Genomic DNA, 57,671 nt, shown 5'->3' on the forward strand with positions numbered 1-57,671 from the left:
ATGTCCGACCCTCCACACGGGGAGTGAAAAGGCCGGAACCAAAAAATATTTGGCACTGACATTCATCGACACACTATTGAGTTCTCAAAGAACACACGCACACACATCCGGGCCAGTCTCGACCGGACCTTCTGTGAGGCAACTTTCCCAGCCTAACCAAGCAACCAACCGAAGTCAAGACCATCGGCCGATCTGCGTCATACTGGGCTGACAGGCGCTCCTCGTACTACCTCGTTTCCCGGTCCTGCTCGGCGTTTCCGCTTCGCTTGGCTCCGGGTCGGAGTCCGTGTCGCTCTGACTTGGACTAAGTTACGCGGCGGATAACGCTACGTCAAATCGCCTGAACAACTTGGCGTTTCCGCAGGTCAACGGTGCACGATCGGAGTGATCGGCGGCTTGAATCACACGGATGTGATTCAAGCCACCGCGACCGTCATGCACCTGCCCGAAGAACCCCCGCCAGGTTCTTCTTGCCGCGCCGCAGCACGAGCCAGCGTCCGTGCAGGTAGTCGGCCTCGGCAGGCGTCCATTCGATGTCGGAGATCTTCGCGTTGTTCACGGCGGCGCCACCCTCGTTCACCGCACGCCTGGCGGCGCCGCGGCTCTCGCACAGGCCGGTCGCGACGAGCAGATCCACAATGGTGTTCGATTCACCCGCCTTGATCTGCGCGACCTCACCGTCGACGGCGGCTTCGCGCAGGGCCGCGCCGAGCGTCGCCTCGTCGAGCTCACGCAGTTCACCTCGGCCGAACAGCGCCTGGCTGGCCAGTTGCACCGCATGGGTGTGGGCCTCGCCATGGACCAGGGTGGTCATCTCGGCGGCCAGCCTGCGCTGCGCCTCCCTGGCGTGCGGACGCTCGGCGGTCGCACGCTCGAGTTCGTCGAGTTCCTCGCGGGACATGAAGGTGAACCAACGCAGGTAGCGCACCACGTCGGCGTCCGCCGTGTTCACGAAGTACTGGTACCAGGCGTACGGGCTGGTCATCTCGGGATCGAGCCACAGGCTGCCGCCGCCGGTGGACTTGCCGAACTTCTTGCCGTCCGCCGAGGTCACCAGCGGAACGGTCAAAGCGTGCACGGCCGCGCCGTCGACCCGGCGGTTGAGTTCGACGCCCGCGATGATGTTGCCCCACTGGTCGGAGCCGCCGACCTGCAGCGTGCAGCCGTAGTTGCGGCGCAGCTGCAGGTAGTCGTTGGCCTGCAGGAGCATGTAGCTGAACTCGGTGTAGGAGATGCCCTCGCCGTCCAGTCGTCGCTTGATGGTGTCGCGCGCCAGCATGACGTTCACCGAGAAGTGCTTGCCGATATCGCGCAGGAAGTCGACGGCGGACAGCGGCCCGGTCCAGTCCATGTTGTCGGCGATGACCGCTCCGGTCGGGGAGTCGTCCAGGTCGACGAAACGCTCGAGCTGGGAGCGGATCCGCTCGGCCCAGCTCGCGACGGTGTCGGTGGAGTTCATGGTCCGCTCGCCGACGTCGCGCGGGTCACCGATCAACCCGGTGGCGCCACCGGCCAGCACGATGGGTCGATGTCCGGCGCGCTGGAAACGCTTCAGCGCGAGCAACGGCACCAGATGGCCCGCGTGCAGGCTGGCCGCGGTGGGATCGAAGCCGGCGTAGAGGGTCAGCGGCCCGGCGGCCGCCGCCGCACGCAAGGCATCCAGGTCGGTGGACTGCGCGATCAGACCGCGCCAGGTCAGTTCGTCGATGATGTCGCCGCTCACGATGTCCTATCTTTCCGCACGAGGTTCGGGGCCACGTGTGCACCTCGGTCTCGGGCGCGCGGCGGTGTCGGTCGAATGATTTACATGCGAGCGGTCGAGGTGTCCGCCCGACCCGTTCGCGGAGACGGATCGCCGTCCGGTCTCGCCGCGTTCGGTGAACGAGCACAGGTGCGAGGTTCCGTGCCGCATCGGACCGCTACGCGGCGCTCGCCGCACTCGCGCGAGAGTTCGTGGTGGATGGCCGAGGCTCGCGGTCGAGACGGTCGTTCGACGACGAGCCCGGCAGAGTGATCGACGGTAGCGAGCACCTGGTGAGCGCACCGACCCAGAGCGCCCCAGGCGTCCACCGCGACGTATTACCCCGTAATGCGCATCGACGGTCGGTGGACCGGAGTCCACCGACCGTCCACTACGCGTGCACTCAGCGCGGCAGCATTTCCCGGACCGCGGCGATGCTGTCGCGGCGCTGGTAGGCGATCCAGGCGAACACGACGGCCAGCACCAGCGGGAACGGAGCCAGCGCGGGAGCGCCCAAGAGGAATGCCTGGGTGGCGGCCGCCAGCACCATGGTGACCGAAAGGCCGGAGGCGGCCAGGCCACTCAGCCGCGGCACGAGCAGACCTGCGCCGCCCGCGACCTCGACCAGGCCGGTGAGGTACCGGAACCAGTCGCCGAACCCGATCTCGTGGAAGATCCGCACCGCGTCGGACTGACCCACCAGTTTCGGCAGGCCCGAGGCGATGATCAGGAACAGGCCGAGCAGGATCTGCAGGGTCCACAGGGTGCGGTTGAGCGCCTTGCCGGGGCGGGCTACGGCGACGGTACCGGTGGTGGTGATGGCGGTCATGGTTCTGTCCTTCGGGTCGGTGGCGCCGGGTTGGTGGCGCGTTCACCTGATAGGACGGGAACCTTCGCGAAAACTCATCGCGCCGCGGCGAAAGTCTCGACGAGCCGTCAGACCGACTGCGCGGCGGACAAGGGAGCGCGCGGACTGCGCCGGTACACCGACACCGCCCGCGAACCCGGAAGCCAGAAACGCCACGGCACATCCGCCGCGCTGCTGACGCCGACCCGTGGGCCACTCGCGATCTCGGCGGCGTCGACGGGGCTGTCCAGTTCCAGCCGGATCGGCGACGACGGATCGAGCAGCGGAGTTCCGTAGTCGCTCAGAGTGATTCCCAGCGCACCGCCGAGATTGCCCGGGCCACGGGCCAAGTCGAGATCGGATCGGGCGCCGGGACGTCGCGCGCGCGCTGTCTCCAGTCCCGCGACGACCTCGCCGGAGCGGATGAGCGCGGCGCTGGCGATGCCGTCCGGTCCGCTCGTCACGTTGATGCAGGTGTGCATGCCGTAGCTGAGGTACACGTACAGCACACCGGCGGGGCCGAACATGACGCCGTTGCGCTTGGTCCGGCCGCGACCGGAATGCGATGCCGGATCCGGCCACGGCCCGGCCGGGTCTCCCCCGTAGGCCTCGACTTCGACGATCCGGACACCGACCGGGCCCGACCACAAGGTGGCCCCGAGCAGACGGCGGGCGGCGGCGGGAGGTTCGACGGCAAGTTCCTCGACAGATTGGGCACACACAGCCGCCATTGTCCTCGACGGCGACAACGGAGGCGGGGCAGCGCAGCCGCTCGGCACGGGTACCGCCTCGGCGCGAACGATCGCGACGAGGACATGACGGCGTGCCATGTGGCGTGAGCGCCGATCCGTACAGACCGACCCGACCCGCGACGACCAGCGGAAATCGTTGCCCCGGTCGACCGGAGCAGACAGTGTGCGCATTCAGATATACGCGCTGTGCTCGCCGGACCGCAGTGTGAGCAAGTCGTCGGCGATCACGGCGGCGTACGCCACGATCACGATCGCGGCCAGTTGCGCCCAGGAGACCCAGTAGACGCCGATCGGGGTGGTGGCCGCCACCGCGAGCGCCGCGAGCAGGCGCGCCCAGGGACGCGGCAACCGCAGTGCCAGGCGGAAGAAGAACTGACCGAGGAAGTACAGCGCGACGCCGCCGGAGAGCGCGGCGGCCACGGCGACCGGGCTCGCCACGCCGCCGCGGGCGATGCTCATCTGGATGCCCGCCGCGGCCACGATGACGCCGATCAGCAGTGGGTACAGGGCGTAGCCGTAGGCCAGTACGGCCGGCCGGGACCGTTCCCGGTCCGGCACCGCGGCCAGCGCGTGCTCGCCGCGCTCGTCGTCGACGCCGAAGTACGCCCACCACAGGACGTAGGCCAGGCAGAGACCGAGGCCCACGGTGGCGATCAACTCCGGCGTGATCCGCTCTCCGGCCAGCCCGGCGCCGATGGCGACGAGGGATTCGCCGATCGCGACGATCACGACCAGCCCGTGCCGCTCGCAGAAATGACTGGCTCGGACCACGAAGTCGCCCGTGTCGACCAGATAGGGGCTGATCACCTGCACCGCGAACGCCGATATCCAGCAGGCGTACTGCACCCAGTCGTGCACGAACCCACCCGCCAGCACGAGGGCGGCGGCCAGGGCGTTGAGCGGGGCGATCCGGCGGATCGCGGTGGTCGCCGACGTGCCGCCCGCCGAGGCGAACAGCGCGGTATGCACGGCGGTGACCAGGACGTATCCGAACCCGAAGGCGATGCCGGTGCCGTGGAACGCGTCCGGAATGGCCAGAGCGAGGACGAAGAAGGCGAACATGCCGACCAGCAGCCAGGTCCGCCGGGCGGAACTGTTCGGCGCGACCTCGTTGGTGAGCCACACGTAACCGGAATACATCCACCAGATCACCCCGAACAGCAGCGCCACCTGCGCGAGTGCCTGCCAGCCTGGATGGTGTGTGTAGACGTGCGACAGCTGGGTGATGGTGAGAACGAAGACGAGATCGAAGAACAGCTCGAGCGTCGAGGCCCGTACCTGTCCGCCGTCAGCGGACAGGGCACTCTGGTTGGTCACGGCTGGAGCCTAGAACGGCGGAAGATCACCCGAGCGCGTCGGTGCCCATGGAAAGGCCCTTCAGCTTGTACGGGTTGACCTGGAACCGGAGGTTCTGGATTCGTCCGTCGACGATGTCGTAGGTGAACGCGGCCACCGGGGAGCCGCCGATGAATACGAGCGCGCCGAGTTCACCGTTGATGCAGGCGGATTCGAATACGAAGCCCGCGACGACCGGCTTGGCCAGCACGCCGAGGATCCAGCGGGCCACGTGGTCGGGTCCGTACAACGGTCGGCGCGCCGCGGTGACCACGCCGCCGCCGTCCGACCACGACGTGACGTCCGGGGCGAGCAGATCCATCAGCGCGTTGAGATCGCCGCCGGAGCAGGCGGCCATGAATCGGGCGGTGACATGGTCGCGCTGCGCCTTGTCGGTGTCGAACCGCGGCCTGCGGGATTGCACGTGCTGCTTGGCGCGGTGCGCGATCTGCCGGATCGCGGGTTCCGGCCGGTCCAGGGTCTCGGCGATCTCGGCGTGCGTGTAGCCGAAGACCTCGCGCAGCAGGAAGACCGCGCGTTCGACAGGACTGAGCGTTTCGAGAACCACCAGCATCGCCGTGGAGACGGTGTCGGCCAAGTCGGTCTCCTCGGCGATGTTCGGTGCGGTGAGCAACGGCTCGGGCAGCCAGGGGCCCACGTAGTTCTCGCGGGTGGCCTTGGCCGAGGTGAGCCGGTTGAGCGACAGGTTGGTGACCGTGCGCACGAGGTAGGACTTGGGTTGCCGCACCGTCGACCGATCGGTGTCGTTCCACTTCAGCCAGGCGTCTTGGAGGACGTCCTCCGTATCGGTGACGGTCCCCAGCATCCGGTACGCGGTGGCGAACAGCAGACGTCGGTGTTCGAGAAACGGGTCCTGCTCGGTTGTCCGGTCGGTCATGGCTGAATTCTCCTGGTGGCTCGGCCACCTTTCGACAGCGCGACCGACACCGTCATCCGCTTGCTCAGCGCGAAGGTCGGTATCGGGCTGCTGCTGACGGTCTCCTTGTAGATGACCGCGGCGCGTCCGGCCAGGTAGCCGCGGCGCGGGCGGTCGTCGGCTTTGGTGAACTGGATGACCGCGTCCTTGCGACCGAGGCTGACCGGCTGGTGGAAATACCCGAAGCGGAACGGCCGCACGCGCTTGCCGCGCAGTTGCCGCGCGATGACGTCGGCGGTGTAGGCGGCGGTAGGCATCCCACTCTGGCAGGTCCCGTGGATCTGCCCCCATGCTTGACGGACCGCGGCGGCGTCGCCGATGGCGTGGACGGCCGGATGCGACACCGACCTCAGGGTCGGGTCGACCACGATCAGCCCGTGCGCGTCGGTCTCGATGCCCGCCCGCGCGGCCAGCGGTGACACGCGAACACCCGCCGTCCACAGCGTCAGGTCGGTGGGCACCAACTCGCCGCCGGCCAGTTCGACGGCGTCGGGCAGCACCTTCACCACGGCCCGGCCGGTCTCGCGGGTGACGCCGAGGCGATCGAGCGCACGATGCAGGTACGCGCGGGCGTTCGTCCCCATCATGGCCCCGAGCTCGCCGGTGCTGATCAGGGTGACGCGCGCGCCGGGATGACTCTCGGCGATCTCGGCCGCCGCCTCGATGCCGGTGAGGCCGCCGCCGCAGACCGCGACGGCGCCCCCGCGCGCCGCGACCTCGGTGAGGCGCTCGGCGAACCGGTGTGCGGTGGCGGGGTTGTCGAGGGTCCACGCATGGTCTGCGGCGCCGGGCACGATGGTCGTGTCCGCGGTGCTGCCCAGAGCGTAGATCAATTCGTCGTAGGGAAGACGAGTCGTCTCGTCGACGGTCACCTCTTGGTTCACCGTATCGATGGCCGTGGCCCAGCCCTGGACGAAGGCGACCCCGGTGCCTTCCAGCAGCGCGGGAATCCGGTGGTCCGCGAGTTGCTGACCGGCGGCAACCTGATGCATGCGCAGACGCTCGGTGAATCGGGCCGAGGGGTTGACCAGCGTGATCCGGACGTCGAGCGCTCGGGTGCGCCGGGCCAGCCGCACGGCGGCGAGCATGCCGGTGTAGCCGCCGCCGAGGACGACGATGCGATGTTCGGTGTTCATGGCAGTGCTCCAATGGTCGGGTCACCGGGGCAGGAATGGCGGATGGTGACGACCATGGGACAAATGACCGGACCCGGACGTGACACCCCGGGCTGTGTTCTGGGTCACAGTACGCCAGCCGCTTCCGATCGGTGCGTGATCCCGCACCCGGAAAGCCCGGACGCGGGCATCAGGGGTGGACCGGGGGTGGAAATAGGGATGCTCCCGGATGCGTTGGGGCACTTGCCATTTCTACCGTCGGTCCATGCCTTCGGATTTCCGGCCGCGCAAGCGGCGGTGGTTGCTCATCGTTGTCGTCTGCGTCGCGGCGTTGCCGGTCCTCGTGGTCGGTGGCGTCGCCTGGGTCTACGCCCGAGCGGACGTGTCCACGGTCGGGAAGACGGAATTCCGGAACGAACTCGCCATTCCTCCGCTGGCGCCGTCGCGGGTGGGCACCGACGGGACGCGCACGTTCGAACTCGACATGCGCGCCGGGCGAAGGGAATTCCAGCCCGGCCGGACTACGGAGACGTGGGGATTCAACGGCGACTACCTCGGGCCGACGCTGCGGGCGCGGCGCGGGGAGAACGTGGCCGTCACCGTGCGCAACACGTTGCCGGAGGCCTCCACCGTGCACTGGCACGGCATGCACCTGCCCGCGGCAATGGATGGCGGGCCGCACCAGATGGTGGCTCCCGGCGCGGCGTGGACGCCGCGGTGGACCATCGATCAACCGGCCGCGACGCTCTGGTATCACCCCCATCCGCACGGTGCGACCGAAACGCACGTGCGCCGCGGACTGGCGGGTATGTTCCTGCTCGACGACGAGGTGTCCACCGCCTTGCCCCTCCCCTCCGACTACGGGGTGAACGATCTGCCGTTGATCGTCCAGGACGTGCGGTTCGACGGCGCGGCGTTCGACTCCGCGCATGCGATGTTCCGCGACGTCGGGTTTCTCGGCGATCGGACGATGGTCAACGGCACGCTCGCGCCGTACCGCGACGTCGGCGACGAACTCGTCCGGTTGCGTCTGCTCAACGCCTCGACCGCGCGGATCTATACCTTCGTCTTCGCCGACGGGCGGCCGTTCTCGCTCGTCGCGACCGACAGCGGGTTGATCGAAAGACCGAGCACCGTGGACCGGCTTCGGCTGTCGCCGGGCGAGCGGGCGGAGATCGTGGTCCGGATGCGGCCGGGCGAGCGCACCGTGCTGCGCGGCGGCGAACTCGACGCCGGGCTGGATTTCTGGACTCAGCGGTTCTCCGGCGGCGACGACACTTTCGACATCCTCGAACTACGCGCGGCAAGTACGTTGCGGCCCGCGCCGGAACTCCCCGCGGTCCTGGCGTCTCCGACCACCCCGGACGGCGGTGATTCGGTGCTGGAACGGCATTTCGACCTGAACCTGGCCGGGATCAACGGCAGGCCGATGGCCATGGACCGCATCGATTTCGCGGTCACGCGCGGCACGGCGGAGACCTGGGTGGTGCGCAACAAGGACGGCATGCCGCACAACTTCCACATCCACGACGTGCGATTCCGCGTGCTCGCGGTGGACGACGAGCCGCCGCCCCCGGCACTGACCGGCCCGAAGGACACCGTCTTCCTGCCGCCGAACAGCACGGTCCGGCTGGCGATGCGCTTCGACGGCCCGGCCGATCCGGACGCGCCGTACATGTATCACTGCCATCTCCTCTGGCACGAGGACCTCGGAATGATGGGCCAGTTCGTGGTCGTGAACCCGGGCCAGGCGGCGGGAACACCGCCGGTGCGGCACGGCCACTGATTCCGGGAAAAGCACTCTTGCCGGTCGAGCGCGAGCGCGCTAAATTCATCGTACAGTGAATTCAACACTCGATGAATTGAGGCGACCGTGTCGCAAGCCAGCCCCTCCCCCGCCGTCGAGGTACGAGATCTGCGGGTCCACCGCGGCGGCCGCGAAGTCCTGCACGACGTCTCGCTGGCCATCCCGCGCGGCTCGATCACCGGGCTGCTCGGTCCGTCCGGATGTGGCAAGACGACGCTGATGCGCAGCATCGTCGGCACCCAGGTCATCGAATCGGGTGAGGTCACCGCGCTCGGCCACCCGGCGGGCTCCCCGACGCTTCGCCATCTGATCGGGTATGTCACGCAGGCGCCCAGCATCTACAACGACATCAGCGTCCGGGAGAACGTCGCGTACTTCGCCGCGCTCTACGGCCGCGATCGCGCCGACGTGGACGACGCGATCACGGCGGTGGGCCTGGCCGATCACGCCCAGCAACGCGGCGACGAACTCTCGGGCGGCCAGCTGACGCGGGCGTCGCTCGCGTGCGCGCTGGTCGCCCAGCCCGAACTGCTGGTGTTGGACGAACCGACCGTCGGCCTGGATCCCGTGCTGCGCGTCGAGTTGTGGAAGCAGTTCCACGAACTGGCCGCGAACGGGACGACACTGCTGGTCTCCAGCCATGTCATGGACGAGGCCGAGCACTGCGACCGGCTGCTGCTGATGCGCGACGGTCAGTTGCTGGCCCAGCTCAGCCCCGACGAACTGCGCGCGCAGACCGGCGAGCAGAACTTGGAAACCGCCTTCCTCACCCTTATCACGATGGGACAGAACGCATGACCGCCATCTCGGAAGCCGCGCCGAAGCGGACGCCGACGCTGCGCCCCTACGCCGCGACCACCGGCCGCATCCTGCGGCAACTGCGCAACGACCACCGCACCGTCGCCATGATCCTGGTGGTCCCCGCCCTGTTGATGGCGCTGCTGTATTTCATATACAAAGACACTCCGACCAACCCGCTGAACCCGGTGCCGCTGTTCGACCGGGTCGGCATCAGCATGCTCGGCATCCTGCCGTTCATCGTGATGTTCCTGATCACCGCGATCGCCATGCAGCGGGAACGCACCTCGGGCACGTTGGAGCGACTGCTGTCGACGCCGCTGACGAAACTCGACCTGCTCGCCGGATACGGCACCGCGTTCTCGCTGGCCGCCGCCGCGCAGGCGATCGTCGCCTGCTTGGTCTCGTTCGGTTTGCTCGGACTGGGCTCGGCGGGCAGCCCCGCGTGGGTGGTGCTGATCGCCGTCATCGACGCGGTGTGCGGGGTGGCGCTGGGTCTGCTGGCGAGCGCGTTCGCCCGCACCGAATTCCAGGCCGTACAGTTCATGCCGGTCGTGGTCGCCCCGCAGATCTTCTTGTGCGGCTTGCTCGTTCCCCGCGGCCAGCTGCCCAATTGGCTGGAGGTGATCAGCAACGTGATGCCGTTGAGCTACGCGGTCGACGCGCTGCAACAGGTGTCGACGCATCCGGAGGTCACCGGCCAGATGTGGCGCGATCTGGCCATCGTCGCCGGGTTCGCGATCGTCGCCCTGTGCCTCGGCGCGGCCACGCTACGACGGCGGACCGCGTGACGGCAGGCAACGGCGCCGAGCGTCCCGCTCGCACCGGCCGCCGACCCGGGCAATCGGGCGCCCGCGAGGCCATCCTCGCGGCCGCCCGCGCCCGGTTCGCGGATATCGGCTTCGACAAGACCTCCGTGCGCGCGGTCGCCACCGACGCCGGGGTCGATCCCGCTCTGGTGCATCACTACTTCGGCACCAAGCAACAGCTCTTCGCCGCGGTGGTGGAGTTGCCGGTGGATCCCGAGGCGACCTTGCGCGTCATCGAGGCCGCACCGCTGGACCGGTTGGGCGAGACCATTCTTCGCACGGTGGTCGCCGTGTGGGATTCGCCCGCGGGTCCCGGCGTGGTCGCGATGGTGCGCAGTGTCCTGGCCGGCAGTCACGATCCGTCCCTGGCCAGGGCGTTCCTCTTGGAGGTCGTGCTGGAACGCGTCCGCAGGCGGATCGCCACCCCGCAGGACGACGGCCGCGCCCGGATCAGCCTGGTCGCCTCGCAGATGATCGGCGTGCTGGTCGGCCGCAAGGTCATCGGAGTGGAACCGCTGGCCTCGATGTCCGCCGCCGACCTGGTCGCCGCCGTGGGCCCGACGCTGCAGCGCTATCTGACCGGTGACATCGGCCAGGAACCGGTGTCCCGGTGACCGCGACGAGGGGACGCCGGGGCCGTCACTCCACGACTTCGACGACGTCACCGGGCCACAGGTACTCGTAGAACGCCTTGGCACCCTCGTAGGTCATCCGGACGCAGCCGTGCGACTTCTTCTCGATCGGACCGACATGGAAGGCGATGTCGCCGTTGAAGAAGGTCGCGTACTCCATCGGAGCGTTGTGCATGGTGCTCCAGTGGAACTCCTTCTTGAACGAGACGTGGAAGACGCCGGGCGGCGTCTCGTATCCCGGCATGCCGTGCGAAATCGGCGTCGGGCCGTAGACCACCTTGCCGTCGTCCATCAGCCACGCCTCATTGGTGGACAGCCGCATGCACGCACGGGCCGCGGTGGAACACGGCGCCACGGCCGGAGGGGGCGGCGGAGGTGGAATGAGCGCGGGCAAACCGGGGATGTCCGGGCCACCCGGCCACAGTGGCTCGGCCTGCGCGGGCGTCGCCATGGCGAATCCCGCCGCCGCGACTGCGCAGGCCATCGCGCATCGAGCCGTCCAATTACGTAAACGCGAATCGCTCATGACGTTCCCGACCTCTCTCTCATACGCCACCTGTGCGCTGATCAGGTCGGTCGCAACGCCCCTGTGCTGGAGCGAGATGACCGTCTCGAAGTGCAAATGATCATGGCGGAGCCGGCTTCGAACGGTCAATGGACGCAAAACGACCGTGACGCATCCGTTGCCGCGCAGTGGGCGAGTCGTGAGGGAAAGGGGACGGCCGCGCGGAGGGTCAGGCGTCGCCCTGAGCGGTGAACGCTTCGTGCTCGGCGTCGGTGACGTCCCTGGCTTCGTCGACGAGCAGCACCGGGATGCCGTTCTCGATCGGGTATGCCCGCCGCAGGCGCGGGTTGTAGAGCAACGCGCTGTCGTCGGCGGCGCGGACCAGCCGCAGCGGGCCCTTGTCCTGCGGGCAGGCCAGCAGGCTCAGCAGTGTGGCGTCCAGGGTGGTGTGCTCAGGCATATCAGGAACCTACCTTCCGGCCGGGCCGGAACGAGAACCGTCCGCATCGGGGGCGGGCGTCCGGCGGAACGAGATGTGGCGATGACCGAAGAAGCTGGCGCCCGCCACCAGCGCCATCACCGCGATCGCCGACGGAATGCTCGGCAGGTGCAGCACCGAGACGCCCAATTGGAGCAGCACCATGTTCAGCACCAGTCCGCCGGAGTTCACCGCGACGAACGCGACGAAATCCCGCACCGTGCGCCCGCGCACCCGGAACACCAGGGTCCGGTGCAGGACGAACGCCACGAACACGCTGATCGAGTAGGCCAGGGCGGGCGCGAGCGCGGCGGGCGCCCGGTCGCCGAGTACCGCCAGCCACAGCACCGTCAGGGCCATGCCGAGGCCCGTGTTCACCATGCCGACGATGGCGAACGCGATCTCTTGCCGACGCACCAGGCGCAGCAGCGGACCCGGGTCCGCGCTCTTGGCTCCGGAACCCGTCTCGGCCGTGACACCCGCGGCATCGAAGCGCCGCGCGTCCGATGCAGGCGCGCCGACGTCGTCCGCCGCATCCGCGCTCATCGGGCGGCGTCGGCCAGGTGGGTTTCCGGCGTCACGGCCGCGTCGAGCGGGGACGGCTCGGCACCGGAACCTTCGTCGAGCCGCCGCCTGCCGCGCAGATACGCCCACTGCGACAGGCCGACGATGAGCAGGCCGAGCAGTGCCGCGGCGACGCCGATCCGCCACCCCGGCGGCTGCCACGACACCACCAGGTCACCGGAGCTGCCAGCCGGAAGATCCACGGCGACAAAGGTTTTCGCCACCAACGTGGAGGGTGTCTCGCGACCGTCGAGCGTCACGCGGTAACCGGGCCAGCCGAGCCGCGCGAAGACGATTCGGCCGCCCTCCGTGGAACTCACCCGCACCCGGCTGGTCGTGTCCGACTCCCCGACCGAGGTGGCAGTCACGCCCTGGGTGGCGGCGATCCGGCCGTCCCGCGCCGAGATCGAGCCGTCGGTGCGCTCCAGCACCGAGATGTACTTCTCGTGCCCGGGGTAGTCGACCCAGCGCCAGCCGGGCGGCGCGGGCTGGTCGCGCGCGTCCGGGTACAGAGCGCGATGCAGTACCACCCGGTCGACTTTCATCAGGTCGACGATGGTCCGGCCGGTGGTCGGCTCGGTCGCGAACGCGCGCCGGTAGGCATCGGGACAGACGCTGGTGTCCCAGCGCATGCACAACGTCTCGCCGAACCAGTAGTGCCCGTTGGGGGTGTATCCGCTGACGTAGGTCAGCTCGAGGTCTTTGGCGTAGTTGCCGAATACCAGCGATCCGTACGCGCCGGGCAGATTCCGTTCCTGCGGCGGGATGAGCATGCGGTCGCCGAGTTGCAATGTGGTGCCGGGGAAGTCGGGGAACGCGGCTTTCATCTCCGAGCGGTTCTCCGGCAGATTCCAGCCCATCGGCGTCGGTTGCGCGTCCCGCACCTGGAGGTACGCGATGGGGAAGACCGAAACGACGATCAGCGCGCACGCCGCGGCCACGCCCCGGCTGCGCCCGAGCCATACCGCGACGGCGCCGAGCGCGGCCACCCCGAGCGCCGCGACGACGTGCCGGATCACCTCGTGCGGCGCGGCCGAGAAAGTGCGCACCCACAGCAGGCCGATCAGCACCGCGGCCGCTGTGCCACGCCGCCGCCAGTCCCGCACGGTCGCGAAACGGCCGAGCAGCACGCACACCAGCACCAGCAGGCCGAGCGCGATCATCGGCAACACCCGCGCGGGCCAGCGCAACGGTCCGACCGCGCCGGGACCGGCCGTCCACATCAGCGCCATCACCGCGAACAGCCCCGGCGCGACGAGCTCACGCGCCGCGCCGAGCGCCTTGCGCCAGTCGACGAACGCCAGGGCGGGAATCAGGAACCACGCGATGTAGACCACCGGCATCGGCTGCACATAGCCCCACCAGGAACTGAACGCGGGCAGCGTGCTGGGCAGGCTGGCGTTCAGCGACTCCGACCACGGCACCGTGAGGAACTGGTCGTTGTTGATCTGCGCGGTGCCGCGCCAGGTCACCTTCGCCGACAGCATGCTCGGCAGGTAGGTGGCCAGTCCGGCCAGCGCCGCACCGGCGGCGACGGTGAGCAGACGCACCGACGGACGCCACGCCTTCTGGTACACGAGTTCGCCGATCGCGACCGCGACCACCATCAGCCCGGCCTCGACCGCCGGGAAAATGTACTGCACCGAGATGGCCAGATACAAGAAGACGAAGGTGGGAATCGGCCCGCTGCGCCCGCGGGCGTAGCGCACGCCGGAGGCCCAGGCGTGAGCCATCCAGGCGGTGCCGGTGAACGCGGTCATCCAGCTGGACTCGTCGAAGAACAGCAGCCATCCGGTGAACGGAATGGCGGCCCCCGCGACCGCCGCCCACGGCGCCTTCGCTCCGTAGGCCAGGCAGATCCGGTACACCCCGAGCGCCAGGATGATCGCGAAGATCAGTTTCACCACGGTGGCGTACAGCGCGAGGTTGTCGACCGAGGGCGCGATCAGATCGATCAGCAGTTGCGGCGGATTGAGCAGCCCGGCCTCTTCGATGGTGTAGTTGCCCGCCATCCAGTGCTCGGGGATCATGCCGGGCAATCGTCCCTCGCGCAGGTACCGGCCGAGCATCACCCACAGCGGCGCGTACTGCGATTCGGTGTCGTCGGTATAGAAATGCCGGACGTTGGCGAGTAGCACCGCACCGTATCCCGCGATGACCCCGAGCGCCGTGATGACGCCCCATGTGCAGACTTCGCGCGAAGGAAAGGTGCTACGTTCGGCCACGAGTTCCAGACCCTACCGTCACCGCGGTGCCGCTCCGGCAAGCCAGTACCGGGATGCCATTCGGTGACGCGTCATCCGGTCGCGTTCTCGGTCCGCGCCTCCGGCTTGCGGCGGAACGAAATGTAGCGATGGCCGAAGAAACTGACGACGGCGACCAGGCCCATCACCACGACGGCCGACGGAATCCGCGGCAGGTGCAGCACCGAGACCGCCAGCGACAGCAGCACCGTGTTCATCAGCAGCCCACCGGAATTCACCACGACGAAGCCCGCGAAGTCGCGCAGCACTCGGCCGCGCACCCGGAACACGAGCGTCCGGTGCAGGACGAAAGCGACGACGATGCCGACGGCGTAGGCCAGCACGACCGCCACGGCGGGCGGCCACGCGTCACCCAGCACCGCCAGCCACACCACGGTCAGCGCGATCCCGAGCAGGGTGTTGCACGCGCCGACCAGCGCGAAGGCGACCTCCTGCCGCCGGACCACCCGCACCAGGAGTCCGGCCGCGGGCCCGTCGCCCACCGCGTCGGCGCCCACGGCGACCGGAGGCGGGTTCGTCGTCACGAAACGACGTCCGCCAACTGGCGATCCGGTTCGGCGGGCTCGGCGGCGGCGCTCTCCTCCGGCTCCTCGCGGCGCCGGGACCGTACGTACAGCCACTGCAGGACGCCGATGCCGAGCACACCCGCCACCACGGCGGCGATGCCGATCTTCCAGCCGGGCGGACGCCAGGTCAGCACCAGTTCGGCGTCCTGGGTGCCCGCGGGAACATCGACGGCGATGAAGGACTTGGCGACCGTCGTGATCGGAAGCGACTTGCCGTTCAACGTGACTCGGTACCCCGGCCAGCCCAGCCGAGCGAACACGACCCGGCCGCCTTCGGCCGAGGACACGCGCACCCGGCTGGTGGTATCGGTCTCGGAGATCGATGTCGCTGTCGCTTTCTGGGTCGCCGTCACGCGGCCGTTCGTCGTCGAGATCGGTCCGCCGACGCGTTCCAGCACCGCGATGTAGCGCTCGTGCCCGGGATACTCGACCCACGTCCAGCCCTCGGGTGCGGGCTGGCCGGGCGCGTCCGGGAACAGCGCCCGCTGCACCACCACGCGGTCCAGGTTCATCAGATCGACCAACGGCCGCCCGGTGGTCGGCTCCGGCGCGAACATGCGCCGGTAGGCGTCCGGGCAGACACTGCCGTCCCAGCGCATGCACAGCAGCTCACCGAAGTAGAAATGGCCGCTGGGGGTGTACCCGTTGACGTAGTTCAGCTCGAGTCCGCGGGCGTAGTTACCGAAGACGAGCGAGCCGTGGGCCGCCTCGATGCTCTTGTCCTGCGGCTGCAGCAGTCCGCGGTCGCCCAGCTGGATGGTGTTGCCCGCGAAGTCCGGGAACGCGGCCATCGCCTCCGAACGATTCGTCGGCAGATTCCACGACATCGGCGTGGGTTGCGCGGCATCGACCTGGAAATAGGCGATCGGGAACATCGCGACGATGGTCAGGGCGCACGCCGCCGCGGTGCCCTTGGCGCGCCCGAGCCACACCACCGCCGCCACCAGCGCCGCCAGCGCCAAGGCCGCGATGACGTGCCAGATGGCGTCGTGCGGGTCGGCGGAGAAGGAGCGCACCCACAGCAGCAGGATCAGCACGCCCGCCGCGATGCCGCGGTTCTTCGGATCGCGGAACGTCCCGAAACGCCCCAGCAGCACGCACACCAGGACCAGCAGCCCGATGGCCAGCATCGGCAGCACGCGTGCGGGCCAGCGCAGCGGCCCGACGGAACCGGGGCCCGCCGTCCACATCAGCATCATGATCGCGAAGATCGCGATCGCGCTGAGCTCCCGCCACGCCTCCTTGGCTCGCCGCCAGTCGACGAACGCCAGGGCGGGGACCAGGAACCAGGCGATGTAGGTGACCGGCAGCGGCTGCACGTAACCCCACCACGACGTGAAGGCGGGCATCGAACTGGGCAGGCTGGCGTTCAGCGACTCCGACCACGGCACCGTCAGGAACTGGTCGTTGTTGATCTGCGCGGTGCCGCGCCAGGTCACCTTGGCCGACAGCATGCTCGGCAGGAAGGTCAGCAGGCCCGCGAGCCCGGCGCAGCCCGCCGCCAGCGTCAGCCGCAGCACCGGCTGCCACTTACGCTGGTACACGAGCTCGCCGACGGCCACGGCCAGCAGCATCAGCACCGCTTCGACCGCGGGGAAGATGTACTGCGTCGAGATGGTCAGGTACAGGTAGACGAAAACCGGAACGGGCCCGCCTCGACCGCGCGTGTAGCGGACCGAGGCCGCCCAGGCGTGCACCATCCACGCTGTGCCGGTGAGCGCGGTCATCCAGCTGGCTTCGTCGAAGAACAGGAAGAAGCCCGACAGCGGCAGCGCGATACCCGCCACCGCCGACCAGGCGGGCCGCCCGCCGTAGACGAGGCAGACGCGGTACACGCCGAGCGCGGCGATGATCGAGAAGATCAGCTTCACGACGGTGGCGTACAGCGCGACGTTGTCCATCGAGGGCGCGATCAGATCGATCAGCAGTTGCGGCGGGTTGAACAGGCCCGCGTCGTCCATGGTGTTGTTGCCCGCCATCCAGTGCTCGGGCACCATGACCGGAAAATCGCCTGCGCGCAGCGCACGGCCGAGGCCGACCCACAACGAGGTGTACTGGGACTCGGTGTCGTCGGTGAAGAAATGCCGGGCGTTGGCGAGCAGGACAGCGAGGTAACCCGCGACCACTCCGAGCGCGGTGATGACCCCCCACCGGTAGACATCTCGCCGCGAATACGCGTCCGGCGGCGAGTCGAGCACAGCACTGTCCGTCACGAGTTCCAAACCCTACAGGGCGGCTCCCGGCTTGGCATCGGTCGCGGACGCCACCAAGATGAGGGCATGATCAGCTGCTCCGCTGGCCACCCGGCGCACCGTGCTAGAGTCCACACCGGTTCGGGCTCCGCAGTTCTGCCACGAGTACCGGCACGCACCGTCATCGAAAGTCGATCCAGCTGATGCCGATCCCACCCGCCCGCACACTCCGTTCCGGCGCCCCCGCGACGAACGGTGACCCGGCACGGCCCGGCGTGGACCGGCCGCACACGGTGTCGGTGGTCGTGCCGGTGTACCGAGGCGAGGACACGATCGCCGGTCTGGTCGCCGAACTGCACGATCTCACGCGCACCACCGAGACTCCCGGCGGCACCCCGTTCGTCGTCTCCGAGATCATCCTGGTGCACGACCACGGCCCGGACCGCTCCGACGTGGTGCTGCAAGAACTGCAACGGACCTATCCGACCGTGCGCACCGTCTGGCTCAGCCGCAACTTCGGCCAGGACGCCGCGACGATCGCCGGGATGTCGGCCGCGGCCGGTGACTGGATCGTCACCATGGACGAGGACGGCCAGCACGATCCCCGCTTCATCAGCACGTTCCTGGACACGGCGCTGGCGCAGCGCGCCGATCTGGTCTACTCCAAGCCGAGCAACACCAGGCCGCACGGCTTCCTGCGCAATCTGACCTCGCGCGGAGCCAAGCTGGTGCTCGCGACGCTGTTCGCGTTCCCGGATTCCACCCGGTTCGAGAGCTACCGGCTGATCCGCGGGGACATCGGCAGGCAACTGGCCGAGGTCGCGTCCAACGGCGTCTACCTGGACGTCGCGCTGACCTGGGTGGTCGGCGCCGTCGCGCAGGCGCCGGTGGTGCTGCGCGCCGAGGGCAGGGAGGAGTCCGGCTACAACTACCGCCGCCTGTTCTCGCTGTTCTGGAAGATGGTGCTGTGCAGCGGGACCCGCGGGTTGCGGCTGGTCAGCCTGCTCGGCGTCACCCTGGCGCTGGCCGGCGGCGTGATGGCCGCGGTCGTCGTGATCGAAGCGCTGACCACCGACGGCTGGGCGCCGGAAGGCTGGGCATCCACCATCGTGGTGCTGCTGCTGTGCTCCGGCGCCATCCTGTTCTCACTCGGACTCATCGCCGAGTACCTGGGCGTGGCGCTGCACATCCTGGTGGGCAAACCGCTCTATCTGACCGTCGAGACGCCGACACCGCGTCCGGCGGACACTTCGGAAATGACCGCGACCACCGCCAGCAGGGGGACCGACCGGGTTGAGCACTGACCGCGTCATCTTCAGCCGTCCGTACCGGGCGCGCCGGGAATTAGCGAATCTGGAGGCCGTGCTGGCCTCCGACCACAGCCACGGCGACGGACAGTTCACCGCGTCGGCCACCGCGAAGCTGAAGGCGATCACGGGCGCTCCACACGCCCTGCTCACCACGTCCTGCACATCCGCGCTGGAAATGGCGGGCCTGCTGCTGGAGTTGGGGCCCGACGACGAAGTGATCGTGCCCAGCTTCGCCTTCACCTCCACCGCCACCTCGATGGCGCTGCGTGGCGCCACGTGCGTCTTCGCCGACATCGATCCGGCCACCGGGAACCTGGACCCTGAGTCGGTGGCGGCCGTGGTCACCGAGCGGACGAAGGCCGTGGTGGTCATCCACTACGGTGGCGTCGCCGCCGACATGGCCGGACTGCTCGACCTGGCGAACGCGCACGGCTTCGCCGTCGTGGAGGACAACGCGCACGGACTGGGCGGCACCTGGCGTGACCGGAAGCTCGGCACCATCGGCACGATGGGCACGCTGAGCTTCCACGACACCAAGAACGTGCACTGCGGTGAGGGCGGCGCGCTGCTGCTCACCGACGAGATCCTGATGGCGCGCGCCGAGATCATCCGGGAGAAGGGCACCGACCGGGCCCGGTTCCTGCGCGGCGCCGTGGACAAGTACTCCTGGCAGGACATCGGCTCCAGCTACCTGCCCAGCGAGCTGAACGCGGCCGTGCTCGACGCGCAGTTGGACGAGTTCGACACCATCCAGGCCGGACGCCACCGGGTGTGGGACGCCTACGCCGCCGCCCTGCCGGATTGGGCCGAGCGCAACGATGTCCGTCTGATGTCCGTGCCCGCCGATCGCGGGCACACCGCGCATCTGTACTACCTGCGGACCCCGAACGAGCGCCGCCGCGACGACCTGATCGCGCACCTCGCGGCGCGGGGTATCTCCGCACCGTTCCACTACATCCCATTGGATTCCAGCCCGGCCGGGTTCAAACTCGGCCGCACGCCGCGGGCCTGCGCCCGCAGCGCGGAGTTCTCCGGAACCGTCGTGCGTCTGCCGCTCTGGCCGGATCTCACCGACGCACAGGTGGCCCGCGTCGTGGACGCGGTCACCGCGTTCACCGTGTGAACCGGCCCGCACGCCGGTTCACGCGGTGAGTATGTAGAGCTTCTCCCGCCCGCCCGCGATGAGGGACTGCCGCGCCACCCGCGGGCCGTACGCCGTGAAGAACTCGTCCAGCGTCCGCTCGGTGAAGCGGTGCGCTTGCTCGCCGTCGCCCGCGTCGGTGAACCGCTTGCCGATCGTGGCGAGGACCGGATTGTCGCTGGTGGCCAGGTTGCGGACCGGTTCGGCGACGATCACCCGGTCGGTGGCCGCAGCGAGCATCCGATCGAGCAGCGGGCGCGGCTCGGGCAGGAAGTGGTAGAGGCTGGCCTGCATGATGACGTAATCGGCCGTGGGCAGCGCGTCGCCGGAATGCAAATTCCACACCTTGCCCCGACCGCCCGCTTCGTTCACGCGCGCGACGAAGCGCTCGTTCAGATCGAGCCCGGTGTAGTCGACCGACTTGTGGCGCAAGTAGCGGGTGTAGAGCGTCGCGGGTCCGCAGCACAGATCGACCACGCTCGCCCCTTCCGGGACGAGTTCCGCGATAGCGCGATACCGAGCCGTGTAGTGCTTGCCGTACAACCCGCGCATCAGGACCTCGTAGACAGTCCCGTTGCGGTAAATGAGGCTCGTTCCCACAGGCACTCACTATGCCATCGGTCGATGAATCCGGCTCTTCGGCAACATGTATCGCGTCAGCCACCGAGCAGCGCGCGCGCTTGGTCGTCGGTGAGGATCTCGTAGGCGTCCGATGCCCGGTTGTACCACCAGGTATCCGGCCCCGGCTCCGGCCTGCCCGCCGCCTGCACGGCGCGGGCGGACGGACGGAACGACGGGCTGCGCGGGATGTCGTCCACCACGTACACCAGGTCGGGCCGCTGGTCCGGGTCCAGCACCCGCAACGCCTCGGTGACATCCTTCGGGTCCAGGCGGAGACCTTCGCGCACGCTCACCGCGGCCACCGCGATGCAATGGTCGTCGACGTTCAGTCCGTAGGTGACTTCCATGTCCACAGCGGTGATGTCGTTGAGCACGTCGACGATCGGCTGACCGAAGACCGGCCCGCGCCGGGTGTGGATCACCGTGTCCGTGCGGTCCATCAGCCAGTAGTCGCCGTCGCTGTCGCGGCGGAACAGATTCTCCGTCGGCATCCAGGAGTCGCCCGCCGTGAAGACCCCGCGCAGGCCGCCCGCGGAGATGTCGACGCCGTCGGACGCCTTGCCGATCAGCAGACCCACCTCGTTGTCCGCGCAACGGCGGGCGTAGCCGGATCCGTCGACCAGGATGCGTTCGGTGAGCGGGTCGTAGGCGACCAGTTCCACCTTCGCGGTGCCGGGAACCGGCCTCCCCTTGCATCCGCGTTTCACCCCGGCCACGTTGGCCAGCACCACGTCACCCTCGATCGAGGCGTAGTACTCGAGCACGCGGGCGGGCTCGAACTGCTCCACGGTGCGCCGCCACAGTCCGGCGGGCATTCCGGAGCCGATGAACAAACGGATCGGGTGGCTGTGGCCGTCCGGGAACACCTCCGCGTCGAGGATGTCGCGCAGCATGGTCCAGGTGTAGGTCACCACGGTGACGCCGTAGCGGTGCACCTCCTCGGCGAAGCGCGCCGGGTCGAGCGACCGGGCCAGCGAGACCCGGCTGCCACCCGCGATCGCCCCGCCGAGACTGACCAGCAGCCCGGACGAATGATGCAGCGGCGCAAGGCAGTACACCGTGTCCCTGCGATTGAGATCGGCCGTGGTCGCGGTGCCGAACGCCGACAGCGCCCAGCGGTGGTTGGTGATGTACTTCGTCTCCAGCCGGTCACCGGTGCCGGTGACGAGCACGAACGCCAGCTCGCGCGCCAGACCGGGGTCCGGCCGGTACCAGGCGGGCACCCGCACCCGCGCCGGGTCGATCTGCTCGAGGTCGATCAGGCGGTCGGTCGTGGGCAGCGCCAGCTCGCGCGTGCTACCACCGCCGAGCACCAGCACCCTGGCGTCGGTCGCGGCGGCCTGCCGCAGGTTCTCCGGATCGGAGATCAGCGTCTCGACGCCGGTGAGCTCGATCGCGCGGCGCAGGTCGCTGTGCGGGGCGAGCAGCACCGCCACCGCGCCCAGCCGCGACAGCGCCGCGACCGAGGCCAGCGCGCTGGGCCGGGTCTCCATCACCACGCCGACCCGCATGGCCGGGCGCACGCCCACCGAGATCAGGCCGCGCACCACGTTGTCGATGCGCTCGTTGACCGCCGCGTTGGTGTGCACGCGGTCGTCGAACAGGAAAAGGTCCCGCTGCGGCGCGCGGCGCGTCTGCTCGGTCAGCAAACGGCCGAGCGATATGCGGGTGTGCGGCTGGATCATGCCGAGGCGGGTCAGCCTGGGCAGAGCCCGCGCGGCCTCTCCCGCCAGTTCGATCGATCCGCGCACCGTGTTGCTCGCGATGCCTTCGAGGGCCTTGCCGACGCCGGTGCCCGCCTCGGCCAGCGTCGCGGCGGTGTGCACCACCCGGGTGGCCGCCGAGCGGGGGCGATTGCTGGGCACGTGCTCGGTCATCGGCACGATCTCAGGGGGCAGCGGCTTGTCGCCGTTCATCCATTCCACCCACTGCCGCACCAGCGGCCAGGTGTGTTTGCTGGCCATGCTTCCGGCCACCAGGCCGAAGTGGCCCGCGACCAATGTCGCCTCGTAGACCTCCGCGTTCGGCGCGGCCCGCACGATGCCGCGCACCGCGGCGGGCTGTCCGATGTCGTCGACCTCGCCGACGAACGCCAGGATCGGGCATTTCAGTTCGGCCAGCGAGATCGGGTGATCGCGAATCACGAAACCGCCGAGCATCAGTCGGTTGTGCGCGACGAATTGCTTGAGCAGATCCGCCGCGGCCGGGCCCGCGTAACCGACCCAGCCTTCACTGTTGAGGAATCGGCGCTGGCGCTCCTTCGGCAACAACGCCTCGCGGTCGTGCAGCTGAAGCAGGAAGTCGATCCTCGACTTGGCCGTCTTCACCGGATCGAGCAACTGGAAGCCGATGCGCACCATGGAGTCGGTGATCGGCAACCGGGTGACCACATGATCGGCCAGGAAGTCCGCGACGTCGGAGACCATGCCGTAGGGCAGCCCGAACGGCATGCCCGCGACGATGTCGACCGGGCTGCCGAAGGTGACGATGCTGTCCACGCCCTTGCCGTACCGGTAGGCGGCGGTCTGGTAGGCGAACATGCCGCCCTGCGAGTAGCCCATCAGGTGCACGCCGCTGCCGGTGGCCTCGTTGACGGTGTCGATCGCGCTGTTGACGGCCAGCACGTGGTCGGCGAGATCGCGCTGCCAGCCGCCCTCCTCGCTGGCGGGCGAGCCGAAGTCCACCACCCAGCAGTCGATGCCGCCGCGGTGCAGGATCCCGACGGCGCCCTCTTCGGCGTTCACATCCCAGATGTCGGCGTTCACCATGAGCGGCGGGACCAGCACGGCCACCGGGCGCCCCGGCGTCGTGTCGTCGGGGAAGTAATGCCGCAGCCGGTACATGCGTCTGCGTTCCACGACCTCGAACGGCGAGGACGCCACGTCAGGGGTCAGTCCGCCGAAGCGGATGACCTCCAGGCCGTTCTGCGCGGTCGCCATCAACCGCTGTACCGAGCCCACCACAACCTTCGCATTCAACTTCACCATCGCTCCTGGCCCTACCCTAGAACGTGACCCGCATCACACACGGCGACGTGTTCAGACGAGCTTCCCACACCACTTGTCCATTATGTGTCCGCTGTGACACGTCACATGCCAGGTTGCCGCAGTCGGCTCCCTGACGGTCACGTATCGACGCGGAAACATTCCATCGCGGCAGCCCCGGCCACCGGCAACCCGGATAGGTCAGCGTCATCGGTGTGCCCGGGCGCCCGCCACCGTTTTCACGCCGCGCCGGAATACGGGCGCACATCGATCGAGGGGTCACCTAGTCGACCCGTATCCCGGCAGCACCCACGCCCCGGCTCGGACATGGCTTACGTCCGGCAGCACAGCGGGTAGGGACATCGCTCGCGACCGGTGGATGCCACGGCATGGCCGCGATGGCCACTCCGGCCGCCCGATTCGCCCACATCGAGAGAGCGCCGGGCACCACTTGCGGCCGAGGCAGTCGAACGCTCACATAGCTGATCTGCCGCTACCAGAACGCAATTCGGACCGAACCTCCGGACGCAACCCGCCGTTACCGGAATCGACCGCGTGTCGTGACCATCCGGCGGGCGTCGGAACGATCTTCGAAATTTTTCTGTGCACAGCCGCTTTCGGCGTCTACCATCGATCACGTCTGGAACGCCCTGGCGCGTAGGCAAATTCGATCGATGAGCTGTCCGCGGGCACGCCCGCTGCTGTTTGATGTGAACACCCGGCGACTCTGAACTATCGACGATCTCGAATCCCCTGCTCCACAACCCGTCACCACGTCTCGGTGGCCGTCTCGAGGTGAGGACCACGCATGACCATTGAAATGCCAGTCCAAACGGAAAACAACGTGCGCAGGAGCCTGAGCACCAGTACCGCGGGCCTGCTCGCGCACACCACCAAATCCGAACCGCAGATGCAGGGCATCAGCTCGCGATGGCTCACTCGCGCGCTGCCGTGGACGCAGGTCAACGGCGGTGTATACCGAGTGAACCGCCGCCTCACCCACACCGTGGGCAACGGCGAAGTGGAATTCGTCATCGACGGCTCCACCGCACGCGTCATTCCCCTGGAATTGCAAGAACTTCCGGCGCTGCGCGGATTCGATGACGAGGACGTGCTGCGCGCCCTCGCGGACCGTTTCGAACAGCGCGATCTCGAACCGGGCATTGTGGTGGCGGAATTCGGCAATCCGATGGATCAAATTCTGCTGATCGTGCACGGCAAATTGAGCAAAATCGGGTCGGGTGAGTACGGCGAGCAGACGAAGCTCGGCATCCTCGGCGGCGGCGACTTCTTCGGCGACACGATATTGACCGAACCTTCGGCGATCTGGCCGGTCACCATCAAGACGGTCACGCGAACAACCATGTTGGTCCTTCCGCGACGATCACTCACAGAGTTCATCGACAGAACTTCGGCATTGCGCGAGCAACTTTCTCGCGTGGCTTCCGCACCCACCCATCCGCAGAACAACAAAGGCGAGGCGGACATCGCGATCGCCTCCGGCCACGCGGGCGAGCCGCTGTTGGAAGGCACGTTCGTCGATTACGACGCCGCCCCACGCCAATACGAACTCAGCCTGGCGCAGAGCGTGCTGCGAGTGCATACCCGAGTCGCCGACCTGTTCAACGACCCGATGAATCAGGTCGAGCAGCAGCTGCGCCTGACCATCGAAGCGCTCTACGAACGCCGCGAATACGACCTGGTCAACAACCCCGACTTCGGGCTGCTGCACAACTGCGATCTCAAGCAGCGCATCTACACCGAGACCGGCGCGCCCACCCCGGACGACTTCGACGAACTGCTCAGCATGCGCCGCAGCACGAAACTATTTCTTGCCCATCCGAAGGCGATCGCCGCGTTCGGACGCGAATGCACCAAGCGCGGGCTCTACCCGGATCCGGTCGAGGTGGACGGGCACCGGGTTCCGGCGTGGCGAGGCGTACCGATCTTCCCGTGCGGCAAGATCCCGATCAGCGACACCCAGACCACCTCGATCCTGGCCATGCGCACCGGCGAGAAGGACCAGGGCGTGATCGGCCTGCACCAGACCGGGATTCCGGACGAATACGAGCCGAGCCTCAACGTGCGCTTCAAGGGCATCGACGACCAGTCGATCATCTCCTACCTGATCAGCTGCTATTACTCGGCGGCCGTGCTGGTGCCCGACGCGCTCGGCGTGCTCGACAACGTCTCGGTCGCCCGGCAAGCCGACTGACCGGGGTGATGGGCATGTCGGTGCTCTCCCGCGCCGCGGCGGCGCACGCCACCGATGAGGTGGCCGCCACCGTCGTCGCGCTACTCACCAATACCCGGACAACCGCTCCGGCCGACCTGTTGTCGACGAAAGCGGCTGATTCGCCGAATATTTCGTCGGTGGCCGGACAGGCGGGGGTCACACCGCGCGCTCTGCTCGGTCCGTCCGGCCTGGGCGCCGCCGCGCTGTTGCTTCCCCGTACCGGCGCGGACGCTGCCACGACGCCCGCCGTGGCGGCGACTTCCCCTACCGCTGTCCGCGCCGGCACACCGGGAGCAGCCATCGAAGGGGCAGCCGCAGTTCTCGCCACCGCACCGGGGCCGCCCCTGGTGACGGGACGAACTCCGTTGCCCGCAGCGCCACGCATTCCCACCGGACCCACCGGGCTCGGCACGCCGTCGGCTTTGCTACACGGCCTCGCGGGGCCACCTCGCACGGGCACGCGGACGCAACCGAGCATCGGGTCGGATGCCGCGGGCGGTCCCGCACGGGTGCCACGCACACCGACCGGATCCGGCACCGCCGAGGTGTGCCGCGATCGGCAGGATCCGATTCCACCGCTGTACTGCCCGCCGCCGCTGCGTGACGATCCGGCTCTCGCCGAGGCCGTCAACATCGGCATCGTCGACTGGGCCAGGGACATCGGGTTGTACGAGGGGCGGCTGCAGGAGTTGCGCGACGCCGATTTCGGCCGGCTGATCATGCTCGCCCACCCGGACTGCGACGATGCCGACCGGCTGCTGGCGGCGGCGAAATGCGCGGTCTCGGAATGGTCCGTGGACGACTACTACTGCGAGGAGGATGCCGACGACCGGGCACCGGACGGCACCCCCTCCAGCGCCGAGGCGGAGTTGGGTCCCCGGCTCGAATTGGCGGCCGCCGCCATGGACCCGGTCCATCTTCCCGCGCGTTACGTCGCCCAGCTCGAGGCCGCTCTCGAAGCCGATCCGATCCTGCGCGCGTTTCGCACGTCCTTCGAGCACCTCGCACGCTACGCACGCCCTGCGCAACTGGCCCGGCTGCGCACCGAGATCGCGGGCTGGTTCATCGCGCTCGGAGCGGAAGCGGGCTGGCGCTCGGCGGGGCGGATGCCGCCGGTGTGGGAGTACCTCGCCAATCGGCAACCGCACAGCTTCCTGCCGTGCATGGCGCCGACCGATGTGGTCGGCGGCTACGAGTTACCGGCCGCCGAGTACACCGACCCCGCGGTGCGCCGCGTGGTCACCACCGCCGCGCTGGCCAGCCAGATGGTCAACGACCTGTATTCGATGGCGCGCGAGGATCTCTCCAACGGCAGGGAGTTCAACCTGCCGACCGTCCTGGCCGCCGAGGAGCGCTGCTCGCGCCGCGAGGCCGTGCTGCGCACCGCCGAGGTGCACGACGAACTCGTGCACCGGTTCGAACGGGAAGCGGCGCCCCTGGCCGCGCTCGGCTCGCCGGAACTACGCCGTTTCCTCGCAGGCCTGTGGGCCTGGATGGGAGGCAACCGCGCCTGGCACGCCGACAGCAAGCGCTATCGCGACCCGCACCAGAGCCACCTGTAAGAGAGCAACGAAGCAGTACCGCACCGAGAGAGGATGATCGCGCATGACCATGCTCAACCCGGAGACCGGGACCGTTCTGCGTACCAGCTACCAGAAATCCGTCGCCGCGTACTGGAACAACAACCCGAACGACGACCGGGTCAACACCAAACTCGGTGAGGTCGACGGGCTCTACCACCACCACTACGGCATCGGCGAGCCGGACCTGTCCGTGCTGACCGGCCCGGCGGACACCCGGGAGGAACGCATCGTCGCCGAACTGCACCGGCTGGAGACCGCGCAGGCGGACTTCCTGCTCGACCACCTCGGCGACGTCCGGCCCGGCGACCGGCTGCTCGACGGCGGCTCGGGGCGCGGTGGCACCAGCTTCATGGCCAACCAGCGCTTCGGCTGCCAGGTCGACGGCGTGACCATCTCCGAATATCAGGTCGGCTTCGCCAATGACCAGGCTGTTCACCGCGGCGTCGCGGACAAGGTGCGGTTCCACTTCCGCAACATGCTCGACACCGGCTTCGAGACCGGTTCCATGCGCGGGATCTGGACCAACGAGACCACGATGTACGTGGACCTCTTCGACTTGTTCAGCGAGTTCTCCCGCCTGCTGGAGCCGGGCGGACGCTACGTGTGCATCACCGGCTGCTCCAACGACGTGACCGGCGGTCGCGCGTCCTCGGTCAGCTGGATCGACGCGCACTACGGCTGCATGATCCATCCGCGCGGCGAGTACTTCCGCGCCCTGGCCGCGAACAACCTGGTGCCCATCTCCGTGACCGAACTCACCGCGGCGACCATCCCGTACTGGGAGCTGCGCACGCATTCCGAGCTCGCCACCGGCGTCGAGAAGCCGTTCCTGACCGCGTACCAGGAGGGGAGCTTCCACTACCTGCTCATCGCCGCCGATAAGGTGGGCAGGTGACCGACGCCCTCGCCCAGCCGTACACCGACCGCGAGGCCCTGCCCGTCGAACTCGTCGACGACGCGGGCCGCGCGGTCGGCGCGTGCACGGTCGCCGAGGCACACCTGGCCCCGGGACGACTGCACCGCGCGTTCTCCGTCTTGCTGTTCGACTCGGCGGGCCGGGTGCTCTTGCAGCAGCGTGCGGCGGTCAAGACCAGGTTCCCGTCACTGTGGGCCAATACCTGCTGTGGCCACCCCGCACCCGGCGAACCGGTCGCTGCCGCGGCGGGGCTGCGGCTGGCCGAGGAAATGGGCCTGACGATCGCGCTCACCGAGGCCGGGATCTACCGCTACCACGCGGCGGACCTGCGCACCGGCCGCGTCGAATCCGAGTGGGATCACGTTCTGATCGGGCGCCTCGACATCGGCAACCCTCGACCGGATCCGGCCGAGGTCGCCGACTTCGCGTGGATTCAGCCGGACGCGCTACGCGACGCGCTGGCCGACAACCCGGACGCCTACACCCCATGGCTGGCCGGTGTCCTCGACGTCGCGGAACACGCGCACGTCACAGGAACCTCTGCGCACTGATTCGTCGTATCGTTTTCTCCTGGTCCGAGGCAGCCGACCACATCTCGCCGACTGCGCAGGCGGCGCGGCTGCCTCGATCCAGCCGGCGAATTCACGACGGCTTTCCCTCCCGAGCCGTTTGTAGCTCGACATTCGCGCTGGTCGACATACTCGGCACGGTGCGTGACATCGATTGATGCGCATATCCATGTAACAACATGGAGTGAAACTGAGAGAACTCATAGGAACGGCACAGGCTGTGACCAGGACCGTTCTGCATCGTTGAGAGGTACGAGTTCTCGGTGAAGTGAGGTGCGTGATGGTGGAATTCGAGGTCACCGGAACGACGGTGACGGTGCACGTGCTCGGTGCGCATCAGCTGCTGGCGCTGCGCGACCAGCTGAGTTTCGACCTGTCCGCCGTCACCGCGCTCGGCATGGCCGGGGTCGACCGCCGCCCGCCGTGGGTGCGCACGCCCGGCACTTTCTTCCCCGGCGTGATCGCGGCGGGGACCTTCCGCGGCAAGGGCCGCAAGGAATTCTGGGACACCCGATTCGACGGACACGCCATCCGTATCGACTTGGCGGGCGCGGACGTCACACGGCTCGTGGTCGACGTGGCCGACCCGGACGCCGAACTGCGCAAGCTCGCCATCGCGGTAGCCGCCTGAGCCTCGCTCAGGCCCCGAACGATCGCAGCGAGCCGGTGTAAGGCTTCGGCGGCGGCGCGGCGAATTCGCCCCGGCCGGACTTGCGCAGACCGAGCGTGAGCAGCGATTGGACGGTCAGGGTCGCCGCCGCCACACCGTCCACCACCGGCACGCCGACCTCGGCGCGCACGTGCGCGGACAGATCGGCCATCCCCGCGCAGCCGAGGACGATCGCGTCGGACCGGTCCGCCTCGACCGCTTCCCGGCACGCTTCGGTGACGATCTTGCGCGCGTCCGGATCGGTGTCGAGGGCGAGCACGGGAATCTCGCAGGCGTGGATACCGCGGCAGAAGTGCCGCATCCCGTAGCGCTCCGCCAGATCGGCCGCCCGGCCGACGGTCCGGCCCAGGGTGGTGACCACGCTGAACCCGCGACCGAGATGAGCGGCGGTACGCATAGCGGCCTCGGCGATCCCGATCACCGGTCCACTGGCCAGCTCGCGCGCGGCGTCGAGACCGGGGTCGCCGAAGCAGGCCAGCACGTAGCCGTCGACCCCCTCGGCCTCCCCGCGCCGGATCGCGGCGAGCAGGCCGGGAACGCTGAGCGCTTCGTCGTAGTGACTTTCGATCGAGGCCGGTCCCATCTCCGAGGTCACCGCGTCGAGCAGGGTGCCAGGACCAGCGACGGCCCTGGCACACCGCTCGATCGTGTCGGTCATCGCCCGGGAGGTATTGGGGTTGACCACACGGATATGCATCAGGCCGCGCTCTCCCGCATCGCCGGCCAGGTGCGTGTGGCAAGGACGTAGTAGGCCACGAAGCCGAGGCCGCAACCGATGAACCAGCTGTACTGTGCCGCGGTGTACATACCGGTGACATCCTTGGCCAGCACCGGCATCACCGCGGCCAGCGCGCCGACGACCGTCGCGATCACCGCGGCCGGGTTGTATCCGCCGCGATACCAATAGCGTCCGCTGCTGGACATCGTGAACAGGTCGTCCACCGCCACGCGTTGCTTGCGTACCAGGTAGTAATCGGCGATGAGCACCCCGAACAGTGGGCCGATGAAGGCGCCGAGCACCTCCAGCGTGTAGTGGATGACCTCCGGGTTGTTGTAGAGATTCCACGGCGTGATCAGCACCGAGCCCACCGCGGCGATCATGCCGCCCGCGCGCCAGCTGACGCGCTGCGGACTCACGTGCGAGAAGTCGAAGGCGGGCGAGATGAAGTTCGCGACGATGTTGATGCCGATGGTGGCGACAGTGAAGGTCAGTGCGCCGAGCACGATCGCGAAGGTGCTGTCGATGCGCGCCACCGTGGCGACCGGGTCGGTGATCAGCTCGCCGTAGACCGGCACCGTCAGCGAGGCGGTGATCACCACCAGCAACGAGAACAGCAGGAAGTTCAGCGGGAGACCGAGCAGGTTGCCCCGGCGCACCACGGCGAAGGACTTGCCGTACCGGGAGAAGTCGCCGAAGTTCAACATCGGCCCGGAGAAGTAGGAGACCACGAGCGCGATGGCGCCCAGCATCACGGGCACCGAATCCCATCCGGTGTACCGCACTGCGCCCAGGTTCAGATCGATCGCGCCCCAGCCGGCCTTCGCGATCAGGTAACCGCACAACAGGAACATCACCACGTACACCGCGGGCCCGCAGAAGTCGATGAACCGGCGAATGGACTCCATGCCCTGCCAGAAAACGCAGGCCTGCACCACCCACAGCGTCAGGTAGCTGCCCCAGCCGAGCAGCGACAGACCGAGGAATCCGTAGTCGCCTGCCACCGCGTACGGCGCGAGGGACGGAAACAGCTTCACCAGTACGACATCCAGTGCCGCCGAAGCGAGGAATGTCTGAATGCCGTACCAGGCCACCGCGATCAGCCCGCGGATGATCGCGGGGATATTGGCGCCGAGCACGCCGAACGCACTGCGGCAGATGACCGGGTACGGCACGCCGGTCGCCTGACTCGGCTTGGCGACCAGATTGCAGAAGAAATACACCAGGGTGATCCCGATCAACAAGGCCACCAGTACCTGCCAGCTGGCCAAGCCGAGCGCGAACAAGCTACCCGCGGTGACATAGCCACCGACGCTGTGCACGTCCGACATCCAGAACGCGAAGATGTTGTAAGAGCCCCAGTTCTGCTTGCGCAGCGGCGCGAGATCGTCGTTTGTGAGCCGTGGGTCGTAGCCTGCGGGGGCGATCCGCTCGGGAGCGGGTGCCGCGGCGATGGTTTCGGTCATGGTGTTTCCCATCCGAAGGGTGAAACTGTGATCGAAACGACGGTAGGAATCGGCTATTGCCCGTCCATTGCGCGGTTATTGCCCGGCTATTGCGCGGCAGATATATCTTCCGGGGCGAGCAGACCGGTATCGGTGGGCAAGGTCGCGATCACGGACTCCAGCCTGCGATGGTGATGTTCGGCGACGAGCAGCAGGCGCTCGACGTCCCGGGCCAGGAACGCGTCCAGCATCAACGCGTGGTCGGTGTGCAGCCGCACTCGGTCGGCCCGGCCGATGTGCACCATCGACTGCACCGGCTCGGTGACGTTCCACGCCGCTTCGAGCATGTGCAGCAGCCGGAACATGCGTGACGGCCGGGTCAGCGCCACATGGAAGGTGCGCGACCCACGGTGATAGGCGGCCGGGTCGTCGTCGCGTATCGCCTGTTCCATGGCCTCGTTCACATCCAGCAGTTCGGCGCGGTCGGCAGCGGAGTGGTTCATGGCGGCCGCGGCGAGCGAGGCCGTCTCCAAGGTCTGCCGCACGATGTACATCTCGCGCAACTCGGCGGCGGTCAGTTGCGCCACCGTGTATCCGGCGTGCGGCTCGTGGGTGACCAGCCCCTCCCCGATCAGCGTCTTGAGCGCCTCGCGCACCGGAATATGGCTCACGCCGAACAGTTCCGCCACCTCGCGCAGCGGGATGACGGTACGGGGCGGCACCGCCCCGTCGAGGATCACCCGGCGCAGTTCGCCGAGGATGATCTGCGGGCGGCCGGGTGTGTCGACGACCAACCTCGCGAGCAGCGCCGAACGTCGTCTCGGGGGCATGACAACACGCTAGGGGCAGCGTGTTGCGTTCCCGGTCACCCGTGTGACGGTCAGGAAACGTCTTCTCACAGTACCGACCGGTCGCGTGGTGGGTGCGGGTCCCGGCCACCGGTCTCGAGCGAAACGAGACACCTAGCATTGGATTGTTCGCGACGCCGCAGGCGCTGAAAGACAGGCACAGGTTTCGATGACAGTTTCGGCAGGACAATTCGTAGATCGCCGCTTCGCGCGATTGGTGGCGGAGTTCGACCGGCTGTTCCGGCGTCCGTCCGACGGCGGCGGAGCGCTGGCGGTCTACTTGCACGGCGAGCCGGTGGTCGACGTCTGGGCCGGTTACGCGCATCCGGATGTCCCGTGGGCGCACGACACCGTCGCGATGGCGTTCTCGACCGGCAAAGGGATCGCCAGCACGCTGGTGCATCGCCTGGCCGAGCGCGGCCTGATCGACTACGACGAGCCGCTCGCGACCTACTGGCCGGAGTTCGCGGCGGCGGGCAAGGAGCGCATCAGCGTTCGGGCGATGCTGACCCACCGGGCCGGGCTGCACCGGCTGCGCGGGCTGCTGCCCGGACCGGTCGAGCGATTCTTCGACGACGCCGCGGTCACCGCGGCGCTCGCGGCCGCCGCGCCCGATCCGCGGCACAAGGTGACCAGCGGCTATCACGGCATCACCTACGGACACCTCGCCGCGGAGCTGGTGCGCCGGGTGACCGGAACGGAATTCACCGACGCGCTGCGCACCGAGATCGCGCTACCGCTCGCGGCCGAGGAACTGTGGTTCCGGGTCCCGGCAGCCGAGCGCGGGCGTATCGCCACCAATTTCCCGCGCCTCACGGTCGCGGGCATGAGCTGGGAGCGTGGCTCGCGGATGCTCGCCCGCACCCGCTTCGCGGCCGCCGCCGACACCACCCCCGTGGGTTTCGCCGAGCTGGTAGCCGATCCGCGCCTACACGACTCGGTGATGCCCGGCCTCAACGGCGTCTTCTCCGCCCGCGCGCTGGCCCGCGTGTACGGCGCGCTTGCCAACGGCGGGCAACTGGACGGGTATCAGCTGCTGCGCCCGGACACCATCGAGCAGATCACCCGGCGGCAGGTGTTCACCCCCGACTACGTGCTGGCCTTCCGTATTCCCTGGGCGCTGGGTTACCACGGCGTGCCGATGAAGCCGTCCAAGGCCGAACCCATCTCGGCTTTCGGCCATTTCGGCCTCGGCGGCTCCGGCGGTTTCGCCGACCCGGCGACCGGGATGTCGCTCGGCTTCGTCACCAATCGCCTGGGCAGCCGGATCACCCCGCTCGGCGACGCGCGCCTGGCGCGCTTGGGGACGCTGGCCCACAACCTCGCCAGAGCCGCCTGATCTCGCCTGCCCGAGTGGCAGCATGGCGCTATGGAGACCGTCGACATGCCGCGGATCGCGGCGGCCACGCGGCTGCTGGACCCGGTGATCCGGCGCACGCCGCTGCTGGCCTCGCGAGTGTTGTCCGAGCGCGTGGGCGCCGAAGTGTGGCTGAAATGCGAGAACCTGCAGCGCACCGGGTCGTTCAAGCCGCGCGGGGCCTACAACCGAATCGCGAATTTGCCGCAGGAGGTTCGGGAGCGCGGCGTCGTGGCCGCGAGCGCCGGTAACCACGCGCAAGGCGTCGCGTGGTCGGCGGCCTCGCTCGGCATCGCGTCGACGGTGTTCATGCCGGTCGGGGCGTCACTGCCGAAGGTGACGGCGACCAAGGCATACGGTGCGCAAGTCCGCCAGGTGGGCGAGACCATCGACGAGTCGCTGGACGCCGCACTGGATTTCGCCGACCGGTCCGGCGCGACGCTGATCCATCCGTTCGACCATCCCGATATCGTGGCAGGCCAGGCCACCGCCGGCGTGGAGATCGCGGAGCAGCTGCCGCAGGTCGGCACGGTGCTCGTGCCCACCGGCGGCGGCGGGCTCTTGGCGGGAGTCGCGGTCGCGCTGCGGCATCTGGCGCCGAACGTCCGCGTCATCGGGGTGCAGGCGGCGGAAGCGGCCGCCTGGCCGGGCTCGCTGGCGGCGGGCCACCCGGTCCGCGTCGAGCGGATGTCGACGATGGCCGACGGCATCGCGGTCGGACAGCCCGGCAAAGTGCCGTTCGGCCATGTGGCCCAGCATGTTTCACGAATCGTGACGGTGGACGAGGAAGCGCTGTCGCAGGCGCTGCTGCTGTGCCTGGAACGCGCGAAGCTGATCGTCGAACCCGCGGGCGCCGCGGCGGTCGCCGCTCTGATGAGTATTTCGCCCGAGGAACTCGGCCTGCGGGGGCCGGTCTGCGCGATCCTGTCCGGCGGCAATATCGACCCGTTGCTGCTGACCCGCGTGATAGGTCACGGCCTGAGCGCGGCAGGTCGCTATCTCGCCGTGCGCGTGACGATTTCCGATCGCCCCGGCGCGCTGGGATCGCTGCTGGCGGTGGTCGGCAAGACGGGCGCAAGCGTGGTCGACGTGGCACACTCCCGCACCGGGACGTGGCTGGCCGTGGACGAGGTGGAAGTGGCGCTCACCCTGGAGACACGAGGTACCGCTCATCGCGACGACGTGCTCACCGCCCTCGGGAACGCGGGATACGGGGTCCACGTATCGGATTGACCCGCGACAACTCGCGGGATGCCTCGCAGCCGAAGTCAGTGCGCGCCGCCGAGTTCCAAGGCGAGCACGCCGAGTATCACGAGCCCGATGCCGCCGACCTGCACGAGGGTCAGCCGCTCGTCGAGGAACAGCACGCCGATCAGCGCGATCGCGGCGACGCCGATCGCCGACCAGATGCCGTAAGCCACCCCGATCGGCATCCCTCGCTTCAGCGCCTGGGCGAGGAAGAAGAACGCCGTGCAATAGCCGACGACCACGACGATCGAAGGGACGAGCTTGGTGAATCCGTCGGACAGTTTCAGTGAAACGGTCGCGGTCACCTCGGAGGCGATGGCCAAGGCGAGCAGCAACAAGGTCATTTTCGCAGCCTAGTCACAGCCGCGACCCGGCTCGGCCCGGCAGCGGTGGGCACCGGCCCTCCCAGTGCCGGGGATTCGCGGACCGGCGACCGTTGCCGACGTGCCGATACGCTCGGCCGATGCGTAGCTCGAACGTTGCGGTGACCGGTTTTCCCTTCGACGAAGTGACCTGCAACGAGTTGCCGTATGCCGAGCGCGATGAGAGGTACCGGCGTGTGCACGAGTGGCCGGAACCGAGTTACGCGCATCGGTCCGGGCTGCGCATGATCTGGAAGTACGACGACGTGCGCGAAGTGCTGGACGCGACGACGCCGGGCATCTCCAACGCGAATTCGCTGGATCCCCTCGTCGGTTACGCGCGCATCGCGGCGACGCCCCGCACCATCCCGCATTTCGTCCGGCACCTGGTTCCGCCACCCGCGAAGGCGACCGCCAACCTGTCCGACGACCTGTTGCACAAGCGGGTGTGGAATACCATGGCCGGGCCTTCTGGGCATTTCACCATCTCCCCCGCCGATCGGGCCGCCCGGGCCGCCGAGATGGCCGAGCACTTCCACGCGGCGGTGCGGGACGCGGGATTCCGGCCCGGCTCGCCGTTGGACGTGACTGCGTTGTCGATCGGTTATGCCGCCCGGACCGTCGGTGCGGCGGTCGGCTTGCCCGCATCGGACTGGCCGAACGTGGCCGCTTGGAGCGGAGCGCAATCGGGACTGCTCGGCCGGGTGATGCGCGGACGCGAACTGGCCGACGCGGTGAGCGCGCTCGGCTGGCTGTTCACCGTCAGCGGCAGAGCGGTCCGCGCGGGCCGCGGCAGCGAGGCGACCGGGTTCGCCCGCACACTGCGCGACGCCGGGCTGTCCCATCGGATCGCGGTATCCGCCATGGCGAACTCATTGGCCGCAGGCGTGCACACGGTGAGCGGCAGCATTCAGCAAGGCGTCCAGCGACTGCTCGGGGATCCGGACCGCGTCTGGTGGGATCTGCTCGCCGAGCCGAACGGCGGCGCACGGGTCGCGGCGAAGATCCTTCAACTCGATCCGGGGCTGGTGGCATGGAAGCGTCGGGCCAGGACGCCGGTCGTACTCTCCAGCGGCACGCGGCTGCCCGCCGGACCGTTGCTCGTGATGTTCGCCGCGGCGAACCGCGACCCGGAGGCGTTTCCCGACTGCCTGGCGCTGGACCGGACCGGCAAATTGCCGTTGACCTTCGGGTTCGGCAGGCATGTCTGTCCCGGCAAGAGCATGGCCACGCTGGCGGTCGAGGAGTTTCTCCGGCAGTTGCGCGAGCTGACGCCGGAGGCCGAACCGGCGCAAGGGTTCGACGTGGGTCCCCGGCGCCGCAGCGATCTGCTGTTCAGCGGAGCCGACATCACCGTCGTCGGATAGGCCGGGTCGCGGATCGCGGACGGGCGGAGCCCGGGTTCAGTCCAGCCAGGCTCGCGCCGCGGCCGCCGCCTCGCGCACCTCCGCGAGCTGCGCCGCGACCTGGACACCGGCCGTACCGCCCCGGGCGTTGCGGGACGCGATGGAGCCCTGCACGGTGAGCACCTCGCGCACCTTCCCGGTCAGCGCCGGGTCGATCGCGGCGAACTCCTCGTCGGTGAGCTCGTCCAGGCCGACGCCGCTGGACTCGGCGGCACGCACGCACGCACCCGCCGCCTCGTGCGCGACCCGGAACGGAACACCCTGGCGGACCAGCCATTCGGCGATATCGGTGGCCAGCGTGAAACCCGCGGGCGCGAGTTCGGCCATGCGATCGGTGTGGAAGGTCAGCGTCGAGACCAAGCCCGCGATGGCCGGGAGCAGCAGTTCGAGTTGCGCGACCGAGTCGAAGAGAGGTTCCTTGTCCTCTTGGAGGTCGCGGTTGTAGGCCAGCGGCTGCGCCTTGAGGGTGGCCAGCAGGCCGGTGAGATTGCCGATCAGCCTGCCCGCCTTGCCTCGGGTCAGCTCGGAGACGTCGGGGTTCTTCTTCTGCGGCATGATCGACGAGCCGGTCGACCAGGCGTCGGCCAGCGTGACATAGCCGAATTCCGGTGTGCTCCAGAGGATCACGTCTTCGGCCATCCGGCTCAGGTCGACGCCGATCATGGCGAGCACGAACGCGGCCTCGGCGGCGAAGTCCCGCGCCGAGGTGGCGTCGATCGAGTTGGCGGCGGCCGCGTCGAAATCCAGATCCGCGGCGATGGCCTCGGGGTCGAGTCCCAGGGAGGAGCCCGCCAGCGCGCCGGAACCGTAGGGCGACACCGCCGCGCGGCGATCGAAGTCGCGCAGCCGGTCGAGGTCGCGCAGCAGCGGGTGCGCGTGCGCGAGCAGGTGATGGGCCAGCAGCACCGGCTGCGCCGCCTGCAAATGGGTCTTACCCGGCATCACCGCGTCCGGATGCGCGGCCGCCTGCTCCACCAGCGCGTCGACCACCGCGAGCACGCCCGCGGCCACCCGGCGCACGCCGTCGCGCAGCCACATCCGGAACAGCGTGGCCACCTGGTCGTTGCGCGAACGCCCCGCCCGCAACCGGCCACCGAGTTCGGCGCCGACCCGTTCGATCAGGCCGCGTTCCAGCGCGCCGTGTACGTCCTCATCCGACTCGGCGGGGCCGAACGCGCCGGACGCTACGTCCGCCGCGAGGCGATCCAGCCCGTCGAGCATGCCGGACAGGTCGGTGTCGGAGAGCAGCCCGGCCTTGTGCAGCACACGCGCGTGCGCCTTCGACGCGCGGATGTCGTAGGGGGCCAGCGCCCAGTCGAAGTGCGTCGACTTGCTCAGCGCGGCCATGGCCTCGGCCGGTCCGGAGGCGAATCGCCCGCCCCAGAGCGCACCTTGGTTCGTGCTCATGCTGTTCCGCCTCTCCGGGTATTCAGGCCGTACCAGTTGGGTGGGTGGTCGGTTTGCGTTCAGGTCTTGCGTTGGGTGTCGGTCGGGTTTTGGGCGTACCCGGTGAGTTACCCATGTGCTCACTTGACGCATAGCCGCACGTCATGGTGCCGACCGTACCGTGTGAATTGCGGCCATTTGTCATCTACTCGTCAAGAATCCGTCCGACGTGTGGAGAGCGGAGCTGAATATAGCGGTGTTGGAGTCACCCCTTCTGACCGGGGCGGACGAGCAAGGCGGGTGCAGGGCAGGTAAGGCGGGAGCATGGATCCGGCGCGCGCCGCGATCTGGCGCGGTCAGTCGCAGCCGGTGGCGTGCGCGGGGTTCATTTAGTGGTCGGCGAACAGTTGAAGGAACGCACCGCCTGATGGCATCTTTCAGATGCCATCAGGCGGTGCGTTGCATCAGGGGTCCCGGTCAGTCCGGGACCCCTGGAGTCACGGCTACTTGAACCAGCTCAGGTTGTTGACCTGGTTGCCTCGCAGGTTGCCGGTGAAGTGGTACCAGACCGTGTAGGGGTAGGAGCAGTCGTATATCTGGCGGGTGCTGGTGCCATACCAGCAATAGATGGTGCTTCCGTCATCGAACTGCTCGCTGGTGGTACCGGGGGCTACGGAGACCACCCCCAGGCGTTCCCCGCTGGGGCCGGCGGCTCGCACCACCTCGACGGGGACGTCCAAATCGTTGTACAGCTTGTACCAGCCGACCGAGCTACGTTCCGCCGACTTCGATGCTTCGGACAACGTATCCTGCTTCACCTCGAGAGCTTGCTCCGCTTTGGTCATTGTCTCCTCCTTCAATCGCTACGCGGCGCTCAACCACAGGCTATGAGCACCTCCCAGGGGCAGAAATCACCCCTTACGGGTGAAAACCCCAGGGATGTCGGAAAACCAGTTCGATTCTCAACACCCACCGCTGGATGGGTGTTCTCGCTGGGGAGGCGGTGGTGGTTTGAACCGCCGTGTCCCCGGCTTCAAGCCCGGCAGTGGCGCGCGCGGTGCGGTGGTCGTGTTATCCGAGGCTGGTGTGGGCTGCGGCGATGTGCCGGGTTCGTGCGGTGATCGCGGGTGCGGTCCGGCCGCTGTCGGCCAGGACGGCGGCGGCGCTGGTGGCCAGCAGTCCTGGTGTGTCGGCCCGCGCGCCGAGGATCATCGACGCCACGGACGTGTTCGCGGGGCACGACGAGTCGGGGCACCGCAGCTGAAGATGAAGGACGAGCTCGCCACCGGACCCGGCGATCTGATCGGCGAGCGCACGGCTCCAGGTCTGCTCGTAGACGACCACGACCGCCGAGGTGGCCACCGGCATCGCCCCGGCCACCGCTGCCAAGTCCTGCTCGGTGAGCAGGCCGAGAGCCTGCACCCGCACCCCGGCCAAGCCGACCTCCTCGAGCGGGTCTCCGGCCTCGACTCGCCGCAGGTAGCCGTTGGCGTCCTTGGCGAGGTAGACCAGATCCAGAACGGTGACGTATCCACCCTCGACGACACCGGACAGACCCGCCCGGACGTGCTCGTTCACGCGCGCTCCGGGGAAGGTGAAAACCACCACCTCCACCGGACCCAAGTTCTTCGATGACTCGGCCATGGAACCATCGTGAGGGGTCGCTGCGGCCCGCCACCTCACCTGTCATGGATGAAGCAGTGTCCTTCCACCCCGACTGCCGCCGTGGCCGAGCATTCCGCTGCCCCGCACCCGGATGGTTTGCGGGTGGCTATCGGTTTGCCGAACGATCCGTATCGGTTCGGCACGATCCTTGTCCGCCTGCCCGTCGAGCCGATAGCGTCGTCTCCGGCATCGCGTCCGAAACAACCTGCGACACACCTGCTGTCGGAGGAGGTGCGAGATGGACCGGACTGTGAACCACACCGGGCGGGGACGGCATCGGGTGCGCCGGGCACGATCAACCCCACGAACCCTGGCACCGCAGACGGCGGTCACTCTGGGATTGCTTTCACTCATTCCCGTCCTGGCCGCGGCCGGGCCGTTGACGGCCAGCGCGCTGATGCTCTACCACGGGGCGATGGCCCAGGACCCGCCTGCGGCGCAGACCCTTGCGGCGGTCACCACCGTCGGCGGGTTGATGGCCCTGGTTGTGGTCATGGTGACGGGGATACTTATCGCCGCCGGATGGCGTTCAGCCCCATCGGCAGCCGACTCCAGCATCAGCCAGCTACCCCGTCACCACGAACACAGAAACTAGTCTCTGCCGAGGCTAGGCACACCACGCTGCTCGACTAGCCGGAGCGGCGGCGTGCTACCTCGTTCAAGGCGGGGCTGAGCTTGTCGCCGATGAGTGCGGTCACGTCGGCGTGTGGCTGGTGTCGTCGCACGTACGATTTGCGCAGCACGCGGGAGGTGTTGCCGAGCTGGTCGGCGACCTTGGTCACGTCGAGTCCGGCCGAGATGCCTTCGGTGCCGAGGTGTTTGCGCAAGCTGTGGGGTGTGACCGCGTCGGGCAGCCCGAGTGCGGCGGCCAGTCGCCGCCAGCGTCGGCTCATGCTTTTGAGGTTGCGTGGCCCGCCGTCGTCCAGATCGAAGAACAACAGGTCTTCGGGCCAGTCCGCATCTTCCGGGGGCGGCGGCAACGCCAACCGAACCTTCTTCAATCGGCGTATCCGGGCGGCAAGCATGTCGAGCACCACACGCGGGAGCTGGACGGATTTGGTGATGAACTTGTCCTGGTTCAGGTCTTCGGCGTCGTGTGCGGTGTAGTCGGTCCATACTTCGGCCGAGCCGTCGCGGTTGCGGATTGCGCCGCGTGGGGTGACGATCCCGGTATCGAAGTCGATGTCGGACTCACACACGCCCAGTGTCTGGCCCAGCCGCCATCCGGTCGCAGCGACGAACAGCACCCAATCGGCGAGATCGTAGGACTCACAGAACTCCGCGACGGTGGGCACCCGGTGTTTGCGCGCCCGTTTGCCTCCCCGCTTGTCGAGGGTGGGGCACGGTGCGTCGGAGGTGTAGACGTCGATCAGGATGCGCGCAACGGTGTCGGAGTCGATGAATGCGGCACCGCCACGGCGGCGGGAGAAGTTGCCCGGTTTCGGCAGCAGCGCTTCGCGGACCGGGTTGCCGGGTGGGAGCGCGCCGACGCGGATGCAGAAGCGGAACATCCCCGACAGGATGTTCTCTTTCAGGATGCGCGGGGCGCTGCCGCCGCGCATCCGGGCTACGTGGCCGAGCATGTCTTCGATGACGGCGGTGTTGATCAGGCCGATCTCGCGGCGTCCGTATTTGGGGATGATGGTGTCACGCATCATCGGTTCGTAGTTGTTGATCGTCTCCTCGAGCCGTCCGCGTGTGCGCAGATCGTCTTTGTACGCGGCCCACGCTTGGGCGAGGGTGGAGCGTTTGGTCAGTGCGCTGGCGAGGGTGACCGAGGAGTCGATCCACTCTTGTGCGGCATCGAGGAAGGCGCGGCGGGCGCGTTCGCCGGTCCGGTCCGGTTTGGCGCGGCCCCGGCTGTCGGTCTCCGGCGGGGATGAGCGGGTGATGCGGTTGTAGTTGCCGTTCCAATCGCGGGGCCGTCCCGATGCCGTCCACACACCCGGCAGGGTGGGGTGCGGTTTCACGTTCGGTTCGGGGACAGTGCCCGGGTCCAGTTCCGGGCGGCCACGTCTACTCTGAACCATGCCTCTATTCCTTCGAGTGGGTGTAGTGGTGTTGGCCTCCGTCGCCCGCTGCTGCTAACAGCGGGGCAAACCGGCGGGGGCCGACTTGTTTTCTAGGGTTGTCCGCCGCGTTCGTGGTCGAGTGCCGCGCCGAGGAGAAGCACGATCTCGCGCAGGGCCTGTGCGCGGCCCTGCTCGGACAGTTGCAGATACATCGGTGCCGTCACATCGGTGAACATCCGCAACGCGCTGGTGTCGTCGGGCTTGCCGCGCGGGTTGTTGTCGAGCGCTCGGGTGAGTTTGAGCAGTGTCGCCGCTTGCGGTGTCCGGCCGGTCTCCAGATTGCTGATGGTCTTGGCTGGCACCCCGGCCAGGCGTGCCAGGTCTTCCTGGGTGATGTTGCGGTTCTTCCGTTCGGCCGAGATCTGCCGAGCCACCTCCTTGCGCTGTTCGACGGTCATGTCCTCGAAGTCTTCGAGCGACCGGTCCTGCTCGTTGCGTTGTTCCACGGGACCACACACTACCATTTCTTTCTAGAAACTTATCTTTCATTCTGGAGTCGAACTAGTCGCCGGTGGTGGTGCCGCCGCGCCGGGTCCGGTGTTCCTGTTCGGCGATCCATGCCTGGACGTCGGTGCGCCGGTAGAAGATCTTGCGGCCGAGAGCGAAGGAGGCGGGGCCGTAGCCGATGTGCCGCCAGTAGCGCAGGGTGCCGATGTTGAGCTTGTATTCCTGCGCCAGTTCGGCGGTGGTGAGCCAGTCGTCGCGCCGGTTGGGGGGTGCGGTGCTGTCGGCGGGGGTGGTGGGTTCGTGATCGGGCATCGGGGTTCCTATCTCGGGAGACGGGCGGGCGGTGCTGGAGGAGGTCGGTGAGGCGGCGCAGGTGAAATGGGGGTGCCTGCGGGATGTTCGGCGAGACTCGCGTTGGGCACTAGCACCGCCGATCCCGGGCCGGGCACCCCGGGGCATCCGGCCGCCCCGCAAACGGCGGTAGACGCGTGTTGGGGCGGCGGGCGCGACAACCGGGTTCGGCCCCGGCGGCGGCGTTGGGGTGTGGGCATCCAGAGATGCTCGTGTGGCAGCGCATGGGCCTATGCCGCCCGCCCGTCGAGAGCTATCTCTGCCCCGCTGCCGTCGGCGAGGTCTGCGGTCCCGGCCTCCGTGTCGCCGGGTTCGGTGAGTGGGGCCAGCGGCGGCAAACGGTCGAGGTCGATGTCGGTATCGCCGGTATCGGCGGTGGTGACGAGTTCGCCAGGGTCGGTGGTGATCAGCGCGTTTTCGGTGGGTGAGGCCAGCGACCCGAACACCGCCCGGTCGGTGCCCCCGACAGCAAGCAGGCCGCTGCCGCGCGCCGCGCAGAGCAGGAACTGTTGTTCGCCCTCGGAGAGCCGGAACGCGGCGGCGACCTCATCGATGGCCTGGGGTGCCTGACGCAGCAGGATCTGGGTGGCGGCGTTGGAGACGATCGCGCGCCCCAGTTCGGTGGACAGGACATCGGCGCTGTCCTGGGTGGCGACGGTGAGTCCGGCCCAGTGTTTGCGGAAACTCTTCGCGGCCCGGAACAGGAACTCGGCGGCGGCGGGTTGGCGCATGAGCAGCCACGCCTCGTCCACGGTGATCATGCGGGGCCGCCGATTCGCCGGGCTCGACACGCGCCGCCAGGTCGCGTCCAGCACGAGCAGGGTCCCGATCGTCTTCAGCTCCTCGGGCAGCTCGCGTAGGGAGAACACGATCAGTCCGCCCTCGGGGTCGGTGGTGGTCGGCCCGTCCACCAAATCCGCATATGCGCCGCCACCGACATAGGGATGCAGGGCGGCAGCCAACTCCTCAGCGGCCGGTGTAGCAAGGCGAGCTAGCTCGTCCCGCAATCGGCTCAGGGTCGGGGCGGGCCTCGTCCAAGTGGCGGGGTCGTCGGTGATCCCGGCAGCGGCATAGGTCGCGGCGAGAGCGGTGTCCAATGCCGCCCGTTGGGCAGGGGTTTGGTCGCCGAGCAGGACCGCGACGAGGGTGTGCAGGAACAGTTTCCGTCGTGTGAGGGCGTCGGCGGGGGCAGTGCGGCGACCATCAGGGCGGGTGTGGATTTCCAGGTCGAACGGATTGAGCCGTCCCCCGCCGGTACCGAGTCGGATGTGGGTGCCGCCGACCGCCGTAGCGAGACGGCGGTATTCGTCTTCGGGGTCGATGACGACCTGTTCAATACCGCGATACAGCGAGCGCAGGATTTCGGTTTTGACCAGGTAGGACTTGCCCGCCCCGCTGCGGCCGAGGACGACCATGTTGTGGTTGTGGGCCTCGGGGGCAAATCGATCCACGAACAACAGCCCCGAGGCGGCGTCGCGGCCGTAGAGCACACCTTCCGGGCGTGTGGCCTGGGCCGGGTCGGGTACCGGCAGTTGCGGGGAGTCGAAGGGGAACGCCGCGGCGAGCGCGGTGGTGTCGAAGGTGCGCCGCACGCGGATCAGGTCGAGCCCGAGGGGCAGGGTGGTGGTCCAGGCTTGGGCGGCGCGATAGGACAGCGTGCAGGTGTCCACGAGCAGGCTCGCCGCCAGCGCCCGCACGGCGGCGACCTCGTCGGCCAGCTCGACTTCTGTGTCGGCGTGCACGGTGAGGTACACCCCGACCCGGAACAACCGGGCCTCCGCACGCGCCACCCGCGCCGAGAGGTCGGCGGCGTCCTCGACCGCGACATCGACCTGTGGGTCGGACAGGCGGCCCCGGCTGGCGTCGTGCATCCGGGAGGACTCCAACCGCGCGAGTTGGTGGCGCAGCCGGGTGGCGGCGGTGGCCGGGTCGACGGGGTCGATGTGCACGGCGACTTCGACGCGGCCGGGATGCGACAGCAGCGGCGCGAGCCACCCGGCGGTCACTTCTCGCGGGTATCCGGTGACCGCGACAGTCGCCACCCAATCGCCACCGATTTCGAGGTGGCGGGTGCCGATCGTCAATGCTTCCGGCGCGTAGCTCGCCCCGCTCTGGCGGGCGAAGGGGTCCTTGGGGAAGGAGTCGCGATCGGTGTCGGCGAATGCGGTGGTGGTGATGATGGCGTCGCGGGGTGTGGTGTCGGCGGTGGCCGAGACGAGTGTTTCGGGGTTGGCGCAGGCGGTCAGGACAGCGGTGGCCTGGATGTCATCGAGGGCGGTGACTGTGATCCCCAGTGGTGCGAGGACGTCGGCGGCCTCGGTCATGCGGCGCAGCAGGCGCGACTCGGCTCCACGACGCGCGGCGGCCGACGAGCCGCGGCGAGTCCGGCTTCGTCCGAGCAGTCGTCGTCCGGGTGAGGTCGCGGCGGCGGGGTTGTCGAGGGGTTCTCTCCAAATCAACAGGACTTGGCGGCGGGTGAGGTGTTCCCCGGCCGCCAGCTCGGCGAGGTGCGCGGCGTGGTCGTGGGCGGCGGCAGCCAGGTCCGGGGACATGTCGAGTGCGGCGGTGTGCAGGGACGCGAGGTGCGCGGACAGGTCCAGGCGGGCTGAGCGGATGAGGATCTGGACGGGTTGGCGCAGGGTGTGCAGCCAGCCCGCGAGTTGCCCGACGAGGCTGTCTTGTTCGGCCGGGGTGCGCAGAGCAAGGTTGAGGGTGCCCGCGACCGCGACGACAGCCAGCCCGTCTTCCCCCAGGTGGATAACTCCGACACCGCCACCACTGGGGGTGATCGACTGCGGTAGCCGCAACTCCCGCGCCGACAACGCCGCCGGAACCGGTGGTCGAGGCCGACCTCGGGTGGCGCGGTCGGTGACCCACCTCGGCGCCGCGAGCACACCTGTCTCGGATTCGGCCACGAGGTGACGTGACCGGAGGCGGTGTCGGATCGCGGCTACCAACAGTAGGTCGGCGGGCAGTCCGTCGCGGCGGGTGAGGATCGCGACGGTCACCACGGCGGCGATCGGGGCGACCACGGCCAGGTACACCAGCGGGGCGACCACGGCCCGGGTGGCGATCCATGCCGCGTACAACAGCAGGGCGGTGGTGGCGAGGATGGCGAGTTGGCGGGCGGTGAACGGGCCGAGTAGCCGGTCGCTGCGTTCGACATCGGCGGGGATTCGCACGGTCGTGGTCATCGAAGCTTTCCTCCTCGGGGAGCGCGGGGGGCGCGGCGGCGCACGGGCAGGTCGGGCAACGGCAGATGCAATTGCCGCCCGGCCGAACGCACCGGCGGCGGGGGCGGTTGCGGTGGTATGCGCGGCGGCGGTGCGGGTTTCACGCGGGTCACCGGGAACGGCAGCGGGTACTGACCGCTGCGCGTCGGCCGGAGCCGCTCGTAGGGGTCGGCCGGTGGTGGCGGTGGCGCGAAATCGAAGGCGAGTTGCTCGGGTCGGCGGGCTCGCGGCACCGACACCCGCGTCGGTGCGCGAGGTGGTTCGGGCGAGGGCATGGGTTTCACGCGGGCAACGGGGATCGGCAACGGGTACTGACCGTCGCGCCCGGGACGGATCCCCCGGTAAGGGTCGGGCGGGGTGAAGTCGAAGGCGAGTTGCCTGCCGCGCGGAGCGCGGACCGCACGAGCCGAGGCGGTGCTCGTCGCGTCGGGGTGCGCGGCGTCGTTCGGGTTCGGTGGCCGCCGGACCCGGCGCACGCCTTCCAGGGGCAGCATCAGCTGGCCGTCGCGGGTGGCGCGTACCCGGCTGTAGGGGTCGGGTGGCCCGGTCACAGCGGCCCGCCGCCGGGGTGGTCGTGGCTGGCGGGGTGTGGCCGCAGCCGCACGCGCCCCGCCGGGTGTGTGCCCGCCGCCTTTGAGCAGGCCGAAGGTTTTGTAGACGACGTAGCTGCGCGCGATCGAGCCGACGAGGCTGCGGCCGTGCCCGATCTTGAGAACCGATAGCAGCCAGAACGGAGTCTTGATCAGCACGCCCATCAGCGCGAGTGCCACGATCAGGTCCACGATGCCGTCTGCGTTGGGGCCGAAGAACTCCCACCCGCCAGGGGTGAGGAACACTCGCAGCACCGTTACCAACGTCAGTGACTGCACCACCTGGATCGCCAAACAGGCAGCGAACGAGTGCCACCACCACCGCGCCACCGCCTCGGTGCCCGGCAGCCCGTGGCACATCAACGCCAAAGGGGCGGCGACGATGAGCAGGACGGTGACCGCGACGCGCACCACGTAGGCGACCAGCAGCACGACCAGCATCACCATCAGCGCGACCATCAACAGCAGCGCGAAGACTCCGCTCTGGGTGCCGCCGGTCGCGGTCAACTCGGTCAACGCCGCTGCCGCCGAATCGGAGTCGACGCCGTGGCCGGCGAGGGCTTGGGCGAGGGCGTTGGCGAACCCGATCGCGGTGGTGGCGATGACCATGCTCATCGCTCCGGCGATGAACCCCACCGCCAGTCGTGGTGCCAGCTCGCGGATCGACCACCGGGTCTGCAGGGTCTCGCGCACCATCAGCAGCACCCCGGCCGCCATCACCACCAGCACATACATCGCGGCCACCAACTGCCACGACTGCGACCACAGTGCTCCCACCTGCGGCAGCTCGCCCGGTTCGGGAGTGGTGAGCAGGGTGCGTGACAGCAGGTCCAGCAGCGGGTTGAGCGCGGAATCGACCAGCCGCTGGAAGAACCCGTCGATAGCTTTCGCTACGCACCCGGAGATGTTGCTCACCCCGCACTCACCCGCCCCCGCCCCCGGCGTGGCCGGGGTGGGGACCGTCGAGTCGGGAACACCTGGAGTGGGCGATGCCGGGGTGGCGGGTGGAGGCGTGACCCAGCGTGACGGTGGCACCGCCGAGGTCGGAGCCGGTGTGGCGGGTGCGGGTGTCGTCGGAGCCGAGGGCACCGGCACAGGCGGCGTCGACGGTTGCGCGGCGGCGCTCACGATGCCGGTGAAGATGAGCAGTACCGCGGCGAGCACCACCGCCACCGTGGCCGCGACGGCGTGGCCCGTGCGCTGTGCCCGTCGCCCGCAGGCGGGCGCGGCGCGGGTGGGGACCGGGGCGTTCACGGTCAGGCTCCGACGATGGATTTGAGGACGGTGACGATGACCGGAGCCAGCATCGCCAGCGCGTACCCGAGGCAGGCCGCGCGGAAAGCGCTTTTGGCCTTCTCCATCTCGGCCGGGTCGCCCGCGCCGATGAGGTAGCGGGCTCCCGCGACGGTGAGGCACACCGTTGCCAGGGCGGCGAGGATGCCGATCAGCCAGTTGCGCAGGTTGTCGAGCACCTGGTCCAGCGAGGACGCGATCGCCAGCACCGGCGGCCCCGGTGGTGTGGCCGCCGCCGACCCGGCCGCCGCCACCAGGACGACGGCGATGGTGCAGGCGGTCGCCGCGAGCGTCGCCCACCGCCGAACGCGAACAACGCGCGCCCGGCGCTGCGGTGTTGTGGCTGTGTCGAAGAGTCGGTTCATGCGCATGAGCGCACCTCCTGGTCGTCGGTGTCGGGGCGGGCCGGTGTGTGCGAGGTCTGCTCGATCGCGCGGGGCTTTGGTGTTCGTGTGCGGTGGGTGGCTGCCCGCCGATCCCCGTGCGTCGCGTCCGTGTCGGCGGTGGCGGTGGGGTGGTTGTGGGTGGGCAGCGTGTCCAGGACGCGGGTTTCGGTGGTGGCGGCTGCGGTGTCGCGGGCGCGCTCGGCCAGCCATGCCACGAGCCGCGCTTCGGCGCGCTGGCGTCGTTTGCGCAACGCCCAGTGCGAGTCGCCGCGTTCGGCGGCCAGGCAGTTCAGCGGGCGGTGCTCCCACCGGGTGAGGGCGATCAGCTCGGCGGCCCCGGCGGTGAGGACCCCGTCGGCGACGGCCAGGGCGAGAACGGTCTCGGGGTGACCTGGCTCGCTCACCATCACCCGGCCGTACTTCGCGATCAGATCGAGGTCGTCGTGGTCGGCGACCGCCTCGGTGAGCACGTCCTGTTGACGGACAGCCCTGATCGCGGCGCGGTAGCTCGCCCACCGCAGTCGATGCCACACGCCCGGCTGATCCAGCTCGACGCACCCGAGGTGGGTGAGAAACCCGGTCAGTACCTCGGACTCGATGTCATGGCGCTTGGGGCTGGCGGGGGCGGCGAACAATCCGGCCGTGCCCGCGAGCATCGGATACGCCAGGCTCGCGCACACCAGGGTCGCGTCCCCGCCGTATGCGCGGGACCGCTCGATCAGCCACACCCAGATCTGGTCGACTCGAACGGTCGTCACGCCGGGCTGCCACAGCAGCTCGCGTAACCCCCTCCACGACTGCACCCGCCTCCACGGGACCGGTTGCGGTACCGGGCGCGGATCGGCGGGCAATTCCTGCGCGGCAATACGTTCGAATGCCGAGGACGCCACCGATAAGGGCGAGCCCACCGCCACGATCGGCTGTGATGAATTCCCGTACTTCGATTCCGTCACCATCTACTCCTGCTCGGTGGAAAACGCGAAAGATTCCGACCCGACAAGGACACCGGAGACCCACCCCCAAAACACCCCCAGAACACATCTAAAACACCCCCGTGACACATTAGAACCACACCCACGGCACCCCCACTCGGGTAAGTAACCCTCTGGCACACCACCGTCGCCCGGCCAGTCACACCCTCACGCGCGGCACCTACTACCAGGGGTTGTGTATGTACCGGGGTGGTTTGGGGGCGTTTTGGGGGTGGTTGGGTATCGGCTGTGGCAACTCTTCGGATGCAACGGAAAAAATATTCTTTCCAACCGAACACGAGGGCGCTACCCGCTTTCGTAACAGCGGTGCCGATAGCTGATTGCGAAGCCGCGAAAAACTCGCGCGAAGAAATATCGGTATCGGGTGTCCAAAAATGGGGTTTTCGGCGGGATTACTTCAGTAGATACATCTTTCTCCCACCGTCAGGAGCACACCCCATGACCGCGACATCTCGTCAGCGTCCATCCCGGTCCGTCACCGCCGCCACCCGCGCGGCGGCTCCGGTAGCGGTCCCCTCGACCCTGTGGGCCGCCGGAGCCCAGACCCTCGATCCCGGCGACCACTGGCCCGAACCGATCCTGTCCCGCGCGGTGCGGGAGTTCTCCGCGCCCGGGGACCGGGTGTTGTTGATCGGCTGGCCCGCTCCCGCCAGTCGCGGCGAGCTACGGGTGATCGAGCCGGACACGGCGGCGGCGATGGCGGCGGTGGCTGCGCTGGGCCGCCACGGCGAGGACGACCCCACCCCACGCACCGCTGCGGATGAGCCGATGGATCTGGTCGTGGCGAGTTTGCTGGCCGATCACCTCGACCCGGTAGCCGCCGCCGAACACCTCGCCGCGCTCGCGGTGGAGCGGTTGGCGGCAGGCGGGTTGCTGGTCGTGCTCGGGCGCTGCCGCCACAGCCGCGACGGGGTGCTGATCGATCCGGCCGGTGCGGTCGTGGCCGCCGCTCAGGCCGCCGATCTGCTCTACCTCCAGCACATCATCGCCGTGCCCGTCACCGGCACCACCATCACCGCGACATTGCCCGCCGCCGCGCCCGACTCGGGCGCCGCTCGGCATGTGGTCGCGCACACCGACGTGTTCGCGTTCCTCCAGCCCCGCTCCGACGAGTCCGCCTCGCCGCGGTGACTCCTCCCGCCATGCCCGCGCAACGACCACCGACCGACCGATATCGCGAAAGACACTCGATGACACTCGACTCCACCACCGACACCGACACCACCGGCACTGTCGACTCCGGCACCGCGACCCCGACCGGTCCCGCCGCCGTCCCGGTGTCGGTGTGGGCCACCGCCCAGACCGCGCCTGCAGTGCAGCGGCGGGGCCGGTATCACCCCGACAGCGTCAAGCACCCGGCGAAGATGTTCCCCGCGATCGTGCAGCACGCCGTCGCCGCCTACACCCGCCCCGGGGACCTCGTGCTGGACCCCATGTGCGGGATCGGCACCACACTCGTCGAAGCCCTCCACACCGGCCGCCGCGCAGTAGGTGTCGAGTACGAGAGCAGGTGGGCCGAACTGGCGCGCACCAACATCGGGCTCGCCCGCGACGCCGGTATCGACCTCGATGCCGCCGTCTACAACGGCGACGCCCGCAAACTCCCCACCCTTCTCCCAGAGGAGGTGCGTGGCCGGGTGGACCTGGTGATCACCTCCCCGCCCTACGGCGACTCCACCCACGGCCACGTCCGGGTCCGCGCCGGGGAAGGCGTCCACAAATACAACCACCGCTACGGCGCGATCCTCGATCGCGGCAACCTCGCCAACGTCGGGCTCGGCCGCCTCCTGTCGGGGTTCACCCGCATCCTCACCGGAGCCGCCGAATACCTCGCTCCGGGCGGGCATGTGGTGATCACCGCCCGGCCGTGGCGGCAGCACGCCGAGCTGGTGAACCTGCCCGCGCACCTGATCACCTGCGGCACCCTCGCCGGGCTCGTCCCGGTCGAGCGCTGCGTCGCCCTGTTGGGGCGGCTGTCGGAGGGTGACCTTGTCGCGCGCAGCAGTTTCTTCCAACGCGACTTCATCGTCAAACAGCGCGCGGCCGGGCTGCCGATGCACCTCATCGCGCACGAAGATGTCGTCGTTCTCCGCAAGCCGCTGACCGCCTCGGCCTCGGCCGAACAGCGGGGCACTCGCGGCCAGCTCCAGTACGGCGCTGCCCCGTTCTGGGGCACGCCCACCACCGCCACTGTGCTGGGGCAGGTGGCGGCGTGAACACCACCGCGAGCCCTGAGCAGGGGTGGCTGGGCCGGGCGCTGCTCGCGCCCGGCGCGACGCTGCGCGATATCGCCGCGACGATCGGACACAGCCTGGTTTCCCCGGCCACCCTCGTGGTGGCGCTGGGAGTGGCCGGTGTGCTCGCCGCGGCGCGGGCACTGGTGCGGCGGCGAGGCCGCCGGCTGCGCGCCCAGGCTCGCCAGGTCACTCTGCTCACCCCACCCGTCCTCGACGCGAAGGGCGCGCTCGCGTTCTGGTCGCACCTGATCGGGCAGCTGCGCCCGGCGTGGGCGCGGCTGCTGTTCGGGCAGCCGCATCTGGGGTTCGAGTACACCGTGACTCCCGAGGACGGAGCCGCGATCCGCCTCTGGGTCCCCGGTACCGTTCCGCCCGGATTGATCGAACGCGCGGTCGCCTCGGCCTGGCCCGGCGCGCACACCGACACCACCCGGCCTGCCCGGTCTCCGCTACCAGACGCCTTGGACGGCACCCGGCGGATCATGGCGGGCGGTGAGTTGCGGCTGGGCCGCCGCGAAGGTCTGCCGCTGCGCACCGATTACAGCGGCGATCTGGTGCGGGATCTGATCACCGCCGCCGACGACCTCGCTCCCGGCCAGGCCGCGTGCGTGCAGATCCTCGCCCGCCCGGTCACCGGCCGCCGCGTCGCCCGCGCCACCCGCAACGCCGCGACTGCCAGGTCGGCGGGGGCACCGGCCGGGGTGGTGACGGCGCTGGCGCGCGAGGTGCTGAACCTGATCACGCCAGAACCCCTCACCCGGCCCGCCCGCACCAACGGCACGGGCGCGGCGTCGGGAGACCGGCAAACAACGATGGAGTACACCGCCGCCGCCCGAGCGGCGGCCACCAAGGCGCGAGGCGCGCACTGGGAGACCGTCGTGCGCTACGCGGTATCGATACCGGTGCCCGGCGACCGAGGCCGTGGCGAGGCGCGGGCGGTGGCACGCGGACGCGCGGACGCTCTCGCGACAGTGTTCGGGGCCTGCACCGACCACAACTACTACCGGCGACGCCGCCGCCTCCGGCTCGCACTGCTGATAGCCGAGCGGCGACTCGAGCGCGGGGACGTGTTGTCAGTCCCCGAACTCGCCACGATCGCGCACTTGCCCACCGACGACGGGCTACCCGGCCTGCAACGCGCCGGAGCCCGCGCCCTCACCCCAGCACCGCAGATCCCCACCGGCGGCCCGCACACCAAACCCCTCGGCCTCGCCGATACCGGTGGCCGCCGACCGGTCGCGGTCAAGGTCTCCGACGCCCGCCACCACCTGCACATCCTCGGCCCCACCGGCGTCGGCAAGTCGACACTGCTGGCGCGGCTGATCCTCGATGACGCCGACGCCGGGCGCGGGGTGATCGTCATCGACCCAAAAGGCGACCTCGTCACCGATGTGCTGTCGCGGCTGCCGTCGCGCCTCGGTGACCGGGTCGTGCTGTTCGACGCCGACTCCACCGCGCCGCCGCCGTGCGTGAACCCGCTCGACATCGGCCGGATCGGGCGGGCGGGACTGGATTTGGCGGTGGACAACCTCGTCACGGTGTTCCACCGGATCTTCCACCAATGGTGGGGGCCGCGCACCGACGACATCATGCGCGCGAGCCTGCTCACCCTGTGCGCCCAACCCGGCACCGCCACCCTCGCCGACCTGCCCCGCCTACTCACCGAACCCGCCTTCCGCCAGCGGGTCACCCGCACCACCCCCGACCCCGTCCTGCGCGGATTCTGGGACAGCTACGAACAACTCAGCGACACCGGCCGCGCCCAACTCATCGGGCCGCTACTGAACAAACTGCGCGCGTTCCTGCTGCGGCCGTTCGTGCGCGCCGCCATCGCGGGCGGACCCTCCACCATCGAGTTCACCGACATCCTCGACCAGGGCGGAATCTGCCTGGCGAGGTTGCCGAAAGGCTCACTCGGGGAGGAGACCAGCCGCCTGGTCGGCTCACTACTTGTCGCACGGACCTGGCAGGCCGTCACCGCCCGCGCCCGCGTCCCCGCCGCCGACCGCCCCGACGCGGCTTTGGTGTTGGACGAGGCGCAGAACTTCTTGAACCTGTCCACCCCCGTCGAGGACATGCTCGCCGAAGCCCGCGGATTACGCCTGTCACTGCTGCTCGCGCATCAGAACCTCGGCCAGCTCACCCGCGAGTTGCGCGACGGTATCTCCGCCAACGCCCGCAACAAGATCATCTTCGCGGTGTCTCCCGACGATGCCCGCGATCTCGCCCGCCACACCGACCCCTGGCTGTCCGAACACGACCTGACCCACCTCGACGCCTTCCACGCCGCCGCCCGGCTGCTGGTCGATGGACAGAACGCCCGCCCGTTCACCCTCACCACCCGGCCGTTGCCGCCGCCGACCCCCGGTCGTGCCCGCGAGATCGCCGCCGCCGCCCGCACCCGCCTGTCCACACCACCCGACACCCCCGCGCCCGGCGGCAAACCCGCCGTCGCCAGCGGCCCGGCACCCGGCACAGGTGACCCCCGGCTGATCTAGCCCCCACAGCCGAGGACGGCGCGCGCCGGAGACACCGCTGCCCGTGTCCTCGTCTCCTCGAAAGGCTCCCCTCGCTGATGATCACCCACCCCGATCGGCAAGCCGACCTGCGCGCGCCGCACCCCGCCCGATCCCGGCCCTCGGGATCGGAGAAGGTCCCGCTGGTGCCGCCGTTGACCGGCCGTGACCGCTGGATCCTGCGAATGCTGCACGAGCATCGCGTTCTGACCACCAACCAGCTCGCCGAGCTGGCCTTCCCCACCCCCAAGATCGCCCGACGCCGCCTGGCGATCCTGCACCACTACCGAGTCCTGGACCGGTTCCGGCCCCTGCGCCCCCGCGGCAGCGCCCCCTCCCACTGGGTACTCGCACCAGCAGGAGCCGCCGTGCTCGCCGCGGAAGCCGCCGCCAGCGTGCGCGATCTCGGATACAACCACCAGCAGGCCCTTGCGGTCGCCCACAGCCTGCACCTGACCCACACCCTCGGCGTCAACGAATGGTTCACCACCCTCACCACCGCCCACGACCCGGGCGGGCGGGTGACGGCGTGGTGGTCGCAGACCCGCTGCCAGCGACTGTGGGGTGACCTTGCCCGCCCCGACGCCTTCGGCCGCTACACCCACACCGGCACCGTCTTTGACTTCTTCCTGGAATACGACCTCGCCACCACCGCCCTGAGGCGTGTCGCGGCGAAGCTGCACGGCTACGGCGAGCTGGCCCGCACCACCGGCGTCATCACCCCCGTCCTGTTCTGGGTACCGACCACCGCGCGGGAGACCAACGCTCGCGACACGGTGCGCAAGAGCTGGGAGCGGCTGCCCGACCCGGGCGCGGTGCCGGTCGCCACCGCCGCCGCCGAACTCCTCGCCCCCTCCACCGATCCCAGCCCCGCCGACCGGGTGTGGCTACCCCTCGATGCCACCCGCGCGAGCCGTCTGCACCTGCGCGAGCTGGCCGCCGTCTGGCCCCGCCGCACCCCACCCAGCAGCGATATCGACGCCGAGCCGACCACGACCGCCCTCGGCGGGCAGGTCATGCTCGCGCCACCACCACCCCGACCGCCGACAGTCCAGGGCTGGTGAAAAGGCGATGCTGGTCAAAGCGCTCGGTGCGGGTGGTGCTGCGGTGGTGTTCTGCGTCGTCGTGATCGCCGCCGTGGTCGCCACCGTCATCGTCTACGACCAGCCGCTACTGGCCCCCGCACCCTCGGCGGCTGCGGGCAGCACCCCCAGCCCGCAAGCGGGAGAGGACATTCCGCCCGATCTGCTGGTGCTCTACCAACAGGCCGCCGGGGATTGTCCCGGCCTGGACTGGTCGGTGCTCGCCGCGATCGGCAAGATCGAGACCGACCACGGCCGCTCACCCCTGCCGGGTGTGCGGTCCGGGGAGAACTCGGCTGGGGCCGCCGGGCCGATGCAGTTCCTGGCCCCGACCTTCGAGGCCGTGGTGTCCCGGCACCCCTTGCCTGTGGGCGGGGCGAGCCCGCCCTCGCGCTACAACCCCAGCGACGCCATCCACGCCGCCGCCCACTACCTCTGCGACTCCGGCGCCCCCGCTGATCTGCGTGCGGCGATCTTCGCCTACAACCACGCCGACTGGTACGTCGAGCAGGTACTCGACCAAGCTGCCCGCTACCGCGCCACCGCCCCCTCCGGCAGCGGTGACTGCCACACCATCCAAGCCGCGAGTCCCGCCGCCGCGCAGGCGATCTCCTTCGCCTGCGCCCAGCTCGGGGTCGCCTACGTGTGGGGCGGCAACGGCCCCGAAGTCAACGGCGGCTGGGACTGCTCCGGGCTCACCCAGGCCGCCTACCGCGCGGCCGGAATCACTCTGCCCCGCACCACCTACGACCAGATCCACACCGGCCCCCACATCCCCGAAAATCAGCTCATCCCCGGCGATCTCGTCTTCTACGGCGCCGCCGACAACAACGTGCACCACGTCGGCCTCTACCTCGGAGGCGGACGCATGGTCCACGCGCCGACCTTCGGACAGCCCGTCCAGGTCAGCGCCTACCGCTATCCCGGCGACGACTACTACGGCGCGACCCGACCCGCCGCGATCAACTCACCCGCACAACATGATTCGCGTGACTCACCGTAGCGCCACCACGACGCCTGTTCCGAACCGACACCGACAGGAGAACCACCATGCGCATCCGCCACCGGATCATCCGCCCCCGCCGCCACATCGTCCGCGCGCTGTTGTGTGCCGCCGTCGCTACCGCGACCGGCGTCGGGGCCGGTGTCGCCGCCGCAGACCCGACCGCGGCCCCCGCCGCCGCGTCCTGCCCGCGCTGGACCGCGCTGCTGGTGCCGGGCACGTGGGACACCGCACCGGCCGCCGACCCTACCCGCCCGGTCGGGATGCTCGCTCCTATCGTGCAGGGCCTGGCCGCTCGCTACGGCAGCAATATCGACGTGCGCACCCTCGCCTACAGCGCCGACGTCGCGCCCGACACCACCTCTCAAACACACGGTGCGCAGACGCTCACCGCCACCCTCGCGGGTTTGTGCTCGACCACGCGCGTGGTGCTTGTCGGCTACTCCCAGGGCGCCGATATCGCCGGCGACCTCGCCACCGCCATCGGCAACCATCGAGGCCCCATCCCCGCCTCGAGGGTCGTGGCGGTCGGACTCGTCTCCGACCCCCACCGCGACCCGGCCACCACCCAACTCGGGAACTCGGTGCCCGGACGAGGCATCGCCGGTCCCCGCCCGCTGGGCTTCGGCGACCTCACCGACCGCGTCCGCACCCTCTGCGCCGAAGGCGACCTCTACTGCTCGACCACACCCGAGACCTCACCGGTCCTCGCCGCGGTCGGCCACGCCGTGGCTTCGGTCCCCGACTCGGCCGGGGCCCCGCCGTCTCCCGCCCCGGCCCCGGCCACCTCGGCGCAGGTCCCCAGCTCGACATCGGCATCGGCCCCCACCACCGGCGCGGGCGGGACCCCACCGGCCTCGACCGGGGTCTCGATCGGAGGTCTGGATCCTTCTCAGGTACTCGCACAGGTGATCACGGTGCTGGGCGGGCTGGCCGAGTTCGCCACGAACGTGCCCGCCATCGCGGGCGATCTCGCCCAGCTGCCCGCCCTCGTCGGCACCGGCGACATCCCCGGCCTGCACCGGCTCGCCGGGGACCTCAACAACCAGTTCGCCCCGGTCGTGCGCATGGCCGCCGGCATCGACCTGCGGCTGGTGGCTCATGTGTTGGCGTTGGCCGCGCCGCTGGATACCTCCGGATGGGTCGGGGTCGCCGCTCAGATCGTCGGCATGCTCGCGGGCCTGGACATCGCGCGGATCGCCGCCGACATCGGGCGCGCCCAGGAGATCGCCTGGACCGCCGTGCAGGCACTGGCCGCCGGTGACCCTCTCGCCACACTGGCCGCGTTGACCGGATTCGCCCCGGTCGCCACCGACCTCCTCGCAGCCACCGCACAAGCGTTCACCGGGACCCGGGTCGGGTCGCTGGCCCAGACCTACACCGCCACCACCCCACCGGCCACCGGCGCCGCGCTGGCCCAGCAGGGCAGCGACGCCGCTGGATTCGCCGCCAGCGGGGTCCACGCCACCGGCTACACCACCGCCGCCACCACGACGCTGCTGGGCTGGCTCGAGAACGCCATCGACCACACGACATAGATGTTGGTTCAGGTGGAGCAGGGATGCGTGCGGTCTGGCGTGGCCACTGTGGCACGCGGTCTGCTCGTCGTATGGACTTGCCCAGACGATCGCACTGAGGCGATGCTGGAAGGACGGGAAGCTG

General features: G+C 69.1%; 49 protein-coding genes. 21 read left to right on the forward strand and 28 right to left on the reverse strand.

Features of this window, described 5'->3' with window-relative positions; all coding sequences use genetic code 11:
* Positions 1-433 precede the first annotated feature (433 nt).
* From tyrS to ACL03I_RS34910, 6 genes are all read right to left on the reverse strand, one after another.
* Positions 434-1,723, reverse strand: a complete 1,290-nt coding sequence (gene tyrS / locus ACL03I_RS34885) for a tyrosine--tRNA ligase (RefSeq protein WP_412808087.1) — start codon at positions 1,721-1,723, stop codon at positions 434-436.
* Positions 1,724-2,144: 421 nt separating this feature from the next.
* Positions 2,145-2,570: a DoxX family protein gene (locus ACL03I_RS34890; protein ID WP_412808088.1), complete on the reverse strand. Its 426-nt coding sequence runs from the start codon at positions 2,568-2,570 to the stop codon at positions 2,145-2,147.
* A gap of 107 nt (positions 2,571-2,677) precedes the next feature.
* Complete coding sequence (locus ACL03I_RS34895; RefSeq protein WP_355080831.1) at positions 2,678-3,319, reverse strand: DNA-3-methyladenine glycosylase; 642 nt, start codon at positions 3,317-3,319, stop codon at positions 2,678-2,680.
* 192 nt (positions 3,320-3,511) lie between these two features.
* The gene (locus tag ACL03I_RS34900) at positions 3,512-4,657 is read right to left on the reverse strand and encodes a low temperature requirement protein A (RefSeq protein ID WP_412808089.1); all 1,146 of its coding nucleotides are present in this window, start codon (positions 4,655-4,657) and stop codon (positions 3,512-3,514) included.
* 25 nt (positions 4,658-4,682) lie between these two features.
* Positions 4,683-5,573 (reverse strand): RNA polymerase sigma-70 factor, encoded by an 891-nt coding sequence (locus ACL03I_RS34905; RefSeq protein WP_356969060.1) that lies wholly within the window; start codon positions 5,571-5,573, stop codon positions 4,683-4,685.
* Positions 5,570-6,748, reverse strand: a complete 1,179-nt coding sequence (locus ACL03I_RS34910; RefSeq protein ID WP_412808090.1) for an NAD(P)/FAD-dependent oxidoreductase — start codon at positions 6,746-6,748, stop codon at positions 5,570-5,572. Before ACL03I_RS34910 ends, ACL03I_RS34905 begins: the two co-directional genes overlap by 4 nt.
* Positions 6,749-6,992: 244 nt before the next feature.
* On the opposite strand from ACL03I_RS34910, the gene ACL03I_RS34915 reads away from it, so the two are divergent.
* The 4 genes from ACL03I_RS34915 to ACL03I_RS34930 all read left to right on the forward strand — a co-directional run bounded on the left by ACL03I_RS34915 (position 6,993) and on the right by ACL03I_RS34930 (position 10,755).
* On the forward strand, positions 6,993-8,513 hold the full coding sequence (locus tag ACL03I_RS34915; RefSeq protein ID WP_412808091.1) for a multicopper oxidase family protein: 1,521 nt from the start codon (positions 6,993-6,995) through the stop codon (positions 8,511-8,513).
* Between the two features lie 87 nt (positions 8,514-8,600).
* Positions 8,601-9,332 carry an ABC transporter ATP-binding protein gene (locus tag ACL03I_RS34920; RefSeq protein ID WP_412808092.1) on the forward strand — a complete coding sequence of 244 codons (732 nt, stop codon included), beginning with the start codon at positions 8,601-8,603 and terminating at the stop codon, positions 9,330-9,332.
* Complete coding sequence (locus ACL03I_RS34925) at positions 9,329-10,123, forward strand: ABC transporter permease (protein WP_412808093.1); 795 nt, start codon at positions 9,329-9,331, stop codon at positions 10,121-10,123. The genes ACL03I_RS34920 and ACL03I_RS34925 overlap by 4 nt, the downstream gene beginning before the upstream one ends.
* Positions 10,120-10,755, forward strand: coding sequence for a TetR/AcrR family transcriptional regulator (locus ACL03I_RS34930; protein WP_355080819.1), 636 nt, complete (start codon positions 10,120-10,122; stop codon positions 10,753-10,755). Before ACL03I_RS34925 ends, ACL03I_RS34930 begins: the two co-directional genes overlap by 4 nt.
* Before the next feature lie 25 nt (positions 10,756-10,780).
* Here the strand turns inward: ACL03I_RS34930 and ACL03I_RS34935 are convergent, their stop codons facing one another.
* The 6 genes from ACL03I_RS34935 to ACL03I_RS34960 all read right to left on the reverse strand — a co-directional run bounded on the left by ACL03I_RS34935 (position 10,781) and on the right by ACL03I_RS34960 (position 17,276).
* Positions 10,781-11,299, reverse strand: coding sequence for a L,D-transpeptidase (locus ACL03I_RS34935; RefSeq protein ID WP_355080817.1), 519 nt, complete (start codon positions 11,297-11,299; stop codon positions 10,781-10,783).
* A 208-nt stretch (positions 11,300-11,507) separates the two neighbouring features.
* Positions 11,508-11,738 carry a Trm112 family protein gene (locus ACL03I_RS34940; protein ID WP_355080815.1) on the reverse strand — a complete coding sequence of 77 codons (231 nt, stop codon included), beginning with the start codon at positions 11,736-11,738 and terminating at the stop codon, positions 11,508-11,510.
* A 9-nt stretch (positions 11,739-11,747) separates the two neighbouring features.
* Positions 11,748-12,302: a GtrA family protein gene (locus ACL03I_RS34945; protein WP_355080814.1), complete on the reverse strand. Its 555-nt coding sequence runs from the start codon at positions 12,300-12,302 to the stop codon at positions 11,748-11,750.
* On the reverse strand, positions 12,299-14,545 hold the full coding sequence (locus tag ACL03I_RS34950) for a hypothetical protein (protein ID WP_355080812.1): 2,247 nt from the start codon (positions 14,543-14,545) through the stop codon (positions 12,299-12,301). The genes ACL03I_RS34945 and ACL03I_RS34950 overlap by 4 nt, the downstream gene beginning before the upstream one ends.
* Positions 14,546-14,616: 71 nt before the next feature.
* Positions 14,617-15,108, reverse strand: coding sequence for a GtrA family protein (locus ACL03I_RS34955; protein ID WP_412808094.1), 492 nt, complete (start codon positions 15,106-15,108; stop codon positions 14,617-14,619).
* Positions 15,105-17,276, reverse strand: a complete 2,172-nt coding sequence (locus ACL03I_RS34960; RefSeq protein WP_412808114.1) for a hypothetical protein — start codon at positions 17,274-17,276, stop codon at positions 15,105-15,107. The genes ACL03I_RS34955 and ACL03I_RS34960 overlap by 4 nt, the downstream gene beginning before the upstream one ends.
* A 269-nt stretch (positions 17,277-17,545) precedes the next feature.
* On the opposite strand from ACL03I_RS34960, the gene ACL03I_RS34965 reads away from it, so the two are divergent.
* Both ACL03I_RS34965 and rffA read left to right on the forward strand, forming a co-directional pair.
* Positions 17,546-18,646: a glycosyltransferase family 2 protein gene (locus ACL03I_RS34965; RefSeq protein WP_355080809.1), complete on the forward strand. Its 1,101-nt coding sequence runs from the start codon at positions 17,546-17,548 to the stop codon at positions 18,644-18,646.
* Positions 18,636-19,775, forward strand: a complete 1,140-nt coding sequence (gene rffA, locus ACL03I_RS34970) for a dTDP-4-amino-4,6-dideoxygalactose transaminase (protein ID WP_355080807.1) — start codon at positions 18,636-18,638, stop codon at positions 19,773-19,775. Before ACL03I_RS34965 ends, rffA begins: the two co-directional genes overlap by 11 nt.
* An 18-nt stretch (positions 19,776-19,793) precedes the next feature.
* Here the strand turns inward: rffA and ACL03I_RS34975 are convergent, their stop codons facing one another.
* Both ACL03I_RS34975 and ACL03I_RS34980 read right to left on the reverse strand, forming a co-directional pair.
* The gene (locus ACL03I_RS34975) at positions 19,794-20,393 is read right to left on the reverse strand and encodes a class I SAM-dependent methyltransferase (protein ID WP_355080806.1); all 600 of its coding nucleotides are present in this window, start codon (positions 20,391-20,393) and stop codon (positions 19,794-19,796) included.
* Between the two features lie 56 nt (positions 20,394-20,449).
* Positions 20,450-23,401: an AMP-binding protein gene (locus ACL03I_RS34980; protein WP_355080804.1), complete on the reverse strand. Its 2,952-nt coding sequence runs from the start codon at positions 23,399-23,401 to the stop codon at positions 20,450-20,452.
* Positions 23,402-24,206: 805 nt separating this feature from the next.
* Here ACL03I_RS34980 and ACL03I_RS34985 point away from each other — a divergent pair.
* The 5 genes from ACL03I_RS34985 to ACL03I_RS35005 all read left to right on the forward strand — a co-directional run bounded on the left by ACL03I_RS34985 (position 24,207) and on the right by ACL03I_RS35005 (position 29,333).
* Positions 24,207-25,613, forward strand: coding sequence for a family 2B encapsulin nanocompartment shell protein (locus ACL03I_RS34985; protein WP_355080802.1), 1,407 nt, complete (start codon positions 24,207-24,209; stop codon positions 25,611-25,613).
* A 14-nt stretch (positions 25,614-25,627) separates the two neighbouring features.
* Positions 25,628-27,196 carry a family 2 encapsulin nanocompartment cargo protein terpene cyclase gene (locus ACL03I_RS34990; RefSeq protein ID WP_412808095.1) on the forward strand — a complete coding sequence of 523 codons (1,569 nt, stop codon included), beginning with the start codon at positions 25,628-25,630 and terminating at the stop codon, positions 27,194-27,196.
* Between the two features lie 43 nt (positions 27,197-27,239).
* Positions 27,240-28,112 carry a geranyl diphosphate 2-C-methyltransferase gene (locus ACL03I_RS34995; protein ID WP_355080798.1) on the forward strand — a complete coding sequence of 291 codons (873 nt, stop codon included), beginning with the start codon at positions 27,240-27,242 and terminating at the stop codon, positions 28,110-28,112.
* On the forward strand, positions 28,109-28,684 hold the full coding sequence (gene idi, locus ACL03I_RS35000; protein WP_355080797.1) for an isopentenyl-diphosphate Delta-isomerase: 576 nt from the start codon (positions 28,109-28,111) through the stop codon (positions 28,682-28,684). The genes ACL03I_RS34995 and idi overlap by 4 nt, the downstream gene beginning before the upstream one ends.
* 298 nt (positions 28,685-28,982) lie before the next feature.
* Positions 28,983-29,333, forward strand: coding sequence for a hypothetical protein (locus tag ACL03I_RS35005; RefSeq protein ID WP_355080795.1), 351 nt, complete (start codon positions 28,983-28,985; stop codon positions 29,331-29,333).
* Between the two features lie 7 nt (positions 29,334-29,340).
* Here ACL03I_RS35005 and ACL03I_RS35010 read toward each other — a convergent pair whose 3' ends face one another.
* From ACL03I_RS35010 to ACL03I_RS35020, 3 genes are all read right to left on the reverse strand, one after another.
* The gene (locus tag ACL03I_RS35010; protein WP_412808096.1) at positions 29,341-30,069 is read right to left on the reverse strand and encodes an aspartate/glutamate racemase family protein; all 729 of its coding nucleotides are present in this window, start codon (positions 30,067-30,069) and stop codon (positions 29,341-29,343) included.
* Positions 30,069-31,556, reverse strand: a complete 1,488-nt coding sequence (locus tag ACL03I_RS35015) for an NCS1 family nucleobase:cation symporter-1 (RefSeq protein WP_364430224.1) — start codon at positions 31,554-31,556, stop codon at positions 30,069-30,071. The genes ACL03I_RS35010 and ACL03I_RS35015 overlap by 1 nt, the downstream gene beginning before the upstream one ends.
* An 86-nt stretch (positions 31,557-31,642) precedes the next feature.
* Positions 31,643-32,365, reverse strand: a complete 723-nt coding sequence (locus ACL03I_RS35020) for a GntR family transcriptional regulator (RefSeq protein ID WP_355080789.1) — start codon at positions 32,363-32,365, stop codon at positions 31,643-31,645.
* Positions 32,366-32,552: 187 nt separating this feature from the next.
* On the opposite strand from ACL03I_RS35020, the gene ACL03I_RS35025 reads away from it, so the two are divergent.
* Together ACL03I_RS35025 and ilvA are read left to right on the forward strand one after the other, a co-directional pair.
* Entirely contained in the window at positions 32,553-33,722 is a 1,170-nt protein-coding gene (locus ACL03I_RS35025; RefSeq protein WP_364430228.1) for a serine hydrolase domain-containing protein, read from the forward strand.
* Between the two features lie 30 nt (positions 33,723-33,752).
* Positions 33,753-34,973 (forward strand): threonine ammonia-lyase, encoded by a 1,221-nt coding sequence (ilvA, locus tag ACL03I_RS35030; RefSeq protein ID WP_412808097.1) that lies wholly within the window; start codon positions 33,753-33,755, stop codon positions 34,971-34,973.
* Between the two features lie 35 nt (positions 34,974-35,008).
* Here ilvA and ACL03I_RS35035 read toward each other — a convergent pair whose 3' ends face one another.
* A complete protein-coding gene (locus ACL03I_RS35035; protein WP_355080710.1) occupies positions 35,009-35,332 on the reverse strand; it encodes a DMT family transporter in 324 nt (107 codons plus the stop codon).
* Between the two features lie 119 nt (positions 35,333-35,451).
* Here ACL03I_RS35035 and ACL03I_RS35040 point away from each other — a divergent pair, with 119 nt between their 5' ends.
* The gene (locus ACL03I_RS35040; protein ID WP_412808098.1) at positions 35,452-36,717 is read left to right on the forward strand and encodes a cytochrome P450 family protein; all 1,266 of its coding nucleotides are present in this window, start codon (positions 35,452-35,454) and stop codon (positions 36,715-36,717) included.
* 36 nt (positions 36,718-36,753) lie between these two features.
* Here ACL03I_RS35040 and argH read toward each other — a convergent pair whose 3' ends face one another.
* The 3 genes from argH to ACL03I_RS35055 all read right to left on the reverse strand — a co-directional run bounded on the left by argH (position 36,754) and on the right by ACL03I_RS35055 (position 39,786).
* On the reverse strand, positions 36,754-38,163 hold the full coding sequence (gene argH, locus ACL03I_RS35045; RefSeq protein WP_412808099.1) for an argininosuccinate lyase: 1,410 nt from the start codon (positions 38,161-38,163) through the stop codon (positions 36,754-36,756).
* A 482-nt stretch (positions 38,164-38,645) separates the two neighbouring features.
* Positions 38,646-38,987, reverse strand: a complete 342-nt coding sequence (locus ACL03I_RS35050; RefSeq protein ID WP_412808100.1) for a hypothetical protein — start codon at positions 38,985-38,987, stop codon at positions 38,646-38,648.
* 226 nt (positions 38,988-39,213) lie between these two features.
* Positions 39,214-39,786 (reverse strand): DUF6325 family protein, encoded by a 573-nt coding sequence (locus tag ACL03I_RS35055; protein WP_412808101.1) that lies wholly within the window; start codon positions 39,784-39,786, stop codon positions 39,214-39,216.
* A gap of 259 nt (positions 39,787-40,045) precedes the next feature.
* Here ACL03I_RS35055 and ACL03I_RS35060 point away from each other — a divergent pair, with 259 nt between their 5' ends.
* Positions 40,046-40,402: a hypothetical protein gene (locus tag ACL03I_RS35060; protein ID WP_412808102.1), complete on the forward strand. Its 357-nt coding sequence runs from the start codon at positions 40,046-40,048 to the stop codon at positions 40,400-40,402.
* 34 nt (positions 40,403-40,436) lie between these two features.
* Here the strand turns inward: ACL03I_RS35060 and ACL03I_RS35065 are convergent, their stop codons facing one another.
* From ACL03I_RS35065 to ACL03I_RS35095, 7 genes are all read right to left on the reverse strand, one after another.
* Positions 40,437-41,837 carry a site-specific integrase gene (locus ACL03I_RS35065; RefSeq protein WP_412808103.1) on the reverse strand — a complete coding sequence of 467 codons (1,401 nt, stop codon included), beginning with the start codon at positions 41,835-41,837 and terminating at the stop codon, positions 40,437-40,439.
* Positions 41,838-41,929: 92 nt separating this feature from the next.
* Complete coding sequence (locus tag ACL03I_RS35070) at positions 41,930-42,325, reverse strand: helix-turn-helix domain-containing protein (protein ID WP_412808104.1); 396 nt, start codon at positions 42,323-42,325, stop codon at positions 41,930-41,932.
* Between the two features lie 55 nt (positions 42,326-42,380).
* Positions 42,381-42,638: a helix-turn-helix domain-containing protein gene (locus ACL03I_RS35075; RefSeq protein WP_412808105.1), complete on the reverse strand. Its 258-nt coding sequence runs from the start codon at positions 42,636-42,638 to the stop codon at positions 42,381-42,383.
* 269 nt (positions 42,639-42,907) lie between these two features.
* Entirely contained in the window at positions 42,908-45,871 is a 2,964-nt protein-coding gene (locus tag ACL03I_RS35080; RefSeq protein WP_412808106.1) for a TraG/VirB4 family ATPase, read from the reverse strand.
* Positions 45,868-47,754 carry a hypothetical protein gene (locus ACL03I_RS35085; RefSeq protein WP_280477826.1) on the reverse strand — a complete coding sequence of 629 codons (1,887 nt, stop codon included), beginning with the start codon at positions 47,752-47,754 and terminating at the stop codon, positions 45,868-45,870. The genes ACL03I_RS35080 and ACL03I_RS35085 overlap by 4 nt, the downstream gene beginning before the upstream one ends.
* Positions 47,755-47,756: 2 nt before the next feature.
* Positions 47,757-48,158, reverse strand: coding sequence for a pilin (locus tag ACL03I_RS35090; RefSeq protein WP_412808107.1), 402 nt, complete (start codon positions 48,156-48,158; stop codon positions 47,757-47,759).
* Positions 48,155-48,937, reverse strand: a complete 783-nt coding sequence (locus tag ACL03I_RS35095; RefSeq protein WP_280477828.1) for a hypothetical protein — start codon at positions 48,935-48,937, stop codon at positions 48,155-48,157. The genes ACL03I_RS35090 and ACL03I_RS35095 overlap by 4 nt, the downstream gene beginning before the upstream one ends.
* Positions 48,938-49,609: 672 nt before the next feature.
* On the opposite strand from ACL03I_RS35095, the gene ACL03I_RS35100 reads away from it, so the two are divergent.
* The 6 genes from ACL03I_RS35100 to ACL03I_RS35125 all read left to right on the forward strand — a co-directional run bounded on the left by ACL03I_RS35100 (position 49,610) and on the right by ACL03I_RS35125 (position 57,547).
* Positions 49,610-50,302: a hypothetical protein gene (locus ACL03I_RS35100; protein WP_412808108.1), complete on the forward strand. Its 693-nt coding sequence runs from the start codon at positions 49,610-49,612 to the stop codon at positions 50,300-50,302.
* Between the two features lie 59 nt (positions 50,303-50,361).
* Positions 50,362-51,387 (forward strand): TRM11 family SAM-dependent methyltransferase, encoded by a 1,026-nt coding sequence (locus ACL03I_RS35105; RefSeq protein ID WP_412808109.1) that lies wholly within the window; start codon positions 50,362-50,364, stop codon positions 51,385-51,387.
* A complete protein-coding gene (locus ACL03I_RS35110; protein ID WP_412808110.1) occupies positions 51,384-53,906 on the forward strand; it encodes a type IV secretory system conjugative DNA transfer family protein in 2,523 nt (840 codons plus the stop codon). Before ACL03I_RS35105 ends, ACL03I_RS35110 begins: the two co-directional genes overlap by 4 nt.
* Before the next feature lie 77 nt (positions 53,907-53,983).
* The gene (locus tag ACL03I_RS35115; protein ID WP_412808111.1) at positions 53,984-54,988 is read left to right on the forward strand and encodes a replication-relaxation family protein; all 1,005 of its coding nucleotides are present in this window, start codon (positions 53,984-53,986) and stop codon (positions 54,986-54,988) included.
* 7 nt (positions 54,989-54,995) lie between these two features.
* Entirely contained in the window at positions 54,996-56,009 is a 1,014-nt protein-coding gene (locus ACL03I_RS35120; protein ID WP_412808112.1) for a C40 family peptidase, read from the forward strand.
* Positions 56,010-56,056: 47 nt separating this feature from the next.
* On the forward strand, positions 56,057-57,547 hold the full coding sequence (locus ACL03I_RS35125; RefSeq protein ID WP_412808113.1) for a cutinase family protein: 1,491 nt from the start codon (positions 56,057-56,059) through the stop codon (positions 57,545-57,547).
* The last annotated feature ends 124 nt before the right edge of the window (positions 57,548-57,671 follow it).

Source organism: Nocardia sichangensis (assembly GCF_047200615.1).
GTDB lineage: Bacteria > Actinomycetota > Actinomycetes > Mycobacteriales > Mycobacteriaceae > Nocardia > Nocardia sichangensis.

Excerpts from the sequence above, each read along its gene's own strand:
- ACL03I_RS34890 (WP_412808088.1), bottom strand. The coding sequence starts at position 2,570 with ATGACCGCCATCACCACCACCGGTACCGTCGCCGTAGCCCGCCCCGGC.
- ACL03I_RS34895 (WP_355080831.1), bottom strand. The coding sequence starts at position 3,319 with ATGGCGGCTGTGTGTGCCCAATCTGTCGAGGAACTTGCCGTCGAACCT.
- ACL03I_RS34905 (WP_356969060.1), bottom strand. The coding sequence starts at position 5,573 with ATGACCGACCGGACAACCGAGCAGGACCCGTTTCTCGAACACCGACGT.
- ACL03I_RS34910 (WP_412808090.1), bottom strand. The coding sequence starts at position 6,748 with ATGAACACCGAACATCGCATCGTCGTCCTCGGCGGCGGCTACACCGGC.
- ACL03I_RS34915 (WP_412808091.1), top strand. The coding sequence starts at position 6,993 with ATGCCTTCGGATTTCCGGCCGCGCAAGCGGCGGTGGTTGCTCATCGTT.
- ACL03I_RS34925 (WP_412808093.1), top strand. The coding sequence starts at position 9,329 with ATGACCGCCATCTCGGAAGCCGCGCCGAAGCGGACGCCGACGCTGCGC.
- ACL03I_RS34935 (WP_355080817.1), bottom strand. The coding sequence starts at position 11,299 with ATGAGCGATTCGCGTTTACGTAATTGGACGGCTCGATGCGCGATGGCC.
- ACL03I_RS34940 (WP_355080815.1), bottom strand. The coding sequence starts at position 11,738 with ATGCCTGAGCACACCACCCTGGACGCCACACTGCTGAGCCTGCTGGCC.
- ACL03I_RS34945 (WP_355080814.1), bottom strand. The coding sequence starts at position 12,302 with ATGAGCGCGGATGCGGCGGACGACGTCGGCGCGCCTGCATCGGACGCG.
- ACL03I_RS34965 (WP_355080809.1), top strand. The coding sequence starts at position 17,546 with ATGCCGATCCCACCCGCCCGCACACTCCGTTCCGGCGCCCCCGCGACG.
- ACL03I_RS34980 (WP_355080804.1), bottom strand. The coding sequence starts at position 23,401 with ATGGTGAAGTTGAATGCGAAGGTTGTGGTGGGCTCGGTACAGCGGTTG.
- ACL03I_RS34985 (WP_355080802.1), top strand. The coding sequence starts at position 24,207 with ATGACCATTGAAATGCCAGTCCAAACGGAAAACAACGTGCGCAGGAGC.
- ACL03I_RS34990 (WP_412808095.1), top strand. The coding sequence starts at position 25,628 with ATGTCGGTGCTCTCCCGCGCCGCGGCGGCGCACGCCACCGATGAGGTG.
- ACL03I_RS34995 (WP_355080798.1), top strand. The coding sequence starts at position 27,240 with ATGACCATGCTCAACCCGGAGACCGGGACCGTTCTGCGTACCAGCTAC.
- ACL03I_RS35005 (WP_355080795.1), top strand. The coding sequence starts at position 28,983 with ATGGTGGAATTCGAGGTCACCGGAACGACGGTGACGGTGCACGTGCTC.
- ACL03I_RS35010 (WP_412808096.1), bottom strand. The coding sequence starts at position 30,069 with ATGCATATCCGTGTGGTCAACCCCAATACCTCCCGGGCGATGACCGAC.
- ACL03I_RS35015 (WP_364430224.1), bottom strand. The coding sequence starts at position 31,556 with ATGACCGAAACCATCGCCGCGGCACCCGCTCCCGAGCGGATCGCCCCC.
- ACL03I_RS35020 (WP_355080789.1), bottom strand. The coding sequence starts at position 32,365 with ATGCCCCCGAGACGACGTTCGGCGCTGCTCGCGAGGTTGGTCGTCGAC.
- ACL03I_RS35025 (WP_364430228.1), top strand. The coding sequence starts at position 32,553 with ATGACAGTTTCGGCAGGACAATTCGTAGATCGCCGCTTCGCGCGATTG.
- ilvA (WP_412808097.1), top strand. The coding sequence starts at position 33,753 with ATGGAGACCGTCGACATGCCGCGGATCGCGGCGGCCACGCGGCTGCTG.
- ACL03I_RS35035 (WP_355080710.1), bottom strand. The coding sequence starts at position 35,332 with ATGACCTTGTTGCTGCTCGCCTTGGCCATCGCCTCCGAGGTGACCGCG.
- ACL03I_RS35040 (WP_412808098.1), top strand. The coding sequence starts at position 35,452 with ATGCGTAGCTCGAACGTTGCGGTGACCGGTTTTCCCTTCGACGAAGTG.
- argH (WP_412808099.1), bottom strand. The coding sequence starts at position 38,163 with ATGAGCACGAACCAAGGTGCGCTCTGGGGCGGGCGATTCGCCTCCGGA.
- ACL03I_RS35050 (WP_412808100.1), bottom strand. The coding sequence starts at position 38,987 with ATGACCAAAGCGGAGCAAGCTCTCGAGGTGAAGCAGGATACGTTGTCC.
- ACL03I_RS35055 (WP_412808101.1), bottom strand. The coding sequence starts at position 39,786 with ATGGCCGAGTCATCGAAGAACTTGGGTCCGGTGGAGGTGGTGGTTTTC.
- ACL03I_RS35060 (WP_412808102.1), top strand. The coding sequence starts at position 40,046 with ATGGACCGGACTGTGAACCACACCGGGCGGGGACGGCATCGGGTGCGC.
- ACL03I_RS35065 (WP_412808103.1), bottom strand. The coding sequence starts at position 41,837 with ATGGTTCAGAGTAGACGTGGCCGCCCGGAACTGGACCCGGGCACTGTC.
- ACL03I_RS35075 (WP_412808105.1), bottom strand. The coding sequence starts at position 42,638 with ATGCCCGATCACGAACCCACCACCCCCGCCGACAGCACCGCACCCCCC.
- ACL03I_RS35080 (WP_412808106.1), bottom strand. The coding sequence starts at position 45,871 with ATGACCACGACCGTGCGAATCCCCGCCGATGTCGAACGCAGCGACCGG.
- ACL03I_RS35090 (WP_412808107.1), bottom strand. The coding sequence starts at position 48,158 with ATGAACCGACTCTTCGACACAGCCACAACACCGCAGCGCCGGGCGCGC.
- ACL03I_RS35100 (WP_412808108.1), top strand. The coding sequence starts at position 49,610 with ATGACCGCGACATCTCGTCAGCGTCCATCCCGGTCCGTCACCGCCGCC.
- ACL03I_RS35105 (WP_412808109.1), top strand. The coding sequence starts at position 50,362 with ATGACACTCGACTCCACCACCGACACCGACACCACCGGCACTGTCGAC.
- ACL03I_RS35115 (WP_412808111.1), top strand. The coding sequence starts at position 53,984 with ATGATCACCCACCCCGATCGGCAAGCCGACCTGCGCGCGCCGCACCCC.
- ACL03I_RS35120 (WP_412808112.1), top strand. The coding sequence starts at position 54,996 with ATGCTGGTCAAAGCGCTCGGTGCGGGTGGTGCTGCGGTGGTGTTCTGC.
- ACL03I_RS35125 (WP_412808113.1), top strand. The coding sequence starts at position 56,057 with ATGCGCATCCGCCACCGGATCATCCGCCCCCGCCGCCACATCGTCCGC.